Source organism: Celeribacter neptunius (genome assembly GCF_900113955.1).
GTDB classification, from domain to species: Bacteria; Pseudomonadota; Alphaproteobacteria; order Rhodobacterales; family Rhodobacteraceae; genus Celeribacter; species Celeribacter neptunius.
Genome location: NZ_FORH01000001.1, coordinates 908,759 through 965,048 on the forward strand (window position 1 = coordinate 908,759; position 56,290 = coordinate 965,048).

The 56,290-nt window shown below is 61.9% G+C and carries 53 protein-coding genes and 1 tRNA gene (2 of these 54 cut by a window edge); 26 read left to right on the plus strand and 28 right to left on the minus strand.

Annotated elements, in window-relative coordinates:
* From BM151_RS04450 to BM151_RS04490, 9 genes are all read right to left on the minus strand, one after another.
* Positions 1-189 carry the beginning of a polysaccharide deacetylase family protein gene (locus BM151_RS04450; protein ID WP_090058031.1) on the minus strand. The gene continues 750 nt to the left of window position 1, outside the view, so only the first 189 of its 939 coding nucleotides appear in the window; the start codon lies at positions 187-189; the stop codon falls past the left edge of the window.
* A 4-nt stretch (positions 190-193) separates the two neighbouring features.
* Positions 194-1,090, minus strand: a complete 897-nt coding sequence (locus BM151_RS04455) for a polysaccharide deacetylase family protein (protein WP_090058034.1) — start codon at positions 1,088-1,090, stop codon at positions 194-196.
* Positions 1,087-1,824 (minus strand): aspartate/glutamate racemase family protein, encoded by a 738-nt coding sequence (locus tag BM151_RS04460; protein WP_090058038.1) that lies wholly within the window; start codon positions 1,822-1,824, stop codon positions 1,087-1,089. Before BM151_RS04460 ends, BM151_RS04455 begins: the two co-directional genes overlap by 4 nt.
* Positions 1,825-1,864: 40 nt before the next feature.
* Positions 1,865-2,677 carry an ABC transporter permease gene (locus tag BM151_RS04465; protein ID WP_090058041.1) on the minus strand — a complete coding sequence of 271 codons (813 nt, stop codon included), beginning with the start codon at positions 2,675-2,677 and terminating at the stop codon, positions 1,865-1,867.
* Positions 2,674-3,531 carry an ABC transporter permease gene (locus tag BM151_RS04470; protein WP_090058047.1) on the minus strand — a complete coding sequence of 286 codons (858 nt, stop codon included), beginning with the start codon at positions 3,529-3,531 and terminating at the stop codon, positions 2,674-2,676. Before BM151_RS04470 ends, BM151_RS04465 begins: the two co-directional genes overlap by 4 nt.
* Positions 3,528-4,595 (minus strand): ABC transporter ATP-binding protein, encoded by a 1,068-nt coding sequence (locus BM151_RS04475; RefSeq protein ID WP_090058051.1) that lies wholly within the window; start codon positions 4,593-4,595, stop codon positions 3,528-3,530. Before BM151_RS04475 ends, BM151_RS04470 begins: the two co-directional genes overlap by 4 nt.
* A gap of 3 nt (positions 4,596-4,598) precedes the next feature.
* Positions 4,599-5,630 carry an ABC transporter substrate-binding protein gene (locus BM151_RS04480; RefSeq protein WP_090058054.1) on the minus strand — a complete coding sequence of 344 codons (1,032 nt, stop codon included), beginning with the start codon at positions 5,628-5,630 and terminating at the stop codon, positions 4,599-4,601.
* Between the two features lie 110 nt (positions 5,631-5,740).
* Positions 5,741-7,363, minus strand: a complete 1,623-nt coding sequence (locus tag BM151_RS04485; RefSeq protein WP_245781093.1) for a thiamine pyrophosphate-binding protein — start codon at positions 7,361-7,363, stop codon at positions 5,741-5,743.
* Between the two features lie 522 nt (positions 7,364-7,885).
* The gene (locus tag BM151_RS04490; protein ID WP_090058062.1) at positions 7,886-8,458 is read right to left on the minus strand and encodes a cupin domain-containing protein; all 573 of its coding nucleotides are present in this window, start codon (positions 8,456-8,458) and stop codon (positions 7,886-7,888) included.
* A gap of 137 nt (positions 8,459-8,595) precedes the next feature.
* Here BM151_RS04490 and BM151_RS04495 point away from each other — a divergent pair, with 137 nt between their 5' ends.
* Both BM151_RS04495 and BM151_RS04500 read left to right on the plus strand, forming a co-directional pair.
* Positions 8,596-9,870, plus strand: coding sequence for a 4-aminobutyrate--2-oxoglutarate transaminase (locus BM151_RS04495; protein WP_090058065.1), 1,275 nt, complete (start codon positions 8,596-8,598; stop codon positions 9,868-9,870).
* Between the two features lies 1 nt (position 9,871).
* Positions 9,872-11,326, plus strand: coding sequence for an NAD-dependent succinate-semialdehyde dehydrogenase (locus BM151_RS04500; RefSeq protein ID WP_090058084.1), 1,455 nt, complete (start codon positions 9,872-9,874; stop codon positions 11,324-11,326).
* Between the two features lie 79 nt (positions 11,327-11,405).
* Here the strand turns inward: BM151_RS04500 and BM151_RS04505 are convergent, their stop codons facing one another.
* Both BM151_RS04505 and rocF read right to left on the minus strand, forming a co-directional pair.
* On the minus strand, positions 11,406-12,482 hold the full coding sequence (locus tag BM151_RS04505) for an ornithine cyclodeaminase (RefSeq protein WP_281245288.1): 1,077 nt from the start codon (positions 12,480-12,482) through the stop codon (positions 11,406-11,408).
* Complete coding sequence (rocF, locus tag BM151_RS04510) at positions 12,479-13,420, minus strand: arginase (protein WP_090058088.1); 942 nt, start codon at positions 13,418-13,420, stop codon at positions 12,479-12,481. The genes BM151_RS04505 and rocF overlap by 4 nt, the downstream gene beginning before the upstream one ends.
* A 216-nt stretch (positions 13,421-13,636) precedes the next feature.
* Here rocF and BM151_RS04515 point away from each other — a divergent pair, with 216 nt between their 5' ends.
* A complete protein-coding gene (locus BM151_RS04515) occupies positions 13,637-14,083 on the plus strand; it encodes an Lrp/AsnC family transcriptional regulator (RefSeq protein WP_090059193.1) in 447 nt (148 codons plus the stop codon).
* 231 nt (positions 14,084-14,314) lie between these two features.
* Positions 14,315-15,001, plus strand: coding sequence for a helix-turn-helix transcriptional regulator (locus tag BM151_RS04520; protein WP_342714540.1), 687 nt, complete (start codon positions 14,315-14,317; stop codon positions 14,999-15,001).
* 448 nt (positions 15,002-15,449) lie between these two features.
* Here BM151_RS04520 and tsf read toward each other — a convergent pair whose 3' ends face one another.
* The 4 genes from tsf to BM151_RS04540 all read right to left on the minus strand — a co-directional run bounded on the left by tsf (position 15,450) and on the right by BM151_RS04540 (position 19,889).
* A complete protein-coding gene (gene tsf / locus BM151_RS04525) occupies positions 15,450-16,325 on the minus strand; it encodes a translation elongation factor Ts (RefSeq protein ID WP_090058097.1) in 876 nt (291 codons plus the stop codon).
* A gap of 161 nt (positions 16,326-16,486) precedes the next feature.
* Positions 16,487-17,272 (minus strand): 30S ribosomal protein S2, encoded by a 786-nt coding sequence (gene rpsB, locus BM151_RS04530; RefSeq protein WP_090058101.1) that lies wholly within the window; start codon positions 17,270-17,272, stop codon positions 16,487-16,489.
* Positions 17,273-17,472: 200 nt separating this feature from the next.
* Positions 17,473-18,873, minus strand: a complete 1,401-nt coding sequence (locus BM151_RS04535; RefSeq protein ID WP_090058104.1) for a hypothetical protein — start codon at positions 18,871-18,873, stop codon at positions 17,473-17,475.
* Positions 18,870-19,889 (minus strand): hypothetical protein, encoded by a 1,020-nt coding sequence (locus BM151_RS04540; RefSeq protein WP_143093035.1) that lies wholly within the window; start codon positions 19,887-19,889, stop codon positions 18,870-18,872. The genes BM151_RS04535 and BM151_RS04540 overlap by 4 nt, the downstream gene beginning before the upstream one ends.
* Positions 19,890-20,101: 212 nt before the next feature.
* On the opposite strand from BM151_RS04540, the gene BM151_RS04545 reads away from it, so the two are divergent.
* The 4 genes from BM151_RS04545 to BM151_RS04560 all read left to right on the plus strand — a co-directional run bounded on the left by BM151_RS04545 (position 20,102) and on the right by BM151_RS04560 (position 23,184).
* Complete coding sequence (locus BM151_RS04545; RefSeq protein WP_090058110.1) at positions 20,102-21,007, plus strand: PfkB family carbohydrate kinase; 906 nt, start codon at positions 20,102-20,104, stop codon at positions 21,005-21,007.
* Complete coding sequence (locus tag BM151_RS04550; RefSeq protein ID WP_090058114.1) at positions 21,004-21,912, plus strand: pseudouridine-5'-phosphate glycosidase; 909 nt, start codon at positions 21,004-21,006, stop codon at positions 21,910-21,912. The genes BM151_RS04545 and BM151_RS04550 overlap by 4 nt, the downstream gene beginning before the upstream one ends.
* A 110-nt stretch (positions 21,913-22,022) precedes the next feature.
* Positions 22,023-22,769: a DUF502 domain-containing protein gene (locus tag BM151_RS04555; RefSeq protein WP_090058117.1), complete on the plus strand. Its 747-nt coding sequence runs from the start codon at positions 22,023-22,025 to the stop codon at positions 22,767-22,769.
* Positions 22,770-22,959: 190 nt separating this feature from the next.
* Positions 22,960-23,184, plus strand: coding sequence for a hypothetical protein (locus tag BM151_RS04560; RefSeq protein WP_090058122.1), 225 nt, complete (start codon positions 22,960-22,962; stop codon positions 23,182-23,184).
* A 75-nt stretch (positions 23,185-23,259) separates the two neighbouring features.
* Here the strand turns inward: BM151_RS04560 and BM151_RS04565 are convergent, their stop codons facing one another.
* Positions 23,260-24,339 carry a patatin-like phospholipase family protein gene (locus BM151_RS04565; protein ID WP_090058127.1) on the minus strand — a complete coding sequence of 360 codons (1,080 nt, stop codon included), beginning with the start codon at positions 24,337-24,339 and terminating at the stop codon, positions 23,260-23,262.
* A gap of 43 nt (positions 24,340-24,382) precedes the next feature.
* Entirely contained in the window at positions 24,383-25,156 is a 774-nt protein-coding gene (locus BM151_RS04570) for a 3-hydroxybutyrate dehydrogenase (RefSeq protein ID WP_090058132.1), read from the minus strand.
* A 373-nt stretch (positions 25,157-25,529) separates the two neighbouring features.
* On the opposite strand from BM151_RS04570, the gene BM151_RS04575 reads away from it, so the two are divergent.
* The 3 genes from BM151_RS04575 to BM151_RS21940 are packed head-to-tail and all read left to right on the plus strand — an operon-like array spanning position 25,530 to position 27,626.
* Positions 25,530-27,344 carry an extracellular solute-binding protein gene (locus tag BM151_RS04575; RefSeq protein ID WP_090059195.1) on the plus strand — a complete coding sequence of 605 codons (1,815 nt, stop codon included), beginning with the start codon at positions 25,530-25,532 and terminating at the stop codon, positions 27,342-27,344.
* Between the two features lie 26 nt (positions 27,345-27,370).
* Positions 27,371-27,499, plus strand: coding sequence for an entericidin EcnA/B family protein (locus tag BM151_RS04580; RefSeq protein ID WP_143093036.1), 129 nt, complete (start codon positions 27,371-27,373; stop codon positions 27,497-27,499).
* 4 nt (positions 27,500-27,503) lie between these two features.
* Entirely contained in the window at positions 27,504-27,626 is a 123-nt protein-coding gene (locus BM151_RS21940; RefSeq protein ID WP_281245289.1) for a hypothetical protein, read from the plus strand.
* A gap of 329 nt (positions 27,627-27,955) precedes the next feature.
* Here BM151_RS21940 and BM151_RS04585 read toward each other — a convergent pair whose 3' ends face one another.
* Positions 27,956-28,588 carry a helix-turn-helix domain-containing protein gene (locus BM151_RS04585; protein ID WP_177213020.1) on the minus strand — a complete coding sequence of 211 codons (633 nt, stop codon included), beginning with the start codon at positions 28,586-28,588 and terminating at the stop codon, positions 27,956-27,958.
* A gap of 181 nt (positions 28,589-28,769) precedes the next feature.
* Positions 28,770-29,021, minus strand: a complete 252-nt coding sequence (locus tag BM151_RS04590; RefSeq protein WP_090058144.1) for a hypothetical protein — start codon at positions 29,019-29,021, stop codon at positions 28,770-28,772.
* Between the two features lie 371 nt (positions 29,022-29,392).
* On the opposite strand from BM151_RS04590, the gene BM151_RS04595 reads away from it, so the two are divergent.
* Positions 29,393-30,031 carry a DsbA family oxidoreductase gene (locus BM151_RS04595; RefSeq protein WP_090058149.1) on the plus strand — a complete coding sequence of 213 codons (639 nt, stop codon included), beginning with the start codon at positions 29,393-29,395 and terminating at the stop codon, positions 30,029-30,031.
* Positions 30,032-30,180: 149 nt separating this feature from the next.
* Positions 30,181-31,377 (plus strand): multidrug effflux MFS transporter, encoded by a 1,197-nt coding sequence (locus tag BM151_RS04600; RefSeq protein ID WP_090058154.1) that lies wholly within the window; start codon positions 30,181-30,183, stop codon positions 31,375-31,377.
* A 125-nt stretch (positions 31,378-31,502) separates the two neighbouring features.
* Here BM151_RS04600 and mfd read toward each other — a convergent pair whose 3' ends face one another.
* Both mfd and BM151_RS04610 read right to left on the minus strand, forming a co-directional pair.
* On the minus strand, positions 31,503-34,967 hold the full coding sequence (gene mfd, locus BM151_RS04605) for a transcription-repair coupling factor (protein ID WP_090058158.1): 3,465 nt from the start codon (positions 34,965-34,967) through the stop codon (positions 31,503-31,505).
* A 3-nt stretch (positions 34,968-34,970) separates the two neighbouring features.
* Positions 34,971-35,498 (minus strand): component of SufBCD complex, encoded by a 528-nt coding sequence (locus BM151_RS04610; protein ID WP_090058161.1) that lies wholly within the window; start codon positions 35,496-35,498, stop codon positions 34,971-34,973.
* A gap of 248 nt (positions 35,499-35,746) precedes the next feature.
* Here BM151_RS04610 and hemB point away from each other — a divergent pair, with 248 nt between their 5' ends.
* Positions 35,747-36,748, plus strand: coding sequence for a porphobilinogen synthase (gene hemB, locus BM151_RS04615; RefSeq protein ID WP_090059196.1), 1,002 nt, complete (start codon positions 35,747-35,749; stop codon positions 36,746-36,748).
* Positions 36,749-37,239: 491 nt separating this feature from the next.
* On the plus strand, positions 37,240-37,809 hold the full coding sequence (locus tag BM151_RS04620; RefSeq protein ID WP_090058166.1) for a lipid-binding SYLF domain-containing protein: 570 nt from the start codon (positions 37,240-37,242) through the stop codon (positions 37,807-37,809).
* 90 nt (positions 37,810-37,899) lie between these two features.
* Here BM151_RS04620 and BM151_RS04625 read toward each other — a convergent pair whose 3' ends face one another.
* The gene (locus BM151_RS04625; RefSeq protein ID WP_090058169.1) at positions 37,900-39,012 is read right to left on the minus strand and encodes a Ppx/GppA phosphatase family protein; all 1,113 of its coding nucleotides are present in this window, start codon (positions 39,010-39,012) and stop codon (positions 37,900-37,902) included.
* 262 nt (positions 39,013-39,274) lie between these two features.
* On the opposite strand from BM151_RS04625, the gene BM151_RS04630 reads away from it, so the two are divergent.
* The 5 genes from BM151_RS04630 to BM151_RS04650 all read left to right on the plus strand — a co-directional run bounded on the left by BM151_RS04630 (position 39,275) and on the right by BM151_RS04650 (position 43,408).
* Positions 39,275-39,574, plus strand: coding sequence for a virulence factor (locus BM151_RS04630; RefSeq protein WP_090058174.1), 300 nt, complete (start codon positions 39,275-39,277; stop codon positions 39,572-39,574).
* Positions 39,575-39,586: 12 nt separating this feature from the next.
* On the plus strand, positions 39,587-40,576 hold the full coding sequence (locus BM151_RS04635) for a methyltetrahydrofolate cobalamin methyltransferase (RefSeq protein WP_090058177.1): 990 nt from the start codon (positions 39,587-39,589) through the stop codon (positions 40,574-40,576).
* Positions 40,577-40,609: 33 nt separating this feature from the next.
* Positions 40,610-41,203: an rRNA large subunit pseudouridine synthase E gene (locus BM151_RS04640; protein WP_090058181.1), complete on the plus strand. Its 594-nt coding sequence runs from the start codon at positions 40,610-40,612 to the stop codon at positions 41,201-41,203.
* Positions 41,200-43,242 carry an ASKHA domain-containing protein gene (locus BM151_RS04645; protein ID WP_090058185.1) on the plus strand — a complete coding sequence of 681 codons (2,043 nt, stop codon included), beginning with the start codon at positions 41,200-41,202 and terminating at the stop codon, positions 43,240-43,242. Before BM151_RS04640 ends, BM151_RS04645 begins: the two co-directional genes overlap by 4 nt.
* A 92-nt stretch (positions 43,243-43,334) precedes the next feature.
* Positions 43,335-43,408, plus strand: a tRNA-Gly gene (locus BM151_RS04650).
* Between the two features lie 61 nt (positions 43,409-43,469).
* On the opposite strand, the gene BM151_RS04655 is transcribed toward BM151_RS04650, so the two are convergent.
* Positions 43,470-43,892, minus strand: coding sequence for a helix-turn-helix domain-containing protein (locus tag BM151_RS04655; protein WP_090058188.1), 423 nt, complete (start codon positions 43,890-43,892; stop codon positions 43,470-43,472).
* A 68-nt stretch (positions 43,893-43,960) separates the two neighbouring features.
* Here BM151_RS04655 and BM151_RS04660 point away from each other — a divergent pair, with 68 nt between their 5' ends.
* The 4 genes from BM151_RS04660 (at position 43,961) to BM151_RS04675 (ending at position 47,168) form a co-directional block, all read left to right on the plus strand.
* Positions 43,961-44,473, plus strand: coding sequence for a DUF2938 family protein (locus BM151_RS04660; RefSeq protein WP_090058192.1), 513 nt, complete (start codon positions 43,961-43,963; stop codon positions 44,471-44,473).
* A 63-nt stretch (positions 44,474-44,536) separates the two neighbouring features.
* Complete coding sequence (locus BM151_RS04665; RefSeq protein WP_090058196.1) at positions 44,537-44,830, plus strand: SCP2 sterol-binding domain-containing protein; 294 nt, start codon at positions 44,537-44,539, stop codon at positions 44,828-44,830.
* 191 nt (positions 44,831-45,021) lie between these two features.
* Positions 45,022-46,365, plus strand: coding sequence for an HlyC/CorC family transporter (locus BM151_RS04670; protein ID WP_090059197.1), 1,344 nt, complete (start codon positions 45,022-45,024; stop codon positions 46,363-46,365).
* Positions 46,366-46,376: 11 nt separating this feature from the next.
* Complete coding sequence (locus BM151_RS04675; RefSeq protein WP_090058201.1) at positions 46,377-47,168, plus strand: 23S rRNA (adenine(2030)-N(6))-methyltransferase RlmJ; 792 nt, start codon at positions 46,377-46,379, stop codon at positions 47,166-47,168.
* A gap of 133 nt (positions 47,169-47,301) precedes the next feature.
* On the opposite strand, the gene BM151_RS04680 is transcribed toward BM151_RS04675, so the two are convergent.
* Positions 47,302-48,891, minus strand: coding sequence for a helicase HerA-like domain-containing protein (locus BM151_RS04680; RefSeq protein WP_090058206.1), 1,590 nt, complete (start codon positions 48,889-48,891; stop codon positions 47,302-47,304).
* Positions 48,892-49,720: 829 nt separating this feature from the next.
* Between BM151_RS04680 and BM151_RS04685 the strand changes: the two genes are divergently transcribed.
* On the plus strand, positions 49,721-50,356 hold the full coding sequence (locus BM151_RS04685; protein WP_090058209.1) for an invasion associated locus B family protein: 636 nt from the start codon (positions 49,721-49,723) through the stop codon (positions 50,354-50,356).
* A gap of 318 nt (positions 50,357-50,674) precedes the next feature.
* Here BM151_RS04685 and BM151_RS04690 read toward each other — a convergent pair whose 3' ends face one another.
* The 4 genes from BM151_RS04690 to BM151_RS04705 form a co-directional block, all read right to left on the minus strand.
* Positions 50,675-51,886: a beta-ketoacyl-[acyl-carrier-protein] synthase family protein gene (locus tag BM151_RS04690; protein WP_090058213.1), complete on the minus strand. Its 1,212-nt coding sequence runs from the start codon at positions 51,884-51,886 to the stop codon at positions 50,675-50,677.
* The gene (locus BM151_RS04695; RefSeq protein WP_090058217.1) at positions 51,883-52,149 is read right to left on the minus strand and encodes an acyl carrier protein; all 267 of its coding nucleotides are present in this window, start codon (positions 52,147-52,149) and stop codon (positions 51,883-51,885) included. The genes BM151_RS04690 and BM151_RS04695 overlap by 4 nt, the downstream gene beginning before the upstream one ends.
* 126 nt (positions 52,150-52,275) lie before the next feature.
* Positions 52,276-53,337, minus strand: a complete 1,062-nt coding sequence (lpxD, locus tag BM151_RS04700; protein WP_090058220.1) for a UDP-3-O-(3-hydroxymyristoyl)glucosamine N-acyltransferase — start codon at positions 53,335-53,337, stop codon at positions 52,276-52,278.
* 136 nt (positions 53,338-53,473) lie between these two features.
* Positions 53,474-55,123 (minus strand): L,D-transpeptidase family protein, encoded by a 1,650-nt coding sequence (locus tag BM151_RS04705; RefSeq protein ID WP_090058224.1) that lies wholly within the window; start codon positions 55,121-55,123, stop codon positions 53,474-53,476.
* 733 nt (positions 55,124-55,856) lie between these two features.
* Here BM151_RS04705 and mepK point away from each other — a divergent pair.
* Positions 55,857-56,290: the 5' portion of a peptidoglycan L,D-endopeptidase MepK gene (gene mepK, locus BM151_RS04710; protein ID WP_090058227.1), read on the plus strand. 136 nt of this gene lie beyond the right edge of the window; 434 of the gene's 570 nt are visible here — the first part of the coding sequence; it begins with the start codon at positions 55,857-55,859; its stop codon lies off the right edge, out of view.

Consider the following 56,290-nt stretch of genomic DNA (forward strand, 5'->3'; position numbering starts at 1 on the left):
CAGCCCCTCGTTTATCCCATAGTGCCATGTCGGGTAGGCAAGGTCCTTGGCGGTGATGCCGGTGCCTGTACCCGCCGGGTTCAGGTTCACCGTCAATCCGAGCGCCATGCTCCGCCCCTCGGGCCAGCGGATCTGGGCGTCACGCATGCCGATTTCGTCGGAGGTGGTGTAAAAGTCTTTCCAGGGCATGGGGTTACTCCGAGACTGACGTGAGGGGATAGGTGGTGAGAATATGCTGTGCGAGCGTGTCGCAGGTCGGGAACCAGACCCCGGGCAGGGTTTTCATCCGCTGGATCAGCCGCTGGATCATGTCGACGCGCATGGCATGACCGGAGACGAACGGGTGCAGCAGGAAATTGACGTAGCCGCCCTGTTTATATTGCTGCAGAAACGCCGCCCACCAGATCTCGAACACCTCGTCGACATCCATGACGCGCTGCGCATCATTGGGTGTGTCGAGCCAGCCGAAGCTGAAATACATCGCATCGTCGAGCGCGTAATGGAACGGCAATTGCAGGATCGGGTTTTCACCCATCTTGTCCAGCTCGTAAAATGGCATGTCATGAGCGGAGGTGAAGGAGTTGTAGACCACGCCCTTGGATTTCAGCAGGGCGGGCGTGTGACTGGACCGGGTGCCGGTGACGGGTTTTCCCTGCACCGCGCTCAGAGCCGCGAGGGTCCGGGACAGATGCGCCTCTTCGATCTCGGGGTCGGGATAGACCTCGTGTTCCCACATGTGATCGGCCAGTTCGTGACCGTTCTTCACCACATCTGCCAGCGCCTCGGGATACAGCTCGCAGATACGTCCGGGGGTGAACAGCGTGACTTTCACATCCTCCGCATCGAACATCTCCATGATGCGCCAGACACCGACACGGCCGCCGAATTCGCCCTTGGCCTTCTGGCCCCAGGGTTCATTCAGAAGCCGGCGCAGCAGCATGGCGTCGAAATCGAGGGTGAAGTTCACAGCGATCTTCACGCCCTCGGGATAGGCGAAATCCGCGATGGGGATCCGCCGGGAGCGCTGGAACCGCGCGGTGTCCACAAGGCTTTGAAAGGCATCTGGGGCAGGGGGGGTATCGGGTGTCATGTCTCACTCCGGGCAATGTGGGATGTCTTGGGGCCCCGCGGCAGGCCCGCGTGGTAATGGACGGCCGCTTCGGCGGCCTTGAGCCCGGCGATCACCGGGTTGATCACGGGCACGCCGGTGGCGCGCGACAAGGCCTCGGGCAGACCGGGGATGAAGGAGAGGGCAAAACAGCCCAGCACCAGAACATCCGCGCCCTGTGCAACACTCTCGCGGGCCTGCGCCTCGATCGCAGGCAAATGCCTGTCCGGGTCTCGAATGAGATCGGCAACCGAACCACCGACCATCACCTCGCCCGCAAAGCTGCCCTCGAGGCCGATGCCGCGGATCCGGCGCCGCAGACCGGGCGGGGTGGGATCGGAGGAAAGGACGGCGAAGCGCTCGCCGAGCTGCGCGGCTGCAAGCAGGCCCGCCTCACCCGGTCCGATCACTGGCAGACCGGCAACCTCGCTCAGCGCCGTCACGGCGGGATCGCTGAAACAACCGATCAGCACCGCGTCATGGTGCTCGGCCCAAGTCGCAGCCACCTCACGCAACGCCGGAAACACCATGGCGGCATCCGCAGCGCTTTCGATGGCGCGGGGGCCTTTTTCCGGGGAGGCGATCTCCACCCTGGCGGAGGGCGCCCACTCGCGCAGCATCTGCAACCGTCGCGCGACAACATCTTCTCCGGCTGTGCGGTGAAGCGGGCTGACGAGTTGATAGAGCAAACGGGGAGGCGCCGACGGATCGGTCATGTCTATGATCTTTCTATAGGTGTCTTCCGATCCCGCAGGATCAGAAGGCGCGTTGCAGGCCGACGAGTTTCTGGACAAGCGCCACACCGCCGATGGACAGCAGGATCGAAATCGTTGCGGCGGCGGCGGCGGTGGGTTTGAATTCGTAGGTCAGGAAGTCGAACAGCGCGAGCGGCAGGGTGTTGCCCCCCAGCGGCTTGAGCAGAAGCGAGATCGTGTAGAGATCGAAACTGTTGATGAAAGCAAAGATCGCTCCCATCGCCAGCCCCGGCATGACCAGCGGCAGGATGACCAGCCGGAAGGTCTGCCACCCCGTCGCGCCCAGTGAGGCGGAGGCCTCTTCGAGCGACGGCGGCACCTGTCGCAGCGCGGCCGAGATCGACACATAGGCATAGGGGAAGGACATCAGGATATGGCCGAATTGCAGCCCGGTGACGGTCTTGCCCAATTCGATCTTGTAGAGAAAGAACAAGAGACCGACCGCGGTGAGCAGCTCTGGCACCAGAAGCGGCAGCGTCATGCCGAGCTGAAACAGGCCGGAGAGCCTGCCCGAAAGCCCCTGTCCGGCCAGCGCCGCCATCATCGCAACCGTGCTGGTGACGACGGCGGTGATCGCTCCGATCCGCAGCGACATCAGCAAGCCGTCGACCAGATCCTGACGCGCGAAGAATTCCTGATACCAACGCAGAGACAGGCCGCGCGGCGGGAATTCGATCATCAGCCCATCGGTCAGCGAGGCACCGACGATGGTGACGACCGGCACCAGCAGGAAAATGTAAAGCGCAATGATCAGCACGGCAAAGCCGAGATTCACGCTGCGTTGCCCTCCAAAGGTTTGTGCGGCCATGCTCATGCCCGGGCCCTCTCGTTGAGTTTCCATGTCAGACGGGTGAACAGCACCACGACCAGCACCGTGGAGAACGACAGAACGATCGCCAGTGCCGAGCCGAAGGGCCATTGAAAGGTTCCGGTCAGCTCGCCGATGATCAGGGTCGGCATATAGCTCACCATCTGCCCGCCCAGAAGCGCCGGGGTCACATAGGCCGCGACGGCCAGCACATAGACCAGGATCACGCCGGGCTGGATGCCCGGAAAGCTCAAGGGCAGGATGATGTCGCGAAACACCTGATAGCGGCTCGCCCCCATGGAGGCCGAGGCCTCGGTCAGGCTTTGCGGGATATTGCGCAGGGCATTGTTGATCGGCAGCACCATGAAGGGCACGAAGACATGCACCAGCGCCAGGATCACCAGCGACTGGGTGAACAACAGCCGCAACGGCCGTTCGATGATCCCCAACGCGATCAGACTCTCGTTGAGCGGGCCGTTGAGCGCGGCGACGATCATCCAGCCGAAGTTGCGCACCAGCACGCCGGTCATCAGCGGCGAGGCGATACAGGCGTAGAGAAACACCGCCTTGAAGCCTTTCGCCCGCGACAGGTGCCAGGCGATCGGATAGCTGACGACGAGACAGAGCAGGGTGACGATCCCGGCGGTGTAGAGCGAGCGCCTGAGCACGCCCCAATAGTATCCGTCCCCGAGAATCCGGGTGTAATGCATCCATGTGTAGTCTTCGCCGAAAGGTTCGGAACTGCCTGGTGTGCGAAAACTCATCTCGACCATATTCGTGATCGGCAGGATCATGAAAACGAAGATCAGCGCCAGCGCCGGCAAGGCCAGCGCCCATGTCAGTTTCTTCGACCGGATCATGGCGCGACCTCCGGCATCAGCCAGGCGTGCGACAGGTCGATGGCAATGCCGACCCGGTCGCCGGCGCCGACCTCATGGTTCGGGGGCGCGGTCAGTTTGAGCCGACCGCCTTCGGGCAGGGCGATCTCGCAATGCAGCGATGCCCCCAGGAAGGCGCATTTGATCACCTCGCCCTCGAAAGTTGCCGTGTCTCCGGTGGTCACGAGGGTCAGGCTCTCGGGCCGCAGCAGCAATTCGGCTGCGGCGTTTTTCAACAACCCGGGAACGCCCTCGACCTCGATATCCGCCCCCGCGACATGGACGCTGTAGCGCCCCTCCGCGACCGGCTGAACCCTTTGCGCGGTCAGGAAATTGGCCTCACCGGTGAAATCGGCGACATAGCGTTCGCTGGGTTTCTGATAAATCTCGCGCGGGGTGGCGAATTGCGCCACGCGACCCGCTTTCATCACCGCAACCATATCCGACATCGCCATGGCTTCGGATTGGTCATGGGTGACGTAAAAGGCGGTGATCCCTGATTGCTGTTGCAAATCCCGGATCAGCCAACGCACCTCGTCGCGCAGCCTTGCGTCGAGGTTGGCCAGCGGCTCGTCGAGCAACAGCAACCGTGGCTTGAGCACCAGCGCGCGCGCCAGCGCCACGCGCTGCTGTTGCCCACCGGAAATTTCGCGCGGCAACCGGTCTTCAAGCCCGGTCAGCCGCACCAGTTTCATCACATCGAAGACGCGGGTTTCGATCTCGCCCTTCGAGCGTTTTTGCAAGCGCAGCCCGTAGCCGATATTCTCGGCTACGGTCATATGCGGGAACAAGGCGTAGTTTTGAAACACCACGCCGAATTTGCGACGGTTGGAAGGCACGTTGAGGATGCTCTCGCCATCCACCAGGATGTCACCGCCATTCGGCTCGTGAAATCCGGCAAGACACCGAAGCGTCGTGCTTTTGCCGCAACCCGAGGGCCCGAGCAGCGTGACGAGCTGCCCGGTTTCTGCGGTGAGAGAGACACCATCAAGCGCAAGAAAATCATCGTAGGACTTGCGCAGGTTTTTGACTTCAACCGTCGTCATTTCTTAGATCGTCCGTTCCCAGAGGTCGTTCAGAGCCGGCATGATGGACAGGGTCTCATCCCAGTCAAACCGGATCGCTTGTGAAACCACTTCGGGCTGAAGCGGCCATTTTTGCAGTTCTTCGGGCAGCTCGACGGTCTTGTTCGTCGGAGCGATCAGCCAGTTTTCCGCCATCCAGAGCTGGATCTCCGGGCTGAGCACGAAGTTCACATAGTCCAGACCAAGTTGCTTGTCGGGGCTGTTCTTGAACACGGAGAAGGAGTGGTCGAACACCATCATGCCTTCTTCCGGCACGACGTAATCGATCGGCACGCCCTGTTCCTGCATGGTCTTGATCTCGCCGAGATCGATCGGCGCGACGGCGATCTGACCCTGTGTCAGAAGCGGCGTCAACTGGGCCGAATAGCCGATCTGCGGGAACGGCCCGAGTTCCTTGAATTTCGCGACGGCGGTTTCGATGTCGTCGCGGCCCGAGCCGAAATGCTCACCGGCCCAGAGCGCCATCATGGTCGCGGCCGAGTTGGTGATCTTGTAGAGGCCCAAGAGGCCACGGAACCGCTCGTCCCAGAGATCTGCCCAGCCTTTGGGCGGCTCATCGACCATGTCGGTGCGGTAAGCCAGAACCAGCGGCGCCAGCATGCCGGTGACGGCGGTATTGCCCTTGAGGACCGCAGGCTCGATGACATCGGCCATGTTCGGCACCAACGCGGGGGTCAGCTCTTCGAAATAATCGTCATTGCGGATCATCGCGGTGTATTTTTCGTTGAGCATCACGGCGGGGAAGGGCGGGTTTTCCGGGCCGGCGGCGCGGAAGTTGGAAATCCAGGCCATGCCGAGACCGATGTCGAGATCGAAATCCTTGCCGATCTGCTCGGCGAATTTCGGCATCACGAATTTGCGCCAGTCGTTTTCCCAGCGGCCGCCGAACATGTTCACGATGAACGTGTCCGACTGCGCGAAAGATGGAAGGCCAATGGCCCCGAGGGCTGCCGCCCCCGCGCTGGTCTTTAGAAAGTTGCGTCGCGTCAGAGTCATGGAGTGTCTCCTGTTGGGTTTCTTTGTTGTCGGACGACGGCAGCAAGGGGAGGAACGCTGCCGCCGACCGTGTCTGCCCGCTTGTTTGAGAGCGGGATTCTGGTGGCGATCTACATCTCGATGTTCTCGGGATCGAGGTGCAAATCGATCAAGAGGGGGCCGGAACGGTTCTGGATCGCGCGACAGGCCGCGTCGAGACTGTCCGCGTCGGTTACGCGCTGAGTGGCAAATCCGAGGGTTGCGCAGGTCGCCGCAAAATCTATGCGCGCGATCATCGACAGCTCCGGATCCATGTTGCGGTTGGTGAACTGGACATGCTCCGCGCCGTAACTGCCGTCGTTGCAGAGGAGGATGATCACGTCCGCCTTTTCGCGCACGAGGGTGACAAGCTCGCTCAGGCCAGACAGGGAGAACCCGCCATCGCCCGCCACCAGCACGGTCGGGCGATCCGTGATCGCGGTTGCGGCGCCGATGGTTTCGCCCAAACCGCAGCCGATGGCGCCGAAATGCGAGCTGTAAACCAGATCGGCGGGCCGCGTCACCGGCAGGTTGCGCCAGGCGGTGGTGACGAAGCGCCCCAGATCGGTGACCAGCACCCGCGCTTCGGGCAGGGCTTGGTTCAAGCGCCGCAGGGCAGGGACCATGTCGACACACCCGGAGGCGACATCTGCCGCGTCGGGAATGCGGGCAAAGGCGTCGGCTTCCATCGCGAGCCGTGGCGCGAGATCATGCGTCGCACCGGAGCCGGGAATGTCGGCCAGATCCATGAGTTCCGTGAACGCCTGGGCCGTGCCCGCGATGTCTCCGATCAGACGCAATGTCGGCATGTCCAGACGCGGGTTTTCTTCGGCATCGGCCAAAATCTGCACCACACGTTTGCCCTTGGTATAGGCGCGCTCTTCGGTGGTGTGTTTGCTGAGGCTGGCCCCGAAGGCGAGGATGCAGTCGGATTGCATGATGACCTCGATCGCTGTCGGATGGCTCAGCCCGCCGCAAATGCCGATATTGCCGGGCTCGCCGTGGAACAACCCCTGGGCTTTGAGCGTCGTGGCCAACGGGGCCTCGATCCGCTCTGCAAGCGCGACAAGCGCCGCGCGGGCCTCCGGCGTACAGGCGCCGCGACCGGCCAGGATCAGCGGACGACGGGCAGAGGCCAGCATTCCGGCAGCCTCTTCAAGAAGCTCCCCCGTGGCCGGGGCAGAAACATAGTGCGGGAGCGGCGCGGTCGGCGCGCTGCCGGGCAGGGGCTCCCACATCAGATCGACGCGCATGTTAAAGACAACCGGGCAGCGACGCTGCGCCGCGATGCAGAAGGCACGGTTGAGATCTTCGAGCGCCGTCGCGGCACTGCGCATATCGACGAACACGGCACCCGTGCTGGCGACGACCTCTCTCTGGTTGATATTCTGCAGATGTTGCAGGTCGCCGGGCGGCGTATCACCGCAGAGCACCACGAGGGGAATGCCGCCGCGCGCAGCCTCGGACAGCGCGGTGACCACATTGGTCAGCGCCGGGCCATGGGTGATCGTCGCAACCCCGGTGCGCCCGGTGGTCTGGGCAAAACCGATGGCCGCCAGAACAGCGTGCGCTTCGTGGGTGCAGGCGACATAGCGGCCGATGTTTGCATCGACATAGGCCTCGACCATGAACAGGTTGGCGTCTCCGACGAGTCCGTAGAGATGCGTGGTGTTATGGGCCACCAGTGCCTTGGCCAGCCCCTGGTGCAATTTCATGTCTGTGGCAGTATCTCTCATGTCTCGCCGTCGGTCTGATCTGTGTATGAGAGGACTATAGGCGCGGCCAAAGGCCTACAAAAGTTCATTTTAATTCATAAAATAGTTCCAAAATGGAACCTTTCAAAACAATGTATCGCGACGGGTTCTTTGACCAGGACTCCTGTGCTGACCCTACGTGTTTTCGAGAAACTTGCGGGCGTCTCAGACGTGTTGAGACGGATCCTTCAGGCAATTCTGTGAAAACCGCCCCCAAGACGTCAGCCTGCGGACCGAGAGGGCATGCAGAGGTTCGCGCGCGTTGCGACCTCGAACGCAGACATCTCAAGCGCTCTGTTCATGTAATCCAACCGGAGCAGCAGGGCGGCTTTCTGCAATTTCCAGCCTCAGCACCTGAGGCTCAGCTTTCAGCCAGTTTTCCCGCTCGCGCGACAGGATATCAATATTCCGATAATTGATATTATGTATATTTAGTAGATCGTCCAAATATAAGATATGCCATGCAAGCCTCTGTAAATACGCCTAGAAACTCGGTGGCGTCGAGGCGCTGATGACTTCGCAAGGTTCCGGTCCCACCTGACGGAAACGATGCGGTGTGCGGCTTTCGAAATAATACGCGTCGCCGGGACCGAGGATCTTGCGCTCTTCGCCGACGGTGACCTCGACGCGGCCGGAAATCACGATGCCACTTTCTTCGCCCTCGTGGCCGTACATCACGCGACCCGTGTCGGCGCCGATCTCGTAGCGCTCTCTGAGCATCATCAGTGCACGGCCGAAGAGCGATTGTCCGACCTGTTTCAACGAGACCTTGCCTTTGCCGATCTCGGTGAGCTCCTCGGCGGCGTAGAAGATCTGCCGCTCGCTTTCCGGCTCGAAGGCGAAGAATTCCGACAGGCTTACCGGAATGCCTGCGAGGATCTTGTGCAGCGCGCCGACGGACGGGTTCATCTTGCCGGACTCGATGAGAGAGATCGTCGAGTTCGGCACGCCGACCTTTTTCGCCAGCGATCGCTGCGACAGACCGGCACGATCACGCACGACGCGCAAACGATGGCCAAGGCCCAAATCATCCTGTGAGGTGTTCGGAGTGTTCATTATTCGCATAACATTGTATTTTTCACACGCAATTATAATGCCTTACAAAATAAAAGAAACAGAGTTTTTAAAGATCGGGAAACCGCGTAGCCTTTTTTTCAAATCGCATAAACCCCGTTTTCCAAAGGAAACTCCAGATGACGAACGCAGATCTCGCGACCCGCCGCGTCGACGCCATGGCCCGTGGCGTCGGTGTCATGACCGACCATTTCATCACCCGTGCCCAGAACGCGGAAGTCTGGGACGAAGACGGCACTCGTCTGATCGATTTTGCCGCCGGCATCGCCGTGGTGAACACCGGTCACCGTCACCCGAAAGTCATGGAAGCGGTGAAAGCCCAGCTCGACGGGTTCACCCATACCTGCCATCAGGTTTTGCCCTATGCGCCCTATGTCCGCCTCGCCGAACGCCTGAACGAGAAGGTTCCGGGCGACTTTGACAAGAAGAGCGTCTTTGTCACGACCGGCGCAGAAGCCGTTGAAAATGCGATCAAATGCGCCCGCGCCTATACCGGTCGCCCGGCGGTGATCGCCTTTGGCGGCGGTTTTCATGGCCGGACGTTCATGGGCATGTCGCTGACCGGCAAGGTGGTGCCTTACAAGGTCGGTTTCGGCGCGATGATGCCCGACGTGTTCCACGTCCCCTACCCCTGTGCGCTGCATGGCGTCTCGGTCGATGACAGCTTTGCCGCCATCGAGGCGCTGTTCAAGGCCGATGTCGATCCGGCCCGCGTTGCCGCCGTCATTTTCGAGCCGGTTCAGGGCGAAGGCGGGTTCTACCCGGCACCGGCCGAGTTCGTCACCCGCCTGCGGGCGCTTTGTGATAAACATGGCATCGTGATGATCGCCGACGAGGTGCAGACCGGGTTTGGCCGCACCGGCACGCTCTTTGCCATGGAGCAATATGACGTCGCCGCCGATATCACCACCATGGCCAAAGGTCTGGGCGGTGGTCTGCCGATCTCGGCGCTGACCGGCAAGGCGGAGATCATGGACGCAGCCGCGCCGGGTGGCTTGGGTGGCACCTATGGTGGCAACCCGCTGGGCATCGCCGCCGGCAACGCCGTTCTGGACGTGATCGAGGAGGAAGGCCTTTGTGCACGCGCCAATGAATTTGGCAGTAAACTCAAATCTGTACTGGGCGACATTCAGGCCGAGACCCCGGAGCTTGCCGATATCCGCGGCCCCGGCTTCATGGTCGCCGCCGAATTCATGACCACCGATGGCAAGCCCAATCCGGAGCTGACCAATCAAATCCGCATAGAGGCTTTGCAGCGCGGGCTCGTGCTTTTGACTTGCGGCGTTTACGGCAACGTGATCCGTTTCCTCGCGCCTCTGACCATCGAAGAGACGGTGTTCGACGAGGCGATGGAGATTCTGAAAGAGGCGGTGAAAGCCGCCCGGAAAGGCTGACATGCGCGCACTCAATGATCCGAGCCTGTTCGAGACCCGTTCCTATGTGAACGGCGTCTGGATCGAGGGGAAAAAGACATTCCCGGTCGAAAACCCGGCCACCGGCGAGGTGATCGCCCATGTCGCCGATCTCTCTGCCGAAGACGTCGCCATGGCGATCGACGCGGCCCATGAAGCGAAACGCGTCTGGGCGCAGGCGGATGTCAAGACCCGCTCGAACACCCTGCGCAAACTCTTTGATCTCATGGTGGAAAATGCCGATGACCTGGCGACCATCCTGACCGCCGAAATGGGCAAGCCCTGGGCCGAGGCCCGTGGCGAGATCCTCTATGGCGCCTCCTATATCGAATGGTTCGCCGAAGAGGCCAAGCGCGTCTATGGCGACATGATCCCCGGGCCGCAGAACGACAAGCGCATGGTGATCGTCAAGCAACCGGTGGGGATCGTCGGGTCCATTACGCCGTGGAACTTCCCCAATGCCATGCTGGCGCGCAAGATGGCCCCTGCCCTCGCCGTCGGCTGCACCATGGTGGCGCGGCCCTCCGAGTTCACGCCGCTTTCGGCGCTGGCTCTGGCGAAACTGGCCGAACGGGCCGGCATTCCGGCGGGCGTGTTCAACGTGCTCACCGGCCTGGACGCCTCCGGCATGGGCCAGGAGCTTTGCGCCAACCCGAAAGTGGCGAAGATCACCTTCACCGGCTCGACCCGCGTCGGCAAGATCCTGTTGGAACAGGGCGCCGGCACGGTAAAGAAAATGTCGATGGAACTGGGCGGCAATGCGCCGTTCATCGTGTTTGACGACGCCGATGTCGATGCCGCGGTCGAGGGCTGCATGCTCGCCAAGTTCCGCAACAACGGTCAGACCTGTGTCTGTGCCAACCGGATCTATGTGCAATCGGGCGTCTATGACGAATTCGCCGAGAAACTCGCCGCAGCGCTTGGGTCGCTCAAACTCGGCGACGGCTTTGCCGAGGGTGTCAACACCGGCCCGCTGATCAACGCCGCGGCGGTGGCCAAGGTCGAATCCCATATCGCGGATGCGGTCGAGAAAGGTGCCGAGGTCGTCACCGGCGGCAACCGCTCCAATCTCGGCCAGACCTTCTTTGAGCCGACGCTTTTGAAAGGCGTGACGCAGAAGATGAAAGTCGCGACCGAAGAAACCTTTGGCCCCTTGGCGCCGCTGGTGAGGTTCGAGACCGAGGACGAGGCTTTGGGCTTTGCCAATGCCACGGAATTCGGTCTGGCCTCCTATTTCTACACCTCGAACCTGAATCGCGCCTGGCGCGTCGGCGAGGCCCTGGAGAGCGGCATGGTCGGGATCAACACCGGGGTGATCTCCACCGAGATGGCGCCGTTCGGCGGGGTCAAACAGTCGGGCATGGGGCGTGAAGGCTCCAAGTATGGCTGTGACGACTACCTTGAGATCAAGAATCTCTGCTTTGGCGGGCTGTCGTAAGACGCCGCCAGATCCTTTCCCCTGCAGAGCGCCCTCCGGTCACCCGGAGGGCTTTTCTGTGCCGGTTTGAGATTTACGCTCAGCCCCGGGCGCGGGTCACCATGCCAAAGAGATCGCGCGGATCGTCCGGGTCGGCCAGCATGTCGAGCGGTTCGGCGTAATCCGTGCCCGCCACCTTGTCGCGCAGGAAGCGCAGCGCCGAGAAATCCTCGATCGCGAAGCCGACACTGTCGAACAGAGTGAGTTGCTTGTCATCGATCCGCCCCGGTGCCTCGCCGCGCATCACCTGCCAGAGCTCGGTAACCGGATGATCCTTGGCCAATTGCTGGATCTCGCCCTCGATCCGGGTCTGTTCCGGATATTCGACGAAAATCTCGGCGCGGCTGAGGATGTCGCGATGCAGCTCGGTCTTGCCCGGGCAATCGCCGCCGATGGCGTTGATATGCTGGCCGGCACCGACCATGTTGTCGGTGAGAATGGTGGCATATTGCTTGTCGGCGGTGCAGGTGGTGATCACCTGTGCCCCTTCGACGGCCTCCTGGCCGCTCTTGCAGGCGGTGATTTGAAACCCCTGCCCTTCAAGATTGCGCCGGGCCTTCTCGGTGGCCTTGGGATCGATGTCATAAAGCCGTAGCCGGGTGATACCGGTGAGCGCCCGGAACCCGAGCGCCTGAAACTCGCATTGCGCGCCATTGCCGATCATCGCCATCACCTCGGCGCCCTTGGGCGCGAGATATTTCGCCACAAGCGCGGAGGTCGCCGCCGTGCGCAGCGCGGTCAGGAGCGTCATCTCGGTCAGAAGCACCGGATAACCGTTCGAAACCTCGGACAAGACACCAAAGGCGGTCACCGTCTGATGACCGGTTTTCGTGTTCTTCGGGTGGCCGTTGACGTATTTGAAGCCGTAAAGCTCCGCATCGGCGGTGGGCATCAGCTCGATCACGCCGCCGGGCACATGCGAGGCAACGCGCGGGCTTTTGTCGAACTCCGGCCAGCGTTTGAAATCCGCCTCGATATAGGCTGCCAGCTCGGCCATGAAGGTCTCCGCCCCCATGGCATTGACCAGCCGCATCATATTGTGGACCGAGACGAAGGGCACATAGGCCAGCTCAGAAGGCGCCAGATGCGCGGGGGCGGGTTTTGTCATATCCATCATCCGAAACTCCGGGTCATACGGTCAAGAACGCGGCGACCAAACAGGCTCGCCGTGAGATCACACAAAAGCTTGGCGGTGCGGCCACGCTCATCGAGGAAGGGGTTCAGCTCGACCAGATCGAGCGAGCCAACAAGGCCACTGTCGCAAAGCGTTTCCATGATCAGATGCGCCTCGCGAAAGGTCGCGCCACCGGGCACGGTGGTGCCCACCGCAGGCGCAATCCCCGGCTCGAGAAAATCGACATCGAAGGAGACATGCAGCCGGCCATTGGCGGCCCTGACCCGTTCGAGAAAGGCCCGGAGCGGCACCAGCACGCCGGTCTCGTCGATGGCGCGCATGTCATGCACCTCCATGCCGAGATCAGAAATCCGTGCACGTTCCGCCGCATCGACCGAGCGAATGCCCATGAAACACATGTTTTCCGGCGCCACGGCGGTTTTCAATGGCGGATAGGCGGCAAGCTCCGCCTCCGAGGAAAACTGTCCGGTGAAATAGGCCACCGGCGTGCCGTGCAGATTGCCACTCTCGGTGCTCTCAAGCGTGTGCAGATCGGGATGGGCGTCGAGCCAGAGCACGAAAAGCGGCCGCCCCTCTTCCGCCGCGCGCCGCGCCACACCCGGGACCGTGCCCGCCGACATGGAATGATCGCCGCCGATGAAAATCGGCAGATCACTGTCGCGCGCCGCCGCATAGGCCACGGGTTCCAATGCGGCGATCCAGGCGTGGGTCTCGGCGAGGTTGTGCACCGCAGGATTGCCGAACGCCATCGGGGCCTGCGGGGCGATCTGAACGTCGCCGCGATCTTCGACCGCCCAGCCCAACGAGGCGAGCGTCTCGATCAGCCGCGCGGTGCGCAGGCTGGCGGGGCCCATCAGGCAACCGCGTTGCGATGCGCCGGTTTCGATCGGCGCCCCATGGATCAGACAGGATCGGGTCATGTGTCATCCTTTGTGCGTGTCAAGCTGTTGAAAAGGCGGGCCCGCGGGGTCAGGGAATTCGCAAAAGCTGTGCGTTTTTCGAAGACAGGCCAATTGGGGCCGGGCCAATTCAACAATAGTCCGCGTCCACTATCCCGCAATTCCTTGCGGTCTTCGCCTTTAAAATTGCTCATTTTTCAGATAGTTTTGAGCAAACTGATAAGCGAGAAAAGCAAAATGCGGAATTCCTTCCCCGAGAGCCCCCTCTCCGAGAACGATCAGGCCATTATCGCCGCCCTGCGCCATAATGCCCGCATGTCGATCACCGAACTGGCGCAACAGACCGGCCTGTCGCGCAACACCGCCAAGGCCCGGCTCGAGACGCTTGTCGCCGACGGGCGGATCCGGCGGTTCACCATCGAGACTGATGTGGATGTCGAGGGCGAGGTGCGGGCGATCACCCTGGTGGCGCTGCAAGGCAAGATGTCACGCCAGGTGATCCGCACCCTGACCCGCATTCCCGGTGTCTCCACCGTCTATGCCACCAATGGCGCCTGGGACCTGGTCGTCGATATTCGCACAGATACGCTGGTCAATTTCGACCGGATTCTGCGCGACATCCGCGAGGTCCCCGGGGTGGTGAATTCCGAAAGCTGCCTGCTTCTGGCGCATGTGGTGGGGTAACTGAGCGCATTGGCACAGGGGCGGTGACAGATTGGGGCGGCGACAGATTCGAAATGGATCGCGCTTGCACCTCCCTCGCCTCAGGAGTAACCGCAATATATCGTGGCTTGAGCCGCGCCGCTATGGGGCATCTTGCGCCCGCCCGGCGTTGTTCCTATTCTAAACGCAACGGGAGACAAGCGAGTGCAGGATCTGGTTCAACACATTCTTGCTACGACGGATGTGGAAACAGTGTGGGAAACCGTTTTGGAACGGCTGAAACAGGCCGGGTTTCATCATGCGCTCTATGGCTTCACCCGCTTTCACACCGACTCCGGTTTCGGCGACAACAATGACCATCTGTTCCTGACCAATTTCGGCCCGGAATACATGAAGGGCTATTTCCTCGAAGGCCGCTATCGCAATGGTCCGATGGTCCGTTGGGCGGTGGAGAACACCGGTGCCTGTTCCTGGGGCTGGATCCGCGACAATCTGCACAACCTGAATGACAAGGAACGCGAAGTCGTGGATTTCAATCAGAAATCCGGCGTCACCGCGGGGTATACCCTGGCCTTTCCGCATTCCCTGAAACGGGCCAAGGGCGCGATCGGCATGTCGCTCGAACCGCACTCCGGGACACAGGAGGATGCCGATGCGATCTGGGCCGAACATGGCGCCGAGATCGAGCTGATCTGTGGCGTCGCGCATCTGAAGCTGATCAGCCTGCCCCTGCCGAAACGCATCCTGACCAAGCGCCAGCGCGAGGTGCTCGAATGGATCGGCGATGGCAAGACGGTCGGCGATACCGCCCAGATCCTTGGTTTGAACAAGGCCACGGTCGAGAAACATCTGCGGCTGGCGCGCGAGTCGCTCAGCGTCGAAACCACGGCACAGGCGGTGCTGAAAGCCTCGTTCCACAATCAAATGTTCACCTTCTGAAGCGGTTCACGGGCAATCTCTAAAATTTGACGGAATATTTCGCCCGAAAGTAAGGGATCGCGTACTTTCAAAATCGCGGCTCACGGAACACACTGATATTGTTCCGGCTTTCGAGGCTTAGCCTTTGGGACATTGAGTATGGGATCGCCAGAGTCATTGGGCTTACCATCGCTCTGTTCAAGGATCGCAGGTCTATAGTCGGCCTTGCGGTCCTTTTTTAGTTGCAAATTTAACCAGTTCATCCGGGCACGCCGTCGCTCTCCCGTGCGAAAATCGGCCAACTGTTGATGCGCGCGGTGCAAAACAAACGCATGCCAAAATGCGACAGGCCCACCAGCTTCCCCCCGCTCTCGCATCAAAAAAGGGCCGCCCCTGGGGCAGCCCTCTCGATCTCATCTGGTGTCATCGGACCTTTGCCTGCGGTTCGCGAGAAACGCTGGCTGTGGCCTTAGCCCTGAAGGGTTTTCGCAACTTCAGCCGCGAAATCTTCTTCGGCTTTCTCGATGCCTTCACCGACTTCGAGACGCACGAAGCCGAGGATTTCGGCACCGGCTTCCTTGGCGGCTTTCTCGACGGTCAGATCCGGGTTCACCACGAACGCCTGACCGAGCAGGGTCGACTCGGCGATGAATTTCGCCATGCGGCCCTTGATCATGTTCTCGATGATGTTCTCCGGCTTGCCGGACTCGCGGGCGATGTCGATCTGGATCTGACGCTCTTTCTCGACCACGGCCGGGTCAAGCGAAGCTTCGTTCAGGCCAGCCGGGTTGGCCGCTGCGATGTGCATGGCAACCTGTTTGCCAAAACCTTCGTCGCCGCCTTTGAGGGCCACGAGAACACCGATTTTGCCAAGACCGTCAGCGGCGGCGTTGTGCACGTAGTTCACAACCAGATCGCCTTCGATTTTCGCCATGCGGCGCACGGACATGTTTTCACCGATAGTGGCGATCTTGTCGGTGATCACTTCGGAAACCGCTTTGCCGTTGATTTCGGCAGCCAGCAGGGCTTCGAGATCGGCGACGCCGAGAGCGGCACCGGCGATGTCTTTCACCATGGCCTGGAATTCTGCGTTCTTACCAACGAAGTCGGTTTCGGAGTTCACCTCGACGGCGACGCCCACGCCACCATCGACGGCAACGGCCACGAGACCCTCGGCGGCGGTACGGCCGGATTTCTTGGCGGCTTTCGCCAGGCCTTTGGTGCGCAGCCAGTCCACAGCGGCTTCCATGTCGCCATCGGTTTCGACCAGCGCTTTTTTCGCGTCCATCATGCCCGCGCCAGTGGATTCGCGCAGTTCTTTCACCTGAGCAGCAGTGATTGCCATATCGGCTCTCCTCGAATGTCTAAAGCGTCACGCCTCTGATCTGAGCCATCAGAGAAAGGCGAGGCGCGTGTAACGTTGGGATAAGTTCCGGGGGCGGGATTACCCTGCCCCCGTATCAATTTTGTAACGGCTGCTCCGCGAAATGGCGCAGCCGTGAAAGATCAGGCCTCGGCCGGGGTCTCGGCAGCAGCTTCTTCCGCGATCGCTTCTTCGGCGATGGCTTCTTCGAAGGCACCGAGGTCAACGCCGGCAGCGCCCATCTGGGCGGTCATGCCGTCGAGCGCGGCACGGGCCACGAGATCGGTGTAGAGCGAGATGGCGCGCGACGCATCGTCATTGCCCGGGATGATGTAATCGACGCCGTTCGGCGAGCAGTTGGAGTCAACCACGGCCACAACCGGAATGCCCAGTTTCTTGGCTTCGAGGATGGCGAGATCTTCTTTCTTGACGTCGATGACGAAGAGAAGATCCGGCACGCCGCCCATTTCGCGGATGCCGCCCAGCGACGCCTGCAGCTTGGCCTGGTCGCGTTCCATGTTGAGACGCTCTTTCTTGGTCAGGCCTTCGGCGCCGGACGCAAGGGTCTCATCGATGGCGTTGAGACGCTGGATCGACTGGGAAACGGTTTTCCAGTTGGTCAGCGTGCCGCCCAGCCAGCGGTGGTTCATGTAGTATTGCGCACATTTCTCGGCGGCTTCGGCAACCGGGCCAGCGGCCTGACGCTTGGTGCCGACGAAGAGAATGCGGCCGCCCTTGGCAGCAACGTCGCGCACGACCTGCAGAGCCTGGTCGAGCATCGGGACGGTCTGGGTCAGGTCGAAAATGTGGATGCCGTTACGCTCACCGTAGATGAACTCCTGCATACGCGGGTTCCAACGCTGAGTCTGGTGGCCATAGTGAACGCCAGCTTCCAAGAGCTGACGAATGGAGAAATCGGGAAGCGCCATTCGTGTTTCCTTTCCGGTTTAACGCCTGAGCGGAGGGTCTCAGAGCCTATGCCCCAACCGGTGGATCATTCAGGGATGTCTCCCCCGAGGACCCGCCTCCGCCTGTGAAGTGCCGCGCGTATAGAGCGGTTTTCGAAGTTTGGCAACCCCTGTGCGGCGTTTCCCGCGCGCCCGGGCTGCTGCAGATGGTTTTGCCAGCTTTACGGCCAGTTGGCAAAGGCCGACGGGTCGGAGATAGCCCCGGAGGTGCCCTGACAGGTGATCGTGCGCCCGCCCGAGACCTGACAGCTCACTTCTGTGCCGTCAAAGGTGAAACTCAGCACCCCGTTCGGACCGCCGGAATAGGTCCCCGTGGTGGTCGAGTTGATCACCGTCTCCTCGGGCCAGAGCTGTTTGAACTGGATATGCACCGCTGCGGCGCCATAGCCCTCTTCGAGCGCTCCGACGTTGTAGAATTCAAATCCGATGATCGCGGTGCCGATCTCGCTCTCTTCGACGATACTGGCGCGAACCTTGCGCACAGCGATCTCATCAAGAGATTTGCCTGGACCCTCCGTCGCCTCGGTCTCTTCGCCGTTTGCCATGTCTTCGGCCTGTTTGCGCATCTCTTCGGCCGCGTCGATCCGCGCGGCCGCGCCCTCGGGGTCCCATTGCGCAAACCGGTCATGCGCCGCGTAATCCGCAAACATCTTGTCGTAGCGCTCCTGGCTGATCTCACCATTCCTGAGCTGTTCGTGCAGCGCGCCCAGAGCCTGACGTTCCTTCCAGACCTGCTTGGCATGGGTTTCAAAGGCCTTTTGCGCCTCGGGCGAGCGGCGCTTGATCACCCCGGTGCCTTTCTCGACATAGAGATCGTCGTCCAGCACCCGGGTCTTGCCATCCTTGTCCATCACCTCGACCGGTCGCAACCAGGGCTTGCCGAGATAGCGGTCGCGATATTCCTGATCACGGACCTCCTGTTCGCGTTTCGCCACCACGGGCGCGATCTTGTCCTGATAGAGCTTGTTGCCGGCATAGGCGCCAAAGGCGGAGCTGCCGGGCACCGGGAGAAACCCGCCAGCGGCCGCCCCTGCCCCTTCGGAGAGTTTCTTGGTCACATCCTGGGCGATCACACCGGCGGCCCCGGTGCTGTCGCCCTCGGCGAAATGGCCCGCCGCCTTGGCCGCCGTGCTCACGAAATCCATCAGGTTGAGCATGTTGCGGGCACCTTCCAACAGGCTCACCTTTTTGTCCGCTGCCGCCAGCCGGTCGGTCAGTTTCAGCCGCTTGATGTTCTTCGCCGCATCCTTTTGGACGGCGCGTTTAAGGCTCGGGTCATTTGCGCGCTGGGTGTAATAGTCGATGCTGTTCTGGATCTTGTCGGACTGGCCCTGAAAGAGCCGGCTGTCCTGCAACTCTTCGAGCGCTTTGCCGAGATCGGCGCGCGTCGCCTGATCGCCGCCATAGATCAACCCGTCCTCGAGGTAATCGGTGATGTCATGGCCCTGTGTCGACAATTGTGCCGTGCCGCCCGCGACCTGCGCCAGGCCCGGCAGGCCACCGGCCAGGGCCAAAATCGAAGCCGACAGGAGAAGCGGTGTGAAAGAGATGTGCCGGGTCATTTCAGGGCCTCCCTCAAATCGTCCAGATGCGCCGGGAACGCGGAAAGCGCCAAGAGCCGCGCGGCGCGCAATTCCGGCGCCTCCTGCGCGTAATCCAGTGTCAGATAGAGATCCGGCGCGACCCGCGATTGCAGCATCACCTGCCCGGTTCCATCCTCGGCAGCGGTAAATCCGGCGGGGGCAAAGGCGTCCCAGGCTTCGGGCGCGATCATGCGAATCGGCGCGAGATCTGCCTCGGACAGGCCGCTGGCCCCGGCCTGTCCCAAGGCCAGCTCGCGATAGAGCCCCTGCCAGGCCGTCCATGCGGCACGGGCCTCGGGGCGATCATCGAGCACGGCGCCGGCCTGCGCCTCGCTTTGCAGCCAGCGCAGACTGGCAACCATCATGCGTTGGTCAAGCTCCTCATCGGTGAAACGGGACCAGAGACAGGCCGCGCCGATGTCGTCGCACTGCTCCGCAAGCGCCGCGTCCGTTTCCGCGGCCATGAGACCGACCGCAATCTCCCCGGGCAGTTCCAGCGCCTGCCACGGTGCGGTCAGGGTGAACGCCGCCGCCTCGCTCCGCCACAACTCGTTCGGCACCAGCGTGACCTCGACGAGCTCTCCCTGCGGCGCCAACTGCGCGACCAGCGCGACATCGGCAAAGGCATCGAGATAGATCGCCATCGGCGCCGCGCTCTCGCTCCCGTAGAGATGCGTGCGCATGCCCGCCACCATGGCCGAGAACAGCGCCGCGCCTTCGTCCGCGCTCAACAGATCGGCGATCTCGGCAAGATCGATCCGCGCCCGATCCGAGACACCGGAGACAACAGCCATGGGCAGGCTGTCCTGCGCCGATTGCCGAAAGCTTTCAGCTGCAACATAGAGCATCTCGCCACGATCCGTTGCGCCCTCCTGCGCCTGTGCCGCCATCACAGTTGCGACACCGAACCCGGTGCTGATCATGCCGGTGACCACACCAGATATTACATCAGAGATTACAGCGCGCCACAGGCGGTCAGCTTTAAACCTGAGCATAACGTCCCCCTCCCTCGTATCGCCCTGTCCCCGCAGGCTCGGGACCGTCTCCGAGCAGGCCGGGCGATGCCCCGATTTGCACTCGACGCAGACCAGTCGTGCAATGACACCCGTCAAATTGGCGGGCAGTTTCGACAAAATTTTTAACCGCTTGGGCGAAAATGACCGGAGTGCGCTTGCGAAACCCGGCGAAGCGGTGCACCAACACTGTCATGAGTAAGACAGACCTGCCCCAGACTGACATTCTTTGCATCGGTTCCGTGCTTTGGGACATCATCGGCCGTACCGATCGCTCGATGCGCGTCGGCTCCGATGTGCCCGGACGGATCGTGCGTGTGCCGGGCGGTGTGGCGATGAACATCGCCATGGCGCTGGCGCGGTTTGGCCTCACGCCCGATCTTCTGACCGCCATCGGCCGTGATCCGGCAGGCGAAGAGCTGATCGATGCTGCCGCCGTGCGCGGCATCGGCACCGCCCATGTCTATCGTTCCGAAGACCTGCCCACCGATGCCTATATGGCGGTCGAAGGGGCGAACGGGCTGATTGCCGCCATCGCCGATGCGCATTCGCTCGAGGCCGCCGGGGACAAGATCCTGCGGCCCTTGCGCGATGGCCGGCTTGGCTCCGCCGAGGCGCCTTATTCAGGCCGGATCGCTTTGGACGGCAACCTGACGACACAGCTTCTGCGCGAGATTGCCGTCTCGCCGTTTTTCGCCGAGGCCGATCTCAGGGTGGCCCCGGCCAGCCCGGGCAAGGCCGAACGGCTCCTGCCACTGCTGAACCACCCGCGTGCCACGCTCTACGTCAATCTCGAAGAGGCGACGATCCTCGGTCACGCCAGCTACGCGAGCTCCTCCGAGGCGGCGCAGGCCCTGATCGGCAAAGGCGCGCATCGCGTGCTCGTCACAGATGGCGGCAAGGATGCCACCATGGCCCGCGACGGCCTCACCCTCACCCACACACCGCCCGAGGTGCTGGTGGCCCGCGTGACCGGCGCGGGCGACACATTCATGGCGGCCCATATCGCGGCCGAGGTCAATGGCGCCTCCGAAGAGGAGGCGCTGATCAACGCACTCGATGCCGCTGCGCTCTATGTTTCCGGAGATACCCCCCTATGACCTTCCCCAAGATGTTTTCGCCCGAAGTCGCCACCGCCCTCTCCGAGGGCAAGCCGGTCGTGGCGCTCGAATCCACCATCATCACCCATGGCATGCCCTACCCGCAAAACCTCGAGACCGCGCAGATGGTCGAGGAGGACGTGCGCCAGGCGGGCGCCGTGCCCGCCACCATCGCCGTGTTGGACGGGGTGCTGCATATCGGTCTGACCGAGACGCAATTGATCGCGCTGGCGCAGGCCAAGGATGTGATGAAAGTCTCGCGCGCCGATCTGCCGGTCTGTATCGCCCGCGGGGCCACCGGGGCGACCACCGTCGCCGCCACCATGATCGCCGCCGCGATCGCCGGGATCAGCGTCTTTGCCACCGGCGGCATCGGCGGGGTGCATCGCGGCGCCGAGGAGACCTTCGACATTTCCGCCGACCTGCTGGAACTGGGCGAGACCGCCGTCACCGTGGTGGCCGCCGGTCCGAAAGCCATTCTCGACATTCCGAAAACGCTTGAAGTGCTGGAAACCCATGGCGTGCCGGTGATTGCCTTCGGACAGGACGAGGTCCCGGCGTTTTGGTCGCGCAGCTCCGGGCTCACCGCGCCTTTACGGATGGACAGGGCCGAAGAGATCGCCGCAAGCGCCGCGACCCGCGCCGCAATGGGGCTCAAAGGCGGGCAATTGGTGGCCAATCCGATCCCGGCAGAGGACGAGATTCCGGCCGAGGTGATCCTGCCCTATATCGAGACGGCCCTTGCCGAAGCCGAAGAAAAAGGCATTTCCGCCAAGGAGGTCACGCCCTTCCTGTTGCAGCGCATGTTCGAGCTGACCGAGGGCCGGTCTCTGGTGGCCAATATCGCGCTGGTGCGCAACAACGCCCGGCTCGCCGCCAAAATTGCCACGGCTTTGGGCAAATAACGCAGAACTGAAGAGTTTTCGCGCCCGCCTTATTGTCTCTTAACCCAACGGCACATAAGTTCGCCGAAAGCGAGAGCCGCACGCGCCGTCGCCCAAGACTGGACCCGAAAATGACCAACCCGTTCGAAGAAGAGACCCACCCGCCGAAACCGCATCGCCCGGGCCTGTTCGCCCATCTGCGGGCGGCGTTTCTGACCGGTCTGGTGGTGGTCGCGCCGATTGGCCTGACCGCCTATGTGATCTGGACGGTGATCGGCTGGGTCGATGGCTGGGTCCTGACCTTCGTGCCCTCGGGCTATCATCCGGATGCGCTGATCAACCGGTTCCTCGGCTATACCGACCCGGGCGATCAGATTCATATCAACCTGCGCGGCGCAGGGGTGATCATTTTCCTGATCTTCACCGTGGTGGTCGGCTGGATCGCCAAGGGGCTGGTCGGTCGCTCGCTGATCCGCTGGGCCGAAAGCCTCGTGGACCGCACGCCCATCGTGCGCTCGATCTACAACGGCGTGAAACAGATCGCCGAGACGGTGTTTGCACAATCCGAAGCCTCGTTCGAGAAGGCCTGTCTGATCCAATACCCGCGCAAGGGGATCTGGGCCATCGGCTTTGTGTCGACCGAGGCCAAGGGCGAGGTGAAGAAACGCACCCCGACCCCGGACGGGCTGTTGTCGATCTTCGTCCCGACCACGCCGAACCCGACCTCGGGCTTTCTGCTGTTCTTCCCGAAAGAAGATGTGATCATCCTCGACATGACGGTCGAAGATGCCGCGAAACTGGTGATCTCCGCCGGTCTGGTCTACCCCAACCCGAAAGATCCGAACCACCCGATCGCCTCTTCGGACTTGCCGGAATAATCTGGCCCCTTTTGCCATCGAAGGCGTTGCCCTTCGGGCTGAAAGGTGAAGATGTTTGCGCGAACGGGGAAGACGCGCCATTTTTTCCCATGTGCAGCAGTCATCACATTTTCTTGACCCAAGCCTGAAAAAGGCGCCTGATAAGGAGGACGGGGGGCCCGTCGCCAACGAGTAACAGGGGGTTTATCTCATGAAAAAAATTCTCACGGGTGCAATGGCACTGACACTGCTCGCCTCGACCGCGTTCGCGGGGGGCTATTCGGAACCGATGATGGAAGAACCGGTCATCGTCGAAGAGGCTTCCACCTCCTCCGCCGGAGGCTGGGTGGTGCCGCTGCTCTTGATCGCGCTGGTGGCGGTTGCCGTCTCCGGCAGCAGCGACTCCGCAGCCGCTCCGGCTGTGATGGATTACTGAGCCGACACGGTCATCCGGACCACCATCCTGACGAGAAGGAACGGCCCCACGCGGGCCGTTTTTTTTGTCTTAAGGCTAGCCGAACATCTGTTGCAGATCGACGCTCGCATTCGTACCGAGATCATCGAAATGCGCGGCGAGAAAGCGGTCACAGGCGTCCCGCCCCGCCTCTTTCATCCGCGACAGCAACAAAGGTGAGGGCACCATTTTCGTTGTCGCCGAGAGCTCCCGCATCAGATCGTCATCGGCGATCATATGCACCAACACGTCCTTCATCGCCCCTTCCGGCAAACGGTGTTCGGCGATCAGGTCGCGCACGAATTGCACCGCACGCAACTCCCGCAACAGCGAGGAGTTGAACGAGATCTCGTTGATCCGGTTCTGGATCTCTTCCGGGCTTTTCGGCGTGCCGGGACGTTCCAGAGGGTTGATATTGACGATCACCACATCCTGGGGAAACTGCGGCTCGAACAGCGGAAACAGCGCCGGGTTGCCGGTATAGCCGCCATCCCAATAGGGATCGGTGATGCCGGTCTCGGGATCGGTGATCTGCACCGCCTGAAACAGCTCCGGCAGGCAGGCCGATGCAAGGATGACATCGGTCGTCACATCGCCATCCGTGAACACCCGGATCTTGCCGGTGCGCACATTGGTGGTGGAGATGAACAGCGCCGGGCCGTCCGTGGCACAGAGCGCTTCATAGTCGAAATTCTCCACCACTGCTGCCAGCGGGTTCTGATAGAACGGCCCGTAGACATAGGGGCTGGTGAGGGTCGCGATCGAGTCGAGAAACGGCATCGAGGCGCGCATCATCCCCGCCACCACGGCGGTGGCCGGGCCGAACTGGCTCATCCAAGCGTCGAGCCGCATGTCCGAGACCGCGCCCATGTCTTCCCAGAGCGCATCGAGCGTTTTCTTGGCCTCGTCGCGCCCGCCACGGGTCAACCCGGCGGCCAGCGCCGCGCCGTTCAGCGCGCCCGCTGATGTGCCGGAGATCGCGGCGATCTCGACCTCTTCATGTTCCAGGAGCCGGTCCAGAACACCCCAGGTGAAGGCGCCATGCGCGCCGCCACCCTGAAGCGCCAGGTTGATCCGCTTGACGTTCTTCCTTGTTTTCGGATGTGTCTTTGGATGTGTCTGCGGGCGTTTGGCCATGACCGGCTCCCCTCGTCTGATGGATCTCCCTTGCGGCCTTGGCTCAGAGCGCGGTCCAGCCGCCGTCGACGGAGATCGTCGTGCCGGTGATCTGATTGGCCGCCGAAGACGCCAGGAAGACACAGGTGCCGCCCAATTCCTCGACCGTGGCGAATTGCTTTGACGGTTGCCGCTCCAGAAGCACCTCACGGATCACGGTCTCGCGGTCCATGTTGTATTTCTTCATCGTGTCGGGGATCTGTTTCTCGACCAGCGGCGTGAGCACATAGCCCGGGCAGATCGCGTTGCAGGTGATCGGTTCCTCGGCGGTCTCCAAAGCCGTCACCTTGGTCAGCCCGACGACGCCATGCTTGGCCGCCACATAGGCGGATTTAAAGGGCGAGGCGGTGAGGCCATGGGCGGAGGCGATGTTGATCACCCTGCCCCAGCCCGCCTTGCGCATCACCGGCAGCGCCGCCGCGGTGGTGTGAAAGGCCGAAGACAGGTTGATGGCGATGATCGCATCCCATTTCTCGACCGGGAATTCATCGATCCCGGCGACATATTGGATGCCGGCATTGTTGACCAGAATATCGCAGGCACCGGCTTTCTCGATCAGGGCTCGGCATTCGTCGCCCTTCGACATATCGGCCTTGATATAGCGCGCGGTGACGCCGAATTCCTTGCCGATCTCCTCGGCCAGCGCGTGATCCTCGTCGCTGTCGGTGAAGGAGTTCAGCACCACATCGGCGCCGGCCTTGGCCAGTTCGCGCGCCACCCCAAGCCCGATCCCCGAGTTCGACCCGGTGATCACGGCGGTTTTCCCGTTCAATGTCATGATAATCTCCTCTTCGCTATGCCCACAACTTAGATGCTGCGGCTGCAAATCAAAGAGAGAATCGCTTCACGAAGGCGAGAATCGCTCTCACGATCCCATGATCGAGATCAGAGATGGTTTCCATTGTGACTGTTTGAAAGGCATTTGAGCCAAGCCTGCTTGGCTTTCCGCATGAAATTCAACCAAAAAAAACGCCCGCACAAGGCGGGCGCTGAGTTATTGAGGCAGGTTTCATACAGGCAAGAAACCTATCGAGCAGTGATTACTTTATACGCGCTTCCTTGCCGCACTCCAAGCTAAAAGTTTGAAAACACAGTTCCGTCGGCGTAGGTTCGGCAGAAATAACAAGATGGGCGGAGGCACCCTTTCGATCATGGCATATCTGACTTCCCGGAGTTTCAAAAGAAGCGCTGCGACTTTGGCGCTTCTCATCGCCAGCAATGCCGCTTTTGCCGCGCCGCAATATGGCCTGGCCATGTATGGCAATCCCGAACTTCCGGCCGATTTCACCGCCCTGCCCTATGTCAATCCGGAGGCCCCCAAGGGCGGTGCGATCGTCACCGGCGAAGGCGGCACATATGACAGCCTCAACCCGTTCATCCAGAAAGGCAACGCCCCCTGGCAGCTGCGGTTTCTGATGGCCGAGGGACTGATGGGCCGGGCGTTTTCCGAACCTTTCTCCCTCTATTGCCTGCTCTGCGAGACGGTCGAGACCGATCCCGACCGCAGCTGGGTCGAGTTCACCCTGCGGCCGGAGGCGAAATTCTCCGACGGGACGCCGGTGACGGTCGAGGATGTGATCTGGTCATTCGAGACTCTGGGTACCGAGGGCCACGGCCGCTATGCCGCGCTCTGGGGACAGATCGAAACGCTGGAACAGACCGGCCCGAACAAGGTCAAATTCAGCTTCAACGTGGAAAACCGCGAGCTGGCACTGCTCGTCGCGATGCGGCCGATCCTCAAGAAAGCCTATTGGGACGACAAGGATTTTACCCAGTCCGGTATGGATCAGATCCCGGTCACTTCGGCCCCTTATGTCGTGAGCAAGACCGAACCGGGCATGTATCTCGAACTCACCCGCAATCCCGATTACTGGGGCAAGGATCTGCCCTTCATGCGTGGTCAGGCGAATTTCGACACCATCCGGTTCGAATATTTCGCTGATCCCTCGCTGGTGATCGAGGCGTTCAAGGCGGGCGAGCTGAATGCGCATCGCGAATTCAATGTCCAGACCTGGGAAGAGCAATATGACTTCCCCGCCGTGACCCGTGGCGACGTGATCAAATCGGTGATCCCGCATCAACGCCCGACGGGCATGACCGGCTTTGCGATGAACGCCCGCCTGCCGCAATTCGCCGATTGGCGGGTGCGCCAAGCGATGATCGAGGCGTTCAATTTCGATTATATCAACGAGGCCCAGACCGAGAACAAACAGACCCGGATCACCTCGTATTTCTCCAACTCGCCGCTGGGCATGCGCCCCGGCCCGGCCGAGGGCAAGGTGCTGGAGCTCTTGGCCCCCTATCGCGACCAGCTCCTGCCCGGTGTGCTCGAAGGCTATGAATTGCCGCAGACCTCGGGCCGCGAGCTGGACCGCGGCGCCATGCGCCGGGCCTTGAAACTGATGGAAGAGGCCGGTTGGACCGTGCAGGACGGGGCGATGAAAAACGCCGCCGGTGCGCCTTTCACCTTCGAAATCGTCCTCAAGGTCGGCGATGATGAAAATCAATCGATCATCGACACTTACACGCAGATGCTCAAGCAACTTGGCATCGATCCGAAGATCTCCGTCGTCGACAAGGCGCAATATACCCAGCGGATGGAAACATTCGATTTCGGCATGACCCCGGTGCGCTATGGCCTGTCCCTAAGCCCCGGCAACGAGCAATATGCCTATTTCGGAGAGGCGGCCGCCGACACGCCCGGCTCGCGCAACATCGCGGGCGTCAAGGACCCGGTGGTGGATGCGATGATCGCCAGGATGCTGGATGCCACGGACCGCGAAGGCTCGCTGGCCGCCACCCGGGCGCTGGACCGCTTGCTCACCGCCGGGCGCTATGCCATTCCTCTCTACGCGTGGAATGAAAGCTTCGACGCGCATGTGAAAGAGCTGCATTATCCGACGCCCCTGCCGCTCTACGGCGATTGGATCATGTGGCGGGAAATGACCTGGTACTGGGAAGAATAACCCTTAAAGAAACGGGAAGAATGACCATGAGAAAAGCAGCAGTCGCCCTCCTCCTCACCCTCGCCCTGACGTCCACTCTGGCCTCCTGCGGCACCGTCGCAGGCGTTGGCGAAGACATCACCGGCGCGTCGCGCACGGTTCAGGGCTGGTTCTGAGCCGATGCTGACACGGCTCGCCCTGATCGGCCTCGTGAGCCTCGCGCTCACGGGCTGCGCCGTCGCCCGGACCGGGGTGAAAGCCACCACAGGTGTGGTCAAGACCACCGGCAAAGCGGTGTTCTGAGCAGGTTTCTCGGGGCGCGATGCATGCCGCCATATGCCGGCACAGAGTCTCTAGGGGACGTTCAGAACTTCGCGCATCCGCCCGGAATAGCAACGCAGTTGCCCGGGCGTGCGGTCATGCTGAAAGCATGCCTCCGGCATGACGCGTCCCCGCGGTCGGGCGCATTTGTCATCCCCGTGCAACGGATTGATCTTGATCGGCTTTGGCGAACATAAATCGCCGACCACAGAGATCGGATGCGCCAGCCCACGGTCCGGCGCACGCCCTCATGTCAGACATCGCCAAGGTTCCCTCCGCCCCGCAAACCGGCCCCGCACAGACCGCGCCGCTTATCCCAGCGACGTCACCCAGAGGATCGTCGCATCTTCGGCGCTGACCGAGATCACGTTATGGCCCATCGAGGCGTCATAATAAGCGCTGTCGCCGCGGCGCATCTCGACCGGTTCGTAGAATTCGGTGATCAGCTTGATGACGCCCGTGAGCACATAGAGGAACTCCTCGCCATCATGGCGCACCCAGCCGTCGAATTCCTCGAAACTGCGGGCCCGGATCGTGGCGCGATAGGGAAGCATGGATTTCTTGGTCAAAGCGCCCGCGAGCATCTCGTGCTCATAGGTCGCCGTCGGATGGGCCGCGCCCTCGCCCGATTTCGTCACCGCCATCCGGCCGGAGATCTGCGCCTTTTTCGGCGGGGTGAACAACTGCGGCACCGAGATTTCCAGACCCACGGCGAGCTTTTTCAGCGCATCATAGGTGGGCGACATCTGGCCGTTCTCGATCTTGGACAAAGTCGAACGCGCCAGCCCGGCCTGTGTCGCCGCCTGTTCCAGCGTCCAGCCGCGTGCCTTGCGCAAATCCCGCACCCTGAGGCCGAGATCGAGCGGCCGCGCCTCCTCTGGCGCGCCCTCGGCGCCTTCACGCGCCAGTCTGATCAGGCTGGGTGTCTTTTGATCCTCGTCCATGCGCCCTTGTAGCGCGCAGTCCGGCGACATGAAAAGGCAAAAGAAAACCCCCGGATGCTGTTCATCGCATCTTCGGGGGCTCTTTGGGGCAGGATGGGTCTGGGGGGACTGCTCGCAGGTGTGCCTGCCCTAATGCTGCGCCGGACCACTGTCTTGGCCCGCGGCTTGTTTCAGTCGATCTTCATTCGACGGGCGGCAACTCGCCGGTAAGGAATTCCAGCTCGCTCAGCCCGCCGGTCACGGACTGTCCGACGACAAATCTGTCGAGCGCGCCACCGGCGATTGCCAGCGCGGCCACAAGCCCGAGACCCAAGGTCGCGATCGGAAGCCGCATGCGGTGACGGAAACCGGCCGGATCGAGCGGCGCATGGGGGGCGCGCCCCTGATAGCTCGCCTGAAAGCTCGTAAGATGCGTTTTAACCTGTGTGGACATGGCGGTGACCCTATCGAAACTGAATAAATGACATCGTTGCAGTGATTTAACCACGGTTTTCCTGGCCCGTCACGGCGCGCGGCTTGCAACAATTCCAGCCCGATCTATGGGTGCAAAGCAGTGAATAAATGATGAACACAGCCAGAACACCCCGAATTTGCAAACTTGCAAACCCAGGCAAAACACAAGATATGGGTCAATGAGAACATCGGGATTATCCAAGAAAGTGAAGCAACGGAACGTTTTCCTTATTTCGCCCTTCCTGCTCCGCACACAGATCGGTTAGAAAACGCGACAATCTCATGTCACGACCGCTGATCGCGACACACCGATCACGACACAGCCGCCCAACGCACGCCCAGGAGACGCGCATGATCACCCTCGACATTTTCCACGATCCGATCTGCCCCTGGTGCTACATTGGCAAGACCCGGCTCGATCGCGCATTGGAGGCCCGGCCGGATCATCCGTTCGCGATCCAATGGCACCCGTTCCAGCTCAACCCGAGCATGCCGCCGGAAGGCATGGAGCGGCTCGCCTATCTCGAGGCGAAATTTCATGGCACCGAAGGCGCGATGAAGGCCTATCAGCCGATCGTCGAGATCATGCATCGGGAAATGCCCGATGTAGACCTCGGCAAGATCACCCGCACGCCGAACACGCTTGACGCCCACCGGCTGATCCATTGGGCCGGCATCGAGGGGCGCCAGACCGCCGCCGTCTCCGCCCTGTTCCGCGCCTATTTCAAGGAAGGCCGTGACATCGGCTCCCGCGATGTTCTGGCCGAAATTGCCGGCACGCTCGACATGGACGCCGCCGCGATCCGCCGGGTGCTCGACACCTCTTCCGATGTCGATGAGATCCGCCGCCGCGACCGTCACGCCCGCGACCGCGGGGTGAATGCCGTGCCGCTGTTCATCATCGCCAACCAGCATGTGGTCGAGGGCGCGCAGCCGACCGAGCTCTGGCTCAATGTCATCGACGAGCTGAGCGGCCATAACCCGCTCTAGAGCCGCGCCGCGAAAACCGCCGCCCCACCCGCCGGAACCAGGTCTCGCTCTGTGCATTCACGCAGAGGCGCTGCCCGCGACTGGCAACTGGTCAAACTCGCGCCCTGCCCCTAGGCTCGCCGCGCCTTCCTTATGAATGAGATTTCCCGATGCCGCGCCGATTGCCGCAATTTGAATTTACCGTGCTTCTCGCCCTGCTCTTCGCCACGGTCGCCTTTTCGATCGATGCCATGTTGCCGGGCCTGCCGCAGATCGCCGCGGACCTGACCCCGGATGATGTCAATCGCGCCCAGCTCGTGCTGACTGCCTTTGTCTTTGGCATGGGGTTTGGCACGCTGATCTCCGGCCCGATCTCCGATCACTTCGGTCGCAAACCTATCATTTTGACCGGGCTTGGATTCTACATCATTGGCGCAGTGGTCGCCGGCCTGTCGAATTCCATGGAAATGATGTTGCTCGGGCGCGCCATTCAGGGATTTGGCGGGGCCTTCCCCCGCACCGTCGGGATCGCCATGGTCCGGGACCTCTACGAAGGTCGGGAAATGGCGCGGATCACCTCTTTCGTCATGACCATCTTCATGCTCGCGCCAGCGGCCGCGCCCTCGATTGGCGCACTGATCATTGCGCATTTCAGCTGGCACGGCATCTTCGGCGCCTTCGTCCTCGTTGGCCTCACCGGCGCCGCCTGGCTCGGCCTGCGCCAGGGCGAGACCCTGGACCCTGACAATCATCGACACCTCAACCGGGCCGACCTCTCCGCCGGGGTGCGCCAAGTACTCGGCAATTACAACGTGCGGATCTACACGCTGATCCTGACCCTGGGCTTCGCCCAGATGTTCTCGATCCTCTCCTCGGTGCAGCAGATCTATGACGAGACCTACGGTCTGGGCGAAAGCTTCCCCTATTGGTTCGGCGCCACCGCCCTCATTGCCGCGATCAGCGCCATTCTGAACGGCATGCTGGTGACCAGGCTCGGCATGCATTTCATGATCCGGCTGGGCTTCAGCATTTCGCTCATCGCCTCCACGCTCGCCGTCGCACTGAATCTCGCCGGCGTCGCCATTGGTCAGTTTGGATTTGTGGTGTTCTTTCTGTGGTCTGTGGCAATGTTCTTCATCAACGCTTTCACCTTTGGCAACCTCAACGCTCTGGCGCTGGTGCCACTCGGACGCCTGGCCGGGCTGGCCAATTCGGTGATCGGAGCGCTGTTCACCATGGGATCGGTGCTGATCGCCGCGCCGGTGGGGCTGGCCTTCAACGGCACGCCGATCCCGGTGATGACGGCGGGCATCATCTGTTCCGGTCTGGCATTGCTGCTGTTCCGACTGGAGCGCAAGGACGGCTGACCTGGCGGCTCACCGAAGGTCCGGCTTGCGGGGTGAAGGGGGCGCCCGAACAAAGTGCCCTCGTGGCGTGAAACAAGGCGAAGCCGCCCCTACCCGACCCCACAAATCTTTGAATTAGGAGAGGCTTACGCGCCACTCTTCGCGTGCTTTGCGAGATCTTGCGCGACCGAATAGGCGCCCTTGATCCGATCCGAGCTTTTTTTCCAGTCCCGGCGGATGATGATCTTGTTGTCCTTCACCTTGGCCAGACCTTTCTGGCCATGGATAAACTCCACCAGCCCGGCCGGATTGGGGAATTTGTCGTTGTGGAACTGGATCGTGACGCCTTTCGGGCCACCGTCGAGCCGGGCAATGCCCGCTTCGCGACATTTCTCCTTGATCCGAACAACGAGCAGCAAGGTATTGACCTCTTTCGGCAATTTTCCGAACCGGTCGATCAGCTCGGCGGCAAAGCCTTCGAGCTCCACCTTGGTGTGAAGCCCCGAGAGCCGGCGATACAGGCCGAGCCGCACATCGAGATCAGGCACATAGGTCTCGGGGATCAGAACCGGCACGCCGAGATTGATCTGTGGCGCCCACTGCCCGTCATCCTCGAGCGTGACGGATTCTTCGCCGGATTTGATCCGGGCAATCGCCTCCTCGAGCATGCTCTGATAAAGTTCAAAACCGACCTCTTTGACATGGCCGGATTGCTCCTCGCCCACGAGATTACCCGCACCCCGGATGTCAAGATCTTGAGACGCAAGGGTAAACCCCGCCCCCAGGGTATCGAGAGAGCCCAGCACGCGCAGCCGCTTTTCCGCCTGCGGTGTCAGCGGCGCGCGGGGTTTCGTGGTCAGATAGGCATAGGCGCGAGTCTTGGCGCGCCCGACCCGGCCGCGGATCTGATAGAGTTGCGCCAGGCCGAACATATCGGCGCGATGCACCACCATAGTGTTGGCGGTCGGAATGTCGATGCCGCTCTCGACAATCGTGGTGGCCAGAAGCACATCGTATTTGCCGTCGTAAAAGGCGTTCATCCGATCATCGAGCTCGCCCGCCGCCATCTGGCCATGCGCCACCACATGGCTGAGCTCCGGCACCTGATCCTTCAGGAATTCCTCGATCTCCGGAATGTCGCTGACACGCGGCACGACGAAGAAGCTCTGCCCGCCGCGATAATGTTCGCGCAAAAGTGCCTCGCGGATGGTCACGCTATCGAATTCCGAGACATAGGTGCGGATCGACAGCCGATCGACCGGTGGCGTGCCGATGATGGACAGATCCCGCACCCCGGTCAGAGACATCTGCAGCGTGCGCGGGATCGGCGTGGCGCTCAGCGTGAGCACATGAATGTTGGATTTGAGCGTCTTGAGGCGCTCTTTATGGGTCACGCCGAAACGCTGTTCCTCATCGACAATGAGCAGGCCGAGATTGTTGAACTTCACCGCCTTGGCGAGAAGCGCGTGGGTGCCGACGACGATATCCACCGTACCTTCGGCCAGTTCCTCGCGGGTCTTCGCCATATCCTTTGCTGAAACAAAGCGCGACATCGGTCTGATATTGATCGGAAATCCACGGAAGCGCTCGGCGAAGCTGCGGAAGTGCTGGCGTGCCAGCAGCGTCGTCGGCGCAATCACCGCCACCTGCGCGCCGGAAAGCGCCGCGACAAAGGCCGCGCGCATCGCCACCTCGGTCTTGCCAAAGCCCACGTCGCCACAGACCAGCCGGTCCATCGGCATGCCGCGATCGAGATCGTCGAGACAATCCTCGATCGCCTTCAATTGATCCTCGGTCTCGGAATAGGGAAAGCGGGCGCAGAAGGCCTCCCACATATCGTCCGGCGGCTCCATGATCGGCGCCTTGCGGATATGGCGCTCCGCGGCGATGCGGATGAGCTTTTCCGCCACCTCGCGGATGCGTTCCTTCATCCGGGCTTTCTTGGCCTGCCAGGCGCCGCCGCCCAATTTGTCCAGGAGCCCTTCGTCATGGCCATAGCGGCTCAGAAGCTCGATATTCTCCACCGGCAGGTAGAGCCGGTCGCCCCCGGCATATTCCAGCAGCAGGCATTCATGCGCCGCACCGAGTGCTGTGACCACCTCGAGCCCGCGGAAAATCCCCACCCCATGTTCGACATGGACGATGAGATCGCCGGGGCTGAGCGAACTGTGCTCTGTGAGGAAATTTTCCGCCTTCTTGCGCCGCCCCGGGCGGCGGATGAGCCGGTCGCCCAGCACATCCTGTTCGGAGATCACCGTAACCGACTGGCCGTCGCCCATCGGCGCTTCAAATCCCTGATCCAGCGCCCAGACCGCGAGATAGGCGCCCCCCGCGCCCTCGGGCACGTCGCGCCAATCAGAGATCTCGGTCAGCCCGGTGACGCCTTCGTCCTCGAGCAGCGATTTCAACCGGTCCCGCGCGCCCTCGGACCAGGACGCCAGAACCACCTGACCAAGCTCACGTCGCTTGCCAAGATGTCCGGCCAACTCTTCGAAAAGATTGACGCCTTCCATCTGGCGCTCTGGCGAGAAATTGCGTCCGACACGGCCGCCCGCGTCGAGAACGCCGGGGCCGGAGGCCTGTGGCAGCGGGTGGAAATGAATGACACGACGGTCGGCAATGGCTGCCTCCCAGGCGGCATCGTCGAGATAGAGCAGCTCCGGCGGACAGGGTTTGTAGACCGAGTCCAGCCGCCCCTTGGCTTTCAGCGCTTCGCGCCGGGTCTCATATTGGTCGACGATCCCGTCCCAACGTGAGAGCCGCGCCGCAGTCGATTGATCATCCAGAGAAATCACCGCTCCGGGAAGATAATCGAAAAGCGTGTCGAGCCGGGCATGGAAATACGGCAGCCAATGTTCGGCGCCGGCATGTTTGCGCCCGGCAGAGACCGCCTCGTAGAGCGGATCGTCGGTGCCCGCCGCGCCGAACTCGATCCGGTAATTCTGTCGGAACCGGGCAATCGACGCCTCGTCGAGAATGACCTCGGAGACCGGGGTGAAACTCACCTCCTTGAGCGTGTCGACCGTCTTCTGGCTCGCCGGATCGAACCGGCGGATGCCATCCAGTTCATCGCCGAAGAAATCCAGCCGCACCGGCAACGCCTGCCCCGGCGGAAAAACATCGATGATGCCGCCGCGAATGGCATAATCGCCATGCTCGACCACGGTCGGCGCCTGGGTAAAGCCCATGCGGACAAAAAACGCCCGCAGTTCCGCCTCGTTGACACGCTGGCCCTTGCTCAGTGTAAAAGCCGCCTCGGCGAGCACATCCTTGGCCGGAATACGCTGGGTCGCGGCGGATAATGTGGTGAGCAAGACGAAATTTTTCGGAACCGTACCATGCGCCAGCGCAGCGAGCGTCGCCATGCGCGCGGCCGAAAGATCGGCATTTGGCGACATCCGGTCAAAGGGCAGACAATCCCAGGCCGGGAACTCGATCACCGGCAGATCGGGGGCGAAAAACCGCAACCCGTCGCGCAACGCCGCCAGACGTTTGTCGTCGCGCGCCACATGGACCACCGGCCCGTCGGCGCGGCGGACCTCACGGGCCAGCAAATGCGCGTCAAACCCCTCGGGCGCGCCGCCGAGTGTCAGATGCCCCGCCTGTGCCATAGGTCAGCCCCCCAGAGGTCCTGTGACGATATTCTGATACATGCCCCACATGGCGGTGACAAAAATCGAGATAAGGCCGATGAACTGGACGTAAAACCGGTGACGGCGCAGCTCGGAGACCAGAAACTCGCCCTTTGGCGCCTCGGTGGCGATCTTGCGTGCGGTGCGGATGTTGAGCGCGCCCACCAAGAGCATCGGGAAGCCGATCAGGAACAGCGCCTGGGCCAATTCCACCCCGTAAACGAACCCGGTCATGCCCAGAATGGTGATCACCGCCCCGGCCAGCGCGGTCAGCATCAAGCCCGAGACCTCGGCGATATTCAACAGCCGCCCGATGTTGATCCGCACCAGATCCTCGAGATCCGTCATGCGTTCGCCGCCCTGACGTTTGGCCCTGAGCGCCAGATCGAAGGGCACGCCCAACACGAAATGCGAGGCGGTGGACCAGACCACGGCCAGCGCGATCCAGTACCACATGTTCGAAAAGGACCGGGTATCGATCACTTCGAATAGGGTTTGGTAAATATCCAAAGCACTGCTCTTTTCTTCTTCGCCCCTGGTTGCCCGAGGTGGGCGGGGCCGTCTTTCAATCCGACAGATCGATCCTGTTGGTCCTGTGGCTGATATCAGAATCCGGGAGCCGCTGCCGAGGGGCATATTCGCCCACAGGTGACTGCGGCTGTGCGCAGATTAGAGGCCCCGGGTGCCGATTCCCACCCTTGATGATCACGACAATCCATGCCACCTCAGAGAAAAGAAGGCAAACCGAGGCTGATGTCATGACCCGAACCACCGCTTCCTTCCCGCTCACCCGCCTGCGCCGTCCGCGCAAGATGGAAGCCCTGCGGGGGCTGGTGCGTGAAAACGCGCTCTCGATCGAAGATCTGATCTGGCCAGTTTTCGTGCGCGAAGGCACCAATGACGCCACCCCGATCGCCTCGATGCCCGGGGTCGAGCGGCTGACCATCGACCGGCTGGTCCGCGCCGCCGTCGAGGCCCATGAGCTGGGTATCCCGGCGATCTGCCTGTTCCCCTATATCGAGCCGGAACTGAAGACCGAGGATTGCGCCGGGGCCTGGAACCCGAACAACCTCGTCAACCGCGCCATTCGCGCGATCAAGGCCGAGGTGCCGGAGCTCGCCATTATGACCGATGTGGCGCTCGATCCTTACAATATCAACGGTCACGACGGGTTCGTGGTCGATGGCGAGATCGTCAACGACATGACCGTCGAGGCGCTGGTCAAGATGTCCGTGGCCCAGGCCGAGGCCGGCGCAGATATCATCGGGCCGTCAGATATGATGGACGGTCGGATCGGCGCCATTCGCCGGGCCTTGGAGACCGACGGGCATTCCAATGTCACGATCATGTCCTATGCCGCGAAATATGCCTCCGGCTTTTACGGACCGTTCCGCGATGCGGTCGGCGCGTCGGGGGCTTTGAAAGGCGACAAGAAGACCTATCAGATGGACCCGGCCAATTCCAACGAGGCGCTGCGCCTCATCGAACGCGACCTGATGGAAGGCGCGGATATGGTGATGGTCAAGCCGGGCATGCCCTATCTCGACATCTGCCGCCGGGTGCAGGACCGGTTCGGCGTGCCGACCTTCGCCTATCAGGTCTCCGGCGAATACGCGATGATCATGGCGGCGGTGCAAAACGGCTGGCTCGATCATGAAAAAGTGATGATGGAGAGCCTGATGTGTTTCAAACGCGCCGGCTGCAACGGCATCCTCACCTATTTCGCCCCGGCGGCGGCAAAGCTGTTGAAGAACGGCTGACCGAAAACCGGGATGTCTGCTCTGAGGGACGGAGTAGACGTTCCTAATTTTCGGGGGGCTCAAGCCGCGACAAGTCTGCCCGTGGGATGGCGCTTAAACTGCTGTACGCAGCACTTTATGCCTCAGAATACTTCTTATTTGTGAGGTCATTGCGCGGCTTGAGTGCGCCAGCCCGCCGGGACGGGCAGGCGCAGGCGCGGCGGCTTCGCCTTGTCCCGCGCCCAAAAAACGAACATCCCCAAAGGGCTCTCTCGCGACTTTGCGCTGATTTTCATCAGCCTCAAATCGCTCTCGGCCCGATGTTCCAACGCGGCGCTCTGCCGAAACCCGCCAGTTCCGCCGCGCTGTCGCTTTCACGGTGACAGGGCTTGCGATATGCGGTTATAGTCCGTGCCAGATACGGGCCGTGACAGAGAGCCCGACAAATGAGGCAACGAAGGCGCCGGAGCGCGCCACAGCAGTAAAAGGGCTTTATCCCAATGACAAAACCCATGACGAAACCCAGGACGGTTTCCAATCGCCGGACCTTCATGATCGGTCTCGGGAGCGCCGGGCTTCTGGCCGCCTGTGACAATTCCATGCGCTCCAATGGCGCGGCGACGATCGACGCGCGGGTCGATGCGACGCTCAATCATCTCTATAGCGAATATCCCGGCACCACGACGCTGCGCGACAAATCCGTCGGCATGCTGGTGATGCCGCTGATCACCAAGGCGGGCTTCGGCGTCGGCGGTTCCTATGGCCGTGGCGCCCTGCGCGTCGGCGGCGTCACCGTCGATTACTATTCCTCGACCCAGGCCACCTTCGGCCTTCAGATCGGCGCCCAACAATATGCCCATGTGCTGTTCTTCATGACCAATGAGGCACTCGCGGGTTTCCGCAATTCGCCGGGCTGGTCCGCGGGCGCAGATCTCGAATATGCGATTTCCAACCGCGGGGAAAACCTCACCGCCGAGACCCTGACCTCGCTGTCGCCGGTGATCGCCGTGGTGTTCGGTCAGGCCGGTCTGATCGCGGGCGCCACCGTCGAAGGCACCAAATACAGCCGCATCATCCCCTGATGATTGCGCCATCAGGTAAAGAATAAGAAAAGCGGGGCAAGCCCCGCTTTTTACTTGAGAATTTCGGACATGAAGGGGCGCACTCAGCCCCTAGGGCACCGCCTCTTCGAGCACCCCGTCCGCCGACATCTGGGCGTAGAGCAGCCCTTCGCGCAGCCCCCGATCCGCCACCGACAGACGATCGGTCGGCCAGACCCTGAGAAGCGCCTGCAGAATCGCGGCGCCCGACATGATCAGCTCTTGCCGGTCGCGCCCGATGCGCGGGTCGCGCTTGCGCCCTTCGGGGCCCAGCGTGAGATAATCGCGGATCACCCGGTCGATCTGCTCGGAAGTCATCCGCAGACCATCGACCTTGTTCCGGTCATAGCGCCGCAAGCCCAGATGCGAGGCCGCCACCGTGGTCACCGTGCCGGAGGTGCCGATGATCTGGAACCCCTCGCGATTGGGCTCATTGGCATAGGGGGTGAAATCGGCGAGCTTCTCCTCGAAGAACCAGGACATCAGCGCGAAGCGCGCCGCGTCATCCTCGACATCCGAGAATTGCTCCATCAGCGTCGCGACCCCCAGCGGCACGGAGATCCAGTCGACCACCTTGGCGTGGGGAAACGGGCTGTCGGCATTCTTGAACCCGGTGTGCAGCCGCATGATCGCGCGCGGTCGCTCGGCGCGCGGCACGTTCGAGAGATCGATCCAGACCAACTCGGTCGAGCCGCCACCGATATCCACCACAAGAAGCTGTTCGGTCTTGGTGGACACCAGAGGGGCGCAGGAGATCACGGCGAGCCGCGCCTCTTCTTCGGGCTTGATGATCTCGAGCTTCAGCCCCGTCTCGCTTTGCACCCGGCGCAGGAAATCACGGGAATTGCGGGCCCGGCGACAGGCTTCGGTCGCCACCAGCCGCATATGTTTGACCTCGTGTTTCTCGAGTTTCCTCCGACAGACGCGCAGCGCCTGAATCGTCCGCGAGATCGAGCTGCGGCACAGCCGGCCAGAGGCCTCGAGCCCGTTGCCGAGCTGCACGGATTTGGAAAAACTGTCGATCACATGGAACTGGCTGCCCTTCGGCTGGGCAATCAACATGCGACACGAATTGGTACCGAGATCCAGCGCAGCGTAAAGCTCCGCCGGGTCGGCAAGTTTAGGCGCGGGGGGCTCGACCGCTTTCGGGAACGCGCCCGCACCTTTGGGACGCTTGGGCGCCATCAGTCACGCCCTCCATTTTCAAGTTATCCCCAACATAAGCGGAAACCCGCGCGTCCGGCAAGAGGGTCTGATTGCGCTCACGATCACCTTTCGCTGAACGCGGCCAATCCCCCGCGCCCGCGCGCTCGATCCGCAGTCCCGAGCCCCTGCGCAGGGCCAGGCGCTCATGATCTTGTTGAGAATTTTTCCAACTGCGCACCCTTCCCTGCGCCGGCCCTTTCTTTTATGCGTTCCGGGATGAATTTCCTGCTATGAGCGTGACATGTCCGAACTGACCATCATCTATTGGCGCGATATCCCGGCCCAGGTCCGGGTTGGCCGTGGCCGTCGCGCGGCGCGCGCGGTTCTGCCCGAACGGTTCGAACAGGCGATCGACCGGGTGGCGATGAAGATCGGCGCCACCGATGGCGATGCTTACATGGCCGAATGGCGCGACGTGGTGGAAGAGACCGGGCTTGCCGGGCAAGAGGCCGCCGATGCCCGCGCCGCCGCGCTCGACGCCGCCTATGACAAAGAGCGCCTGATCGCGCTGGTGAACAATGAGGGCCGTGAGGCCGAATAAAGGACGAGATCCATGACCCGTACCGTTATCGAGAGCAAAAGCAAGACCGTGGTGATCGGCTTTGACGAGCCGTTCTGCGTCATTGGCGAGCGGATCAACCCGACGGGCCGCAAGAAGCTCGCCGCCGAACTGGAGCTGGGCGATTTTTCCACCGTCGAGCGTGACGCGCTCGAACAGGTTGCCTGCGGCGCCAATGTGCTCGACATCAACTCCGGCGCGGTGTTTTCCAACAAGATGGCCGAGGACCCGCGCTACGCCGACAACAATTTCGTCGAACCGCCTCTGATGGCCGAACTTGTGGCCCGGGTGCAGGCGATTGTCGACGTGCCGCTTTGCATCGACAGCTCGGTGCCCGATGCGCTGGAAAAAGGGCTTGAGATGGCCGAGGGCCGTCCGCTCCTGAACTCGGTCACCGGGGAAGAAGAGCGGCTCGAGCGCGTGTTGCCGCTGGTCAAAAAATACAACGTGCCGGTGGTGGCGATCTCCAACGATGACAGCGGCATTTCCGAAGACCCGGATGTGCGCTTCGAAGTGGCGAAAAAGATCGTCCAGCGCGCGGCTGACTTTGGTATTCCGGCGCATGACATCGTGGTCGACCCGCTGGTCATGCCGATCGGCGCCATGGCCACCGCCGGGCAGCAGGTCTTCACCCTCGTGCGGCGCCTGCGCGATGAGCTTGGCGTCAACACCACCTGCGGCGCCTCGAACGTCTCCTTCGGTCTGCCGCATCGTCACGGCATCAACGCCGCCTTCCTGCCGATGGCCATCGGCGCCGGCATGACTTCGGCGATCATGAACCCGGTACGGGTGCAAGAGATGGAGGCGATCCGCGCCGCCAACCTGCTGATGAACCATGACCCGGACGGCACCAAATGGATCGGTTTCTCGCGCATCGCCGATGCCGTGGCCGAGGGTTCGACCTTTGCCGAGGCCGCGAAAGCTTCGCAATCGGCGGGCGCCGGGGGCGGTCGGCGTGGCGGCGGGCGTCGTCGTCGCGGTTGAGCCGGAACCACACCTGAGTATAGGGAGCACGTCATGGCGAAGCTGATCGCATTCAACAAGCCGTTCGACGTGCTCTCACAATTCACCGATAAGGGCACCGAAGGCTCGCCCCGGCGCACCTTGTCGGATTTCATTGACGTGCCAAAGGTCTACCCGGCGGGCCGTCTGGATCGCGACAGCGAGGGGCTTTTGCTGCTGACCGATGATGGCAAGCTGCAAGCCCGGATCGCCAATCCCCGTCACAAGATGGAAAAGACCTATCTGGCGCAGGTTGAGGGCGATCTGACGGAAGAGGCTTTGGTCAAGCTTCGGCAAGGTGTCGAGCTGAAGGACGGCATGACCCGCCCTGCCCGCGCCCGCCGAGTTGACGAACCCGACTGGCTCTGGCCGCGCAATCCGCCGGTGCGCTACCGCAAATCGGTGCCGGAGAGCTGGCTGGAACTGGTGATTTCCGAAGGCCGCAACCGTCAGGTGCGCCGGATGACGGCCGCCGTGGGATTTCCGACCCTGCGGCTCATTCGCCTCTCGATCGGGCCCTGGAGCCTTGATGGGCTCGAGAATGGTGCCTGGCGCGAGGACGATCCGAACAAAGCCCGCGATCCGCAGAGAGCGAGAAAACAGAGATGAGCAGCGAAACCTCGGCAAAAGATCCTCTCGTCATTTTCACCCCCTCCGGCAAACGTGGACATGTTTCTGCGGGCACGACCGTGTTGCAGGCCGCGCGTGATCTCGGTGTGGACGTGGACTCGGTCTGCGGTGGCCACGGGATCTGCTCGAAATGCATGGTGCGGCCCAGCTTTGGCGATCATTCGAAACATGGCATCCACGCCGACGCAGAAGCACTCAGCCCGGTGAATGCGGTGGAACGCGCCTTTGACGAGAAACGCGGCATCAAGCCCGGCCATCGCATGAGCTGTCAGGCGCGGGTTCTGGCCGATGTGGTCATCGATGTCCCGGCCGAAAGCCAGGTCCACAAGCAAGTGGTGCGCAAGGCCGCCACCACCCGTGTGATCGAGATGGATCCGGCGACCCGCGCGCTTTATGTCGAGGTGGTTCCCGCCGATATGCACACGCCCACAGGCGACTGGGAACGGGTGCAGGAGGAGCTGAAGACGAGCTGGCAGGTCGAGAATATCGCGATTTCTCTGGCCATGCTGACCAAGCTGCAAACCGCGCTGATCAATGGCAAGAATGCCATCACGCTTGCGCTGAACTCGGCGCATGACGGGGCTTCGAAAGTGGTGGGTGTCTGGCCGGGCTTCCACGAACCTGCACTTTACGGGCTGGCGGTCGATCTGGGCTCCACCACCGTCGCTGCCCATCTCACCGATCTCACCACCGGCGAGGTCAAGGCCTCAGGCGGGGTGATGAACCCGCAGATCCGCTTTGGCGAAGATCTGATGTCGCGCGTCTCCTATGCGATGATGAACCCGGATGGCGCCGCCGAGATGACCAAGGCGGTGCGCGAGGCGCTCAATCAATTGGCCGCGGAGCTGGCCGACGAAGCCGGGATCGCGCCCGAGGATATCTTTGAAATCGTGGTGGTGATGAACCCGGTGATGCATCACCTGCTTCTGGGTCTCGATCCGGTGCCTTTGGGCCAGGCGCCCTTCGCACTCGCCACCAATGCGGCCCTAGATCTGCCCGCCTCCGACATCGGCCTGAGCCTCGCCGCCGAGGCGCAGGCCTATATCCTGCCGCTGATCGCCGGGCATGTGGGCGCGGATGCCGCTGCCGTCGCGCTCTCGGAGGCGCCGCAGAAGCAAGACCCGCTCACTCTGATCGTCGATGTCGGCACCAATGCCGAGATCCTTCTGGGCAACAAGGCCCGGGTTCTGGCCTGCTCTTCGCCCACCGGTCCGGCCTTTGAGGGAGCGCAGATCAGCTCCGGGCAGCGCGCGGCCAATGGTGCGATCGAGCGGATCGAGATCGACCCGGTGACCAAGGAGCCGCGGTTCCGGATCATTGGCGTCAAACAATGGTCGGATGAGCCGGGGTTCGACAGAAAGATCGGCCGCACCGGGGTCACCGGCATTTGCGGCTCCGGAATCATCGAGGCGGTGGCGGAAATGCGCATGGCCGGCGTGCTCGACGCAAACGGTCTCATCGGCGGGCCCGAGGCCACCGGCACGACACGCTGTCGCGCCACCGGACGGACCTATGAATATGTGATCTATGATGGTTCGGCGCAGGGCGGGCCGGTCATCACCGTCACCCAGGGCGATATCCGCGCCATCCAGCTCGCCAAATCGGCGCTTTATGCCGGCGCCCGGCTATTGATGGACGAATTCGGCGTCGATACGGTGGATCGCGTGGTGCTCGCCGGGGCCTTCGGGGCGCATATCTCGCCGAAACACGCCATGGTTCTGGGCATGATCCCGGATTGCCCGCTGGAGCATGTGACAAGCGCCGGAAATGCCGCCGGCACGGGAGCGCAGATCGCGCTTCTGAACCGGGCCTCACGGCGCGAGATCGAGGCGCTCGTGCATGAGATCACCAAGGTCGAAACCGCCATCGAGCCGCGGTTTCAGGAGCATTTCGTCAATGCCAATGCCCTGCCCCATGCCACCGACCCGTTCACCGGGCTCAGGGAGCTCGTGCCTCTGCCGGAGGTGAATTTCAACGCCGGAGAGACCGGTGGCGGCGGGCGGCGGCGGCGGCGCTGAGGCGCTTTTGCACCAGATCTCCGTATCCCGGATTTCCGCATCATGGTGCTTGACCTCCCGCGCAGCTTTGACTACCTAATGCCTCACCCTGAGCGGGTATGGTGAAAAGGTATCACGGCAGCTTCCCAAGCTTTAGTTACGGGTTCGATTCCCGTTACCCGCTCCAATCAATCCAACAGTTTCGACCTCCGGATGAAGCCTCTGGGCGCGATCGCCTGTCTGCACCGTCAGCGCGGCGCCTCGGGCATGGCGCGCGCCGGTTTGCGCCGTCGCGCCACCTTGAGCATACGTTGAAACTCTGGACAGGAGAAATGGTCCGCCTGCGGGCAATGCGCCGTATGCCGCACCATCTGGGCCAGAGACATCAACCGCGTCGCCAGGTTTTCGATTTCATCGGCGCGCGCCTCCAACCTTTGCCGGTCGATCCGGATCTCTCCCTCCGGCGAGATCCAGTCGCGAATCTCATCAAGGCTGAACCCGGCCCATCGCGCGAGACTGATGGCGTCGAGCGTGTCGAGCACCTGTCTCTCGAACAGGCGCCGCAACCCGCGTCGGCCGATCGAGTGGATCAGTCCCTTTTCTTCGTAATAGCGCAGCGTCGAGGCCGGCAGGCCGCTCTGTTTTGCGACCTCTGAAATATCGAGAAACATGGGCTTGACCTCAAGTCGGCTTGAATTGGCAGGATGGTCGCCCGAAACAACAGAAGAAAGCAATGCAAATGATTGATCTGACATATGTGACCGATGCCGTACTGATCGGTGCGGGCGCGACTTTGGTCATGGATCTGGTGGCGCTGGTGCGCCGCCATGTCTGGGGGATTCCGGCGCTCGACTATGCGCTGGTCGGTCGCTGGGCGCTGGCGATGCGACAGGGACAGTTTGTCCATCGCACCATTCTTGCCACCCCTCCGGCACGAGGCGAGATCCCGCTGGGCTGGGCCCTGCACTATCTGATCGGCATCGGCTTTGCCGCCGTTCTGCTCGAACTCCTCGGGACCGGCTGGCGGGACCTGTCGGTCATTGATCTGCTCTGGCCCGCGCTACTCACCGGCGTCGCCTCGGTCCTGGCGCCCTATCTGATCCTGCAGCCGGGGTTCGGCTTTGGCATCGCCGCGGCGCACACCCCGAAACCCGCTCTGGCCCGTTGGCGCAGCCTGGTCGCGCATCTCTCCTTCGGTCTTGGCCTGTTCCTGACCGCGCTGATCTGGCGACTGCTGCGCCCGGACATGTGACGCAGGGTTTCGCTGGGCTTGTCCCGTCCGAGCCACTAGGCCGGGGCCAAAGGGAGGGACATCATGACCACAGATTTTCTGAGCATCGCGCAGGCGGCACTGGCCGACCGGCTCAAGGGCGAACACTTCGAGAAATCCGTCTCCTTGCGGATCAAGGAGGTCGGCAATCTGGTGATCAAAGGGGATACGGCCGAGATTTCCGACGACCGCGCCGATTGTGCCATCATCGCCGATCAGCCGACCTTCGAAAAGATCCTCAAAGGCGAGCTGAACCCGATCAAGGCGGCAATGTTCGGCAAGCTCAAGATCGCCGGCGACGCCAAGACGGCGATGAAATTCGGCGGCTTGTTCGGCTGAGCGACGGGCCGCGCCCCCAAAAGGGCGCATTGCGGGACGGAACGAAAGGTCGCGGGGGCTGTCGCCAAAGGTGACAAAGCGGCCTGCAGGAGGGCTCCCGACGCCTCATCGGCGCCCCGAGCTGAATGATCTGTCCCCCGCAGGTCTGCCGCCTCTTGCGCTGGCGCCCCGGCGTCCCCATAACCTATCGCATGACTGAGACCTCTCCCCTGCTCGACCCCGCTCTTCTGGATGCCGCATTCTGGATCACCGCCGCTGCGATTGCCGCATTGCTGATCCTGTCGGCGTTTTTCTCCGGCTCGGAAACCGCCCTCACCGCCGCCTCGCGCGGCAAGCTGCGCTCCCAGGCCGACAAGGGGGAAAAAGGCGCCGAACGCGCGCTCAATGTCACCGAGGACAGCGAGCGGCTCATTGGGTCTGTGCTTCTGGGCAACAACCTCGTCAATATTCTCGCCACCTCGCTGGCCACCGCATTGTTCACCAAGCTCTTTGGTCAGAACGGCGTGGCTCTGGCGACATTGGCGATGACCGTGCTGGTGCTGATTTTCGCCGAGGTTCTGCCCAAGACCTACGCGATCACCAATCCCGAGACCGCCGCCGCGCGTGTCGCCGGGCCGATCTCGCTCGTGGTCACGGTGTTCGCCCCGGTGGTCGGTTTCGTGCGCCTTCTGGTGCGTGGTATTCTGCGGCTCTTTGGGGTCGAGACCGATCCCGAGGCCGATGTTCTGGCGGTGCGCGACGAAATTGCCGGTGCCATTGCGCTGGGCCATGTCGAGGGCGTGGTGGAGAAGGAAGACCGCGACCGTTTGCTTGGGGCGCTCGATCTGGGCGACCGCACCGTCGAGGAAATCATGTTGCACCGCTCGCAGATCGAAATGGTCGATGTCGACCTCCCGGCTTCCGAGATTCTCGAACGCTCGCTGAAAAGCCCCTATACCCGGCTGCCGCTCTATCGCGACGACCCGGAAAACATCGTCGGCGTGTTGCATTCCAAGGATCTCCTGCGCGGCATGCATGCCGAACGCACGGCGCATGAGCATGAGGCCCCGCATATGCTCGTGGATTTCCACGATTTCGACGTCATGGCCGTGGCGATGAAACCCTATTTCGTGCCCGAGACCACCACGCTCGACGATCAGATGCGGCAATTCCTGAAACGCCATACCCATTTCGCCCTGGTGGTCGATGAATATGGCGCGCTTCAGGGGTTGATCACGCTCGAGGATATTCTCGAGGAGATCGTCGGCGAGATCACCGATGAGTTCGATCGCTCCGAGGCCGCGCCGAAGCAGTCGGGCGAGACCGGCGAATGGGAGGTCGACGGCGGCATGACGATCCGCGATTTCAACCGCTGGACCGACTGCTCCCTGCCCGATGAAGAGGCCAATACCATGGCCGGTCTGGTGATCCACGAGGCCCAGACCATCCCCAATCCGGGCCAGGTGTTTTCCTTCCACGGCTATCGTTTCGAAGTGGTCTCGCGCAAGGACAACCGCATCACCAAATTGAAAATCCGGCCGCTGACCGAAAGCTGAAGGCGAACCCAATGCTGTCTTACCAACACGGCTTTCACGCCGGAAACCTCGCAGATGTACAAAAGCACGCGCTTCTGGCCGTGATGCTCGATTACATGACGCGCAAGGACAAACCGATCTCCTATATCGAGACCCACGCAGGCCGTGCGCTCTATGATCTCGAGGGGTCACAGGCGCAAAAGACCGGCGAATCGGCGCAGGGGATCAAGGCGGTTGATGCCTGGTTCAAACCGACGCACCCCTATACCCGAGCGCGCAAGGCGATTGCCGAGGCACATGGTCGAAATATCTACCCCGGTTCTCCGGCGATTGCACAGGCGCTGCTCAGAGACACAGATCACATGCACCTGGCGGAGCTGCACCCGACCGAATTTGCCGAGCTCAAGGCCAACATGGCCGCCTCGCCGCGCTATGTCGGCCTGAACATCAAGCAGCAGGACGGGATAGAATTCGCCCAGTCGATCTGCCCGCCGGAGCCGAAACGCGGGTTGATGCTGATCGACCCGTCCTATGAGATCAAAACCGATTTCGAGACCCTGCCGAGCCAGATCTACAAGCTGCATCGCAAATGGAATGTCGGCGTCATCGCGCTCTGGTATCCGGTGTTGAAAAACGGCACGCATCTGCCCTTGGTCGAAGGCATGCTCTACGCCAATTTTCCCGGTTGCCTGCATCACGAAGTGCGGTTCAAACCGGCACAGAAGGGCCATGGCATGCATGGTTCCGGCATGTTCGTGATCAACGCCCCCTACGGGCTTTCGGATGAAGCGAACCGGCTGACCGGGCTGTTCAAGCGCTTGTGAGCCGGGGCATCGAAGCGGACGGAAGGCCATTGGGGCATTGGACACCGGCCCGGAATAGCAGCGTAGCTGCCCGGGCGTGCGCTCCGAATGTCCCCCCATGGGCTCGAAGCTGCCCCTTGCCGTGACCTCCCCCTCACCGCGCCTTGAACAGGCCGCCGAGGATGCCGCGGACGATGCGTTTGCCGGTGGTGCCGGTGAGTTCCTTCATCACCATCTTGCCGAGCTGCTCACCGATGCTCTTCTCGGACGACTTGCGGCTCGAGCTGCGTGAGCTGGATGTGCGGCTGTAATTCTGACCGTCGTAACGCCGTGCCTTGCTGAATTCGCGCTCCAGCGCCTCGCGTCCAGAGACCTCTTTCGCGGCCTCCTCTTCGGCCTTCTCCGCCGCTTCGGCGGCCTTGGCGGCGGCTTCGGCCCGGGCTTTCAGCATTTCAAAGGCGCTTTCGCGGTCCAGCACCGCCTCGTATTTTCCGGCAATCGGCGAGGTGGCCATCACCTCGGCGCGCTCCGCCGCGGTGATCGGTCCGAGTTTCGACGAGGGCGGGCGGATCAAAGTGCGTTCGGCCACGCCCGGCTCGCCCTTCTTGATCAGGAACGAGGTCACCGCCTCGCCGGTGCCGACCTGTTTGATCGCCTCTTCGATGTCAAACCGCGGATTGCTGCGATAGGTCTCGGCGGCCAGCCGCAGCGCCTTCTGATCGCGGGCGGTAAAGGCCCGGAGCGCGTGTTGCACCCGGTTGCCCAATTGGCCCAGGATATCCTCGGGGATGTCATCCGGGTTCTGGGTGACGAAATAGACGCCCACGCCCTTGGAACGAATGAGCCGCGCCACCTGCTCCACCTTGTCGACCAGCGCTTTCGGCGCGTCGTCGAACAGGAGATGCGCCTCGTCGAAGAAGAACACGAGTTTCGGCTTGTCCGGGTTGCCGATCTCCGGCAGTTCCTCGAACAGTTCAGAGAGCAGCCACAACAGGAAGGTGGCGTACAGCCCCGGCGCCGACATCAGCGTATCGGCGGCGAGGATGTTGATCCGGCCACGGCCATCCACATCCGTGCGAATAATGTCGGACAGCTCCAGCGCCGGCTCGCCAAAGAGCTTGTCGCCCCCCTGGTTTTCCAGCACCAGAAGCCCGCGCTGGATCGCGCCGAGAGAGGATTTGGAAATATTGCCATAGCGCAGGGTCAACTCATCGGCATTCTCACCGCACCAGACCAGCAGCGCTTGCAGGTCCTTGAGATCGAGAAGCGGCAGACCCTGCTCATCGGCGACCCGGAAGGCGACGTTGATCACCCCTTCCTGCGCTTCGGTCAGGCCCAGAAGCCGCGAGATCAACAGCGGGCCCATTTCGGCCACGGTGGTGCGGATCGGGTGGCCCTGTTCGCCGAACAGATCCCAGAAGGTGACCGGGAAGGCCTCGTATTTATATGCCTCAGCAAAACCGATGGTCTCGGCCCGCGACATGAAAGCCTCGTGGAGCTTGAAATCCGCAGAGCCAGATTTTGCCAGACCGGAAAGGTCGCCTTTGACGTCGGAGAGAAACACCGGCACGCCCTGGGCCGCGAAGCTCTCGGCGAGGATCTGCAAGGTCACGGTCTTGCCGGTGCCGGTGGCCCCGGCGATCAGCCCGTGGCGGTTGCCGTATTTCAACAACAACTCCTGCGCCTCGCCATAGGCTTCGCCACCTCCGCCGACGAAAATCCGGTCCAGTCCTGTCTCTGCCATGCGATCGCCCTTCTCTCATCTCGTCCGACGCCGCGTGTTGCGCCGTCACACCTTTGTGATTCGTCGTAAACGCCTGTTTTTTCAACAGCGTACGCTCATACAATACAAATTTAACCAGTTCCTGCCACACTCGAATTGTCCGAACCATGTCCTCTTCGGTTCGGATTGACTTCCTCCCTGTCAGACTGGCCGCCCGGGTCCTCCCGGCGCGGCCTTTTTTTGTGCATCTGCGCGCGCAGACCCCGAGGGCAAGTGGCTCCCCGACAAGGCGGCTCTGCCGGCGGCGCGGGCTGATCTGAAGCGGCGCAGGCCGCCTTTGAGAGATTTTCCTTCAATTTCGGTGATTTGGGGTAATTTTACCGTTTTTTCTTTGCAATTTTGACATTGACGATTGCAGGAACCTGTCATAGCGTTGTCGCAATTAAGTCGGCCAAGTCCGACAGGGAGAAAGTTCAGGATTAGCTAGGTCATCTGACCTGAAGATCCACAGAAGCCTCGGGTTCGCCCGGGGCTTCTGTCATTTTGACGGTCCGGGGTTACGGTCGGGGTTCATCCGCCGTTTCGGCGATGAGCGTTTTTGCCGAACTCTGCGTCAACGCTCTGCCCATATACCCGCCCTATACACCCGGCCCATACGCCCTTCCCGGCCGCGCGTGTCAGACATCCGCCTGCGCGCATCGAACCGACCCCGGCAAAGCGCGCGCGCCCGAAACACCCCGAGGGTCAGCGCAGTTTGGCCCGTTCACGATTTTTTTCTTTGCCGCCCCCTGACAGCTTGCCGATGGCGTGCTACAGCAAAGGCCAATTCTAACGAACATATGGATAGAAGATGATCCCCATCTCCCGCAAATTGATTGCCCTTGCCAGCGCCACCGTTCTCTCTTTCGGCGCCGCGATGCCGCTGTCCGCCCAGGAGAGCGGGCTCTCCGCCGGGACGCCGGTCGATGCCGAGGGCAACGCAACCGGCACCGCCGCGGACAATGTCGGTCGCGCCTATACGCTGGAAACCCAGGGCGATTGGGAAATCCGATGTATCAAGGCCCCCGAAGGCCAGGCCGACCCCTGTTCCATGTATCAGCTGCTGAAAGATGAACAGGACAATGACGTCGCCGAGGTGGCGCTGTTCCATATGGGCAAGGGCGATGTCGAGGCCGCCGCGACCTTCACCACGCCGCTTGAGACGCTTCTGACCGGGCAGCTGGCGCTGTTCGTCGATGGTCAGAACGGCCGCAAATACCCGTTCCAGTTCTGCAACAAGGTCGGCTGTTTCGTGCGCGCCGGTCTGACCGCCGCCGATGTCGATCTGCTGAAAAAAGGCAATGAAGGCATGGTGGGCATCGTGCCGATGGGCCGTCCGGATCAACCGGTACAGCTTAAGCTGTCGCTGACCGGTTTCACCGCGGCCTATAGCCGCGTGACGGAGCTGAACGTCGCGGCCCAAGGCGATGCGGCCCCGGCCGAATAAGCCACCCGCCATCGCGTAAAATCGAAAACGCCGCGTCGGGAGCCCCGCGCGGCGTTTTTCGTTGCGTTGATGAAGGGCGGCTTGCGGGACTTAGCAGGCGTTCGAACGAAATACATCTGGCGCGAAACAAGGCGAAGCCGCCGCGCCTGCGCAGGCCCGTCCCGGCGGGCAAGCGCATTGCCAACCGCGCACAACGGATTGAACTTTCACGGATTTGGCGAACATAAAGTGACGACCACATCGGTCGGAGCGCTCACTCACGGGCCAGCGCAGGCGCTCCGTTCCAATGTCTCCAATGGGCTCACAGCCCCGTTTCGATCACGGCGCCTTGCGCAGCGCCAGAACCGCGTTCAGCCCGCCAAAGGCGAAGGCGTTGGAGAGCACCACATCGACATTGGCATCGCGCGCCTCATTGGGCACCACATCGAGCGCGCATTCCGGGTCCGCCTCTTCGTAATTGATCGTCGGCGCGATAATGCCGTCGCGCAAGGCCATGATACAGGCCAGAAGCTCCACCGCGCCGGTGCCGCCGATCAGGTGACCATGCATCGATTTCGTCGACGAGATCATGATGTCATCCGCATGCGCGCCCAGAGCATCCGCCACGGCGGCGCATTCGGTCTTGTCATTGGCGGCGGTGCCGGTGCCGTGGGCGTTGATATAGCCCACATCGGAAGCGTTGATCCGCGCGTCCTGCATGGCGCCGGAAATCGCCCGCGCCGCGCCCTGTTTCGAGGGCATGACAATGTCGGAGGCGTCCGAGGTCATGGCGAAACCGATCACTTCGGCAAGGATCTCCGCGCCGCGCGCCTTGGCGTGCTCATAGTCTTCGAACACGAAAACGGCGGCGCCCTCGCCCTGCACCATGCCGTTGCGGTTCATAGAGAACGGACGGCAGGCGTCCTTCGACATCACGCGCAGACCTTCCCAGGCTTTCACCCCGCCGAAACACAGCATGGATTCGGAGCCGCCCGTCACCATGGCCGTCGCCACCCCGTGGCGCACCATGTTGAAGGCCTGCCCCATGGCATGGTTCGAACTGGCGCAAGCGGTGGAGACGGTGAAACACGGGCCCTTGAGGTTGTATTCCATCGACACATGGCTGGTCGCGGCATTGTTCATCAGTTTCGGCACGACAAAGGGGTGAACCCGGTTCTTCCCCTCTTCATAGACCATGCGGTAATTGTCGTCCTGGGTGGTCAGACCACCGCCCGAGGTGCCGAGCACGACACCGGAGCGGAGCGCCAGCTCGCCCACGAATTCGAGCCCCGACTGACCGATCGCCTGTTGCGCGGCCACCAGAGTGAATTGCGTGAAACGGTCATAGAGCGCCATCTGCTGGCGGTTGAACCGGCCTTCGGCGTCCCAATCATGGATCTGCCCGCCGATCTTGATCGCCAGACGATCGACATCGCGGAAATTCAGCTCGGAAATGCCATTCTTGCCCTCGGCAAAGCCCGCGAGCGTCGAGGCAACGTCAAGACCGAGCGCATTGACCGTGCCGGCACCGGTGATTACGACGCGTTTCATGCTTTCTGGTCTGCAATCAGCCCTTCGACCGCTTTCACGATGGCCGAGACGGAAGAAATGTCGAAATCCGATTGATCGGGTTCGTTGGCATTGAACGGCACGGAAATGTCGAAAGCTTCTTCGATGGCGAAAATGCTTTCCACCAGGCCGAGACTGTCGATGCCCAGCTCTTCGAGAGATTGCTCAAGCGACACATCCGCCGGGTCCAGAACCGCCTGTTCCGCGATGATCTCAATGATTTTCTCTTTCACGTCCTGCGACATTCCTGCCCCTCCGATCCAATCTCGCGCCTGATTTAGTCTGAATTGCCTGCCGAGAAAACAGGTTTTTGTAACCTTATCATATCAAATGACGCAGCGATCCCTCAGATCTCGCGTATCAGCGACGGCTCAGTCCGCCTTGATCAGCTTGCTCATCACCCGCGGCAGGCGCCTCAGCGCCTTGTACATCTCGACATGGGTCTGCATCGCCACCGCCGGATAGCCCATCATCGCCTTGCCCTTGGGCACGTTCGAGAGCACGCCCGTGCCCGCGCCGATGATGGCGCCGGCACCGATCTTGAGATTGTCCGCAGCCCCGGCCTGACCGCCCATGACGCAGAAATCTCCGATCACGGTGGAGCCCGCCACCCCGACCTGACCGCACAAGAGACAATGCCGACCGACCACGACATTATGGCCGATATGCACCTGATTATCGAGCTTGGTGCCGTCGCCGATCCGCGTCGCCCGAATAGTCCCCTGATCGATGGTGACATTGGCACCCAACTCCACGTCATCGCCGATCACCACGGAGCCGATCGAGGCGATGCGGAGCCAGGCCTGGCCCTCCGCCTCGACGGTTTCGCCCAGGCTCTCGCGCGCTTCTTCGACGGCGGATTTCTCGGCGGTGACGAAAGAGAACCCGTCGGCGCCGACGACCCCGCCCGGCTGGGCAATCAGCCGATCGCCGATCGTGGCCCCGGCACCGATTTTCACCCCGGCATGGATCAGCGCGTCATCGCCGATTCTGACATGGGCGCCGATCGAGACATGTTGCGCGATCCGGGCATTCTTGCCGATCTTCGCCCCCTTGCCGATCACCACCAGCGGCCCGATGGCGGCGCCCTCGCCGATCTCGGCGGAAGGATCGATCACCGCCGTTGGATGAACCCCAGGCTCAAGGCCCAGCCCGGCGTCGAAACTCGCGGTAATGCCGGCCATGGCGAGACGGCCGCGGCTCACCAGAATGGCGGCCTCGAGCCCGAGCCCGGCCCAGTCGGCGCCCTGCCAGAGCACGGCCGCGCGGGCCTCTCCCTTGGCGATATTCGGGGCAAAACGTGGATCCATCGCCAGCGCGAGATCCGTCGCGCCGGCGTCCTGCGGCTCCGCCGCGCCGGAGACGATAACCTCCCCGTTGCCCTCGAACGGCGCGTTCAGTCGCGTGGCAAGTTCCGCAATGGTGATGCTCATGTCAGTCTCCAGAAGTCCTGCCGAGAGACATAAGCGCTTTCACCGGCTTTGAAAAGCAAGGGCGCCGAAGGATCTCTCCCCGGCGCCTTGATATTGTAATTCTGTTTCAGTCGCGTGAGCGTTTCAGCCGTGCGGGTCACCCGCCGATGGCGCGCAGCTGCACACCGCTCTTCTGAAGGGCCGCCCAGATCTTGGCGTCACGGCCATAGATATCGCGACGATATTCCATGCCGCCTTTCGGCTGGGTCACGGCGGTGCGGTAAACGAGATGCACCGGCACATGCTGTTCCAGCTCGATCACGCTTTCCTGGCCGGTCTTCAGATGCGCCTGGAACACGCCAACCGGATCGTTGGTCTGTTTCGCCAGAAGCGCATAGGCAAAGTCGAAGGGCTGTTGCAGGCGGATACAGCCATGCGAGAAGGCCCGGACCTCGCGCCCGAACAGCGATTTCGACGGCGTGTCATGCAGGTAGATATTGTACTTGTTCGGGAACATGAACTTCACCAACCCGAGCGCGTTGCGGTTCGACGGCGGCTGTTTCAGCGCGAAGGGGAAGCTGGATGTGGTGTATTGCGAGAAATCCACATTGGCGCGGTTCACCGTGCGGCCCCGGCTGTCGACGAGGCGCAGATGGCCGGCGGCATTCGGGTTCTTCTTCATCATCGGCAGGTATTCTTTCACCGCGATGGAGCGTGGCACGTTCCAGGTCGGGTTGATGACCATATGCTCCATCTCGTCGGAGAATTCCGGGCTGCGGCGATCGCTCTGGTTCATCCCCACGACGGAGCGGGTCTCGAAGGTGACCCGACCACTGTCGACGATCTTGGCCGAGAAATCGGTCAGGTTGACCCAGATATGGCGTTTGCCCAGCGGCATGTTGATCCAGCGCTCGCGCTCCAGCGCCACGAGGATCGAGGCCAGACGCTTTTCCGGGCTGACGTTGAGCTCTTCGATCGTCGAGGGACCGGCCACCCCATCGGCGGTCAGGCCGTGCTGCATCTGAAACAGCTGAACGGCTTTCTGCATTTTGGCGTCATAGCTGGTGGTGGCGCTGCGCGGCAGGTAGCCCATGGCCATCAGCCGGTTGCGCAGGATGATCACACCATTGCCGGACTGGCCGGGTTCGTATTTCTTGCCCGGCACCTCCTGGCCCCAGCCGCCCTGCCCCAGCACGCGTTCGAGCTTGGCCTTTTCCTTCAGCAACCGGGCATATTCCGGCGAGGTCGGCTCCAGCTGGCGCAGATAGGCCGCGGGCGAGGATTTCACGAAATTGGTGAGCGTCTGCAGCGCATCACGATAGGGCACCTGGCGCACCAGCCCGCTGTCGATGCGCGAAGGCACGAGCTGGCCGGTCTGGATATCGCGGGCATAATCGAGAAACAGCTTGGCCATGGCCACTTCGGCGCGACCGAGGTCACGATCGGATTTGATCGCGCGCAGGTTGGCCTCCAGAAGCGTGGTGTCATAGGGCGCAAGCCCCTTTTCCGGCGCCGCCTGAACAGCGCGCAGCAAAGCCTGACGGCGCGCCTTGGCGCGGGCGGAATTGTCGGCGAAGATCGGCTTGTAGCCGGTGGCGCGATAATATTCGGACAGGGTTTTCGACGAGGACGCGGCTTCCGCCACGGCCTGCATGAACGCGCTGACCTCCTGTGCCGCAGCCGGGGCCGGGGCGATCACGGCAGGAACGCTGCCAAGCGAGAGGCTGAGCGCCAGCATGGCGGCCTTGAACGGCGAAAGCGAGCGGCGCGCGCCCGTGGCAAACCGGGAAGCCGGGGAAACAAACATGTCGGTCCTCGAAAGATATGCTGCAGTCATTCCCCCAAGATATAGAGTTTCTTCGACCGACGTCAGGGGGAAGAATACGCAAGCCCTGCTCTGTGCCAATTGCACAACAGGTGACGCCGAAGGGGAACACGCGCCGTTTTTCCCCTTAAATTGCCAACGCGGATTTGCCGCAAACCGGCACCTCTGCCGAGCAGGAACCGGCAAGAACGCGCCGAAACGTGCCCCCTCCACCCCCTGAAAACTCAGGCGAATTTCGGTAAAAATGGTCGAAATCCCGCCATTGGTAAGGTTTCACCTACCATTTTGCGCAAGAACCTGCCGATTTTACCGCTCCCTCAGGTCTCGGGCGAATCCGTGTCTTGGCCGAAGAATCACAATATGCCATAACCTGCCACACATGGCGCGTTGCCGTGTTTAAGAGGTGTTTCCGACATCTCACATTTGACTGGGGCAAGGATCACGGCCCGGATCGCACATGTTGTTTGCGATTTTGCCGGCGAAAAAATTCACGATCCCCGCACCGCAAGGCAGGTCAGGCTGCCGAAACGAGATTTGGCGCTGAGGCCGCAGATTTTTCCATATCGGACGCTCTGATATGCGAAAAATGCTAGGACAATCGCCGGTTTTCGGTCAAAGTGAAGTCGGAGACTTGGTTAAGAATGCCGCGAGAAGCGGCGCAGAAATCAATCACCGCATGAGGCGGGAACAGGTAAGCGACGGGACGCTTGAGAGTATGACGAATAACGCAACGAGCGTGATTTCACGCCGCGGAGTTTTGCGCGGCTTTGCAGCAACAGCCATCAGTGCAGCACCAGTCTATGCCAATGCCGCAGGTTTCCTGCGTGGCTCTGGCGATGTCCGGCGGATTTCCATGTATTCGGGCCGCACCGGCGAAAGCATTGACACGATCTACTGGGTCGATGGCGAATATATCCCCGAGGCACTGAAGGAAGTCACCTATTTCTTCCGCGACTGGCGCAACTCGAAACTGAAGGCCGTAGATGCGCGCACGGTCGACATCATGACCGCCGCGCACCGTCTGATGGAAACGGATGAGCCCTATATGCTGCTCTCCGGCTACCGCTCGCCGGAAACCAATGCAATGCTGCGTGCCCGCTCTTCGGGTGTGGCGAAAAACTCGCTGCACATGAAGGCACAGGCCGCCGA

What these genes read in the sequence shown, in the direction of transcription:
- BM151_RS04550 (WP_090058114.1), top strand. Translation starts at nt 21,004, where the DNA reads ATGACCTTCCCCAAGATGTTTTCGCCCGAAGTCGCCACCGCCCTCTCC.
- BM151_RS04470 (WP_090058047.1), bottom strand. Translation starts at nt 3,531, where the DNA reads ATGATCCGGTCGAAGAAACTGACATGGGCGCTGGCCTTGCCGGCGCTG.
- rocF (WP_090058088.1), bottom strand. Translation starts at nt 13,420, where the DNA reads ATGACCCGATCCTGTCTGATCCATGGGGCGCCGATCGAAACCGGCGCA.
- BM151_RS04600 (WP_090058154.1), top strand. Translation starts at nt 30,181, where the DNA reads ATGCCGCGCCGATTGCCGCAATTTGAATTTACCGTGCTTCTCGCCCTG.
- BM151_RS04630 (WP_090058174.1), top strand. Translation starts at nt 39,275, where the DNA reads ATGTCCGAACTGACCATCATCTATTGGCGCGATATCCCGGCCCAGGTC.
- BM151_RS04685 (WP_090058209.1), top strand. Translation starts at nt 49,721, where the DNA reads ATGATCCCCATCTCCCGCAAATTGATTGCCCTTGCCAGCGCCACCGTT.
- BM151_RS04545 (WP_090058110.1), top strand. Translation starts at nt 20,102, where the DNA reads ATGAGTAAGACAGACCTGCCCCAGACTGACATTCTTTGCATCGGTTCC.
- BM151_RS04560 (WP_090058122.1), top strand. Translation starts at nt 22,960, where the DNA reads ATGAAAAAAATTCTCACGGGTGCAATGGCACTGACACTGCTCGCCTCG.
- hemB (WP_090059196.1), top strand. Translation starts at nt 35,747, where the DNA reads ATGACCCGAACCACCGCTTCCTTCCCGCTCACCCGCCTGCGCCGTCCG.
- BM151_RS04620 (WP_090058166.1), top strand. Translation starts at nt 37,240, where the DNA reads ATGACGAAACCCAGGACGGTTTCCAATCGCCGGACCTTCATGATCGGT.
- BM151_RS04485 (WP_245781093.1), bottom strand. Translation starts at nt 7,363, where the DNA reads ATGAAATTGCACCAGGGGCTGGCCAAGGCACTGGTGGCCCATAACACC.
- BM151_RS04585 (WP_177213020.1), bottom strand. Translation starts at nt 28,588, where the DNA reads ATGGACGAGGATCAAAAGACACCCAGCCTGATCAGACTGGCGCGTGAA.
- BM151_RS04565 (WP_090058127.1), bottom strand. Translation starts at nt 24,339, where the DNA reads ATGGCCAAACGCCCGCAGACACATCCAAAGACACATCCGAAAACAAGG.
- BM151_RS04500 (WP_090058084.1), top strand. Translation starts at nt 9,872, where the DNA reads ATGCGCGCACTCAATGATCCGAGCCTGTTCGAGACCCGTTCCTATGTG.
- BM151_RS04580 (WP_143093036.1), top strand. Translation starts at nt 27,371, where the DNA reads ATGAGAAAAGCAGCAGTCGCCCTCCTCCTCACCCTCGCCCTGACGTCC.
- BM151_RS04535 (WP_090058104.1), bottom strand. Translation starts at nt 18,873, where the DNA reads ATGACCCGGCACATCTCTTTCACACCGCTTCTCCTGTCGGCTTCGATT.
- BM151_RS04455 (WP_090058034.1), bottom strand. Translation starts at nt 1,090, where the DNA reads ATGACACCCGATACCCCCCCTGCCCCAGATGCCTTTCAAAGCCTTGTG.
- BM151_RS04665 (WP_090058196.1), top strand. Translation starts at nt 44,537, where the DNA reads ATGACCACAGATTTTCTGAGCATCGCGCAGGCGGCACTGGCCGACCGG.
- BM151_RS04540 (WP_143093035.1), bottom strand. Translation starts at nt 19,889, where the DNA reads ATGCTCAGGTTTAAAGCTGACCGCCTGTGGCGCGCTGTAATCTCTGAT.
- BM151_RS04680 (WP_090058206.1), bottom strand. Translation starts at nt 48,891, where the DNA reads ATGGCAGAGACAGGACTGGACCGGATTTTCGTCGGCGGAGGTGGCGAA.
- BM151_RS04675 (WP_090058201.1), top strand. Translation starts at nt 46,377, where the DNA reads ATGCTGTCTTACCAACACGGCTTTCACGCCGGAAACCTCGCAGATGTA.
- mfd (WP_090058158.1), bottom strand. Translation starts at nt 34,967, where the DNA reads ATGGCACAGGCGGGGCATCTGACACTCGGCGGCGCGCCCGAGGGGTTT.
- BM151_RS04660 (WP_090058192.1), top strand. Translation starts at nt 43,961, where the DNA reads ATGATTGATCTGACATATGTGACCGATGCCGTACTGATCGGTGCGGGC.
- BM151_RS04695 (WP_090058217.1), bottom strand. Translation starts at nt 52,149, where the DNA reads ATGTCGCAGGACGTGAAAGAGAAAATCATTGAGATCATCGCGGAACAG.
- BM151_RS04460 (WP_090058038.1), bottom strand. Translation starts at nt 1,824, where the DNA reads ATGACCGATCCGTCGGCGCCTCCCCGTTTGCTCTATCAACTCGTCAGC.
- BM151_RS04625 (WP_090058169.1), bottom strand. Translation starts at nt 39,012, where the DNA reads ATGGCGCCCAAGCGTCCCAAAGGTGCGGGCGCGTTCCCGAAAGCGGTC.
- rpsB (WP_090058101.1), bottom strand. Translation starts at nt 17,272, where the DNA reads ATGGCGCTTCCCGATTTCTCCATTCGTCAGCTCTTGGAAGCTGGCGTT.
- BM151_RS04690 (WP_090058213.1), bottom strand. Translation starts at nt 51,886, where the DNA reads ATGAAACGCGTCGTAATCACCGGTGCCGGCACGGTCAATGCGCTCGGT.
- BM151_RS04705 (WP_090058224.1), bottom strand. Translation starts at nt 55,123, where the DNA reads ATGTTTGTTTCCCCGGCTTCCCGGTTTGCCACGGGCGCGCGCCGCTCG.
- BM151_RS04645 (WP_090058185.1), top strand. Translation starts at nt 41,200, where the DNA reads ATGAGCAGCGAAACCTCGGCAAAAGATCCTCTCGTCATTTTCACCCCC.
- BM151_RS04555 (WP_090058117.1), top strand. Translation starts at nt 22,023, where the DNA reads ATGACCAACCCGTTCGAAGAAGAGACCCACCCGCCGAAACCGCATCGC.
- BM151_RS04595 (WP_090058149.1), top strand. Translation starts at nt 29,393, where the DNA reads ATGATCACCCTCGACATTTTCCACGATCCGATCTGCCCCTGGTGCTAC.
- BM151_RS21940 (WP_281245289.1), top strand. Translation starts at nt 27,504, where the DNA reads ATGCTGACACGGCTCGCCCTGATCGGCCTCGTGAGCCTCGCGCTCACG.
- BM151_RS04505 (WP_281245288.1), bottom strand. Translation starts at nt 12,482, where the DNA reads ATGATGGATATGACAAAACCCGCCCCCGCGCATCTGGCGCCTTCTGAG.
- BM151_RS04490 (WP_090058062.1), bottom strand. Translation starts at nt 8,458, where the DNA reads ATGAACACTCCGAACACCTCACAGGATGATTTGGGCCTTGGCCATCGT.
- BM151_RS04590 (WP_090058144.1), bottom strand. Translation starts at nt 29,021, where the DNA reads ATGTCCACACAGGTTAAAACGCATCTTACGAGCTTTCAGGCGAGCTAT.
- BM151_RS04635 (WP_090058177.1), top strand. Translation starts at nt 39,587, where the DNA reads ATGACCCGTACCGTTATCGAGAGCAAAAGCAAGACCGTGGTGATCGGC.
- BM151_RS04465 (WP_090058041.1), bottom strand. Translation starts at nt 2,677, where the DNA reads ATGAGCATGGCCGCACAAACCTTTGGAGGGCAACGCAGCGTGAATCTC.
- BM151_RS04570 (WP_090058132.1), bottom strand. Translation starts at nt 25,156, where the DNA reads ATGACATTGAACGGGAAAACCGCCGTGATCACCGGGTCGAACTCGGGG.
- BM151_RS04475 (WP_090058051.1), bottom strand. Translation starts at nt 4,595, where the DNA reads ATGACGACGGTTGAAGTCAAAAACCTGCGCAAGTCCTACGATGATTTT.
- tsf (WP_090058097.1), bottom strand. Translation starts at nt 16,325, where the DNA reads ATGGCAATCACTGCTGCTCAGGTGAAAGAACTGCGCGAATCCACTGGC.
- BM151_RS04575 (WP_090059195.1), top strand. Translation starts at nt 25,530, where the DNA reads ATGGCATATCTGACTTCCCGGAGTTTCAAAAGAAGCGCTGCGACTTTG.
- BM151_RS04640 (WP_090058181.1), top strand. Translation starts at nt 40,610, where the DNA reads ATGGCGAAGCTGATCGCATTCAACAAGCCGTTCGACGTGCTCTCACAA.
- BM151_RS04515 (WP_090059193.1), top strand. Translation starts at nt 13,637, where the DNA reads ATGCGGAATTCCTTCCCCGAGAGCCCCCTCTCCGAGAACGATCAGGCC.
- BM151_RS04655 (WP_090058188.1), bottom strand. Translation starts at nt 43,892, where the DNA reads ATGTTTCTCGATATTTCAGAGGTCGCAAAACAGAGCGGCCTGCCGGCC.
- BM151_RS04480 (WP_090058054.1), bottom strand. Translation starts at nt 5,630, where the DNA reads ATGACTCTGACGCGACGCAACTTTCTAAAGACCAGCGCGGGGGCGGCA.
- BM151_RS04495 (WP_090058065.1), top strand. Translation starts at nt 8,596, where the DNA reads ATGACGAACGCAGATCTCGCGACCCGCCGCGTCGACGCCATGGCCCGT.
- lpxD (WP_090058220.1), bottom strand. Translation starts at nt 53,337, where the DNA reads ATGAGCATCACCATTGCGGAACTTGCCACGCGACTGAACGCGCCGTTC.
- BM151_RS04670 (WP_090059197.1), top strand. Translation starts at nt 45,022, where the DNA reads ATGACTGAGACCTCTCCCCTGCTCGACCCCGCTCTTCTGGATGCCGCA.